This window comes from uncultured Campylobacter sp. (assembly GCF_938002845.1).
Taxonomy (GTDB): Bacteria; Campylobacterota; Campylobacteria; order Campylobacterales; family Campylobacteraceae; genus Campylobacter_B.
This window is the reverse complement of the sequence record NZ_CALKZP010000015.1, coordinates 1-55620: the sequence shown is the minus strand read 5'-3', so window position 1 is coordinate 55620 and position 55620 is coordinate 1. Positions and strand designations below refer to the sequence as shown.

The window sequence follows — 55620 nt, the reverse complement described above, 5'->3', positions numbered from 1 at the left end:
CTGAAGTTTTTATTTGCTCTGATCGGTCCGAAGCTGCTTAGCTCAAAGCCGCTGATGGCGTACAGCGGCACATCAAGAGCGATGCTAAGCGTGCGCAAAATCACATAGCTTACCTTCATGCCCATGAAGCTGCCGGGAGTATTTGCGTAGATGAGCTCTTTGATTTTATAAGTTTTTAGAATTTCGCTAAATTTGCAGATCAGAAAGTTATCGGCTTTTTCGCCTTCATTGCTTTTAAATTCCGCTATCTTAGCGCCGTTTTCATACACACCGAGCAGGCACGGAGCGCTAAGAGCGGCAATTAGAATTTCAACCTCTTTGATTTTGCAGCCTTAAGCAAAGACTTTTTGATATTCGCGCACAACCTCGGCGGTAAGATCTACTAGCTCGAAATTTTTCGCATCGGCAAGGACTGCCAAAGTGAGTTTATGATTTAGATCGTGGCTTCCCGCAAATGCCGTATAATCGCCCAAAATCGGAGCGCCAACGAGCGCAAGATCGCCGATCGCGTCTAAAATTTTATGGCGGACAAACTCATTTTCAAAGCGCAATCCCTCGGGATTTAAAATTTTATTCTCATCGATTACGACGGCATTTTCCAAGCTGCCGCCTAGAGCTAGCCCCATAGAGCGCAGCGCTTGCACATCTTTCAAAAACCCAAAAGTTCTGGCGCGCGAAATTTCTTTAAGATAGGCTTTTTTGCTAAATTCAAAAACATGGTGCTGAGTACCAATGAGCGGATGGCTAAATTTAATTGTATAATCAAATTTCGGGCTCTTGCTAGGACTTAGCCGTACGAGCTTATCTCCCTCGCGAATCTCCACGGCTCGCTTGATAATAAGGGCTTTTTTATTCGCGTCGAGCTCTCTTACTCCCGCTTCGTCCAAAAGCATACAAAAGCTCGCGGAGCTTCCGTCCATCACAGGAATTTCATTAGCATCGACGATGATACGGATATTATCGATACCGTAGGCATTAATGGCGCTCATTAGATGCTCTATTGTTGATATATAGCCCTTCTCATTTCCTACGACGGTTGCCATTTGCGTATTTATGACGTTTTTCGGCTCGGCTTTAAAACTAATGCCAAGATCACTTCTATAAAATACGATTCCACTGCCTGCCTCTAAAGGCTCTAACGTAAGTCTGATAGGCTCACCTTTGTGTAGCCCGATGCCGACGTTATGGACTTTCTTAGCTATCGTTGTCTGTCTCATTTCTATCCTCGTTTTCATTAACCCGCGCATTATAGCGAAAATTTTAAAATTTACTTACCTTTTTCTATTACTTTTTTGGACGTTTCTAAGACGTCGGTAATGTTATCTTTCATCCACTTAGGATCCATCCACTCCTCGGGTCTTACGTCCACACCCTGAACTACGATGCCAAAATGCAGATGATCTCCAAAAGCAAAGCCGCTTGAGCCCGTCTGTGCTAGAATGTCGCCCGGTTTTACGTCGCTGCCCACACTTAACTGCGTCGCCGAGCAGTGTCCGTAGATGCCGTATAATCCGAAGCCGTAGTAAATTCCTAAATTTAATCCGAAAATTCCATTTTCCTGCGCGAAAACTACCTTGCCGTAGTTGCTCTCTTTGATATCGGCGTTTGCGACGCTTGCTAGATCAAGCCCCATATGCCATGACTCACTTACTTGTTCGTCGTTCATAAAAAATATCCGATGATCGGCAAAGCTTGCTACCGCTGCGCCTTTAGCAAGCGGATAAAAAGGCTTTAGCTCAAATCCATTTATTTCATCCTCGTGCACCGCGCTAGTAGCAGCGTGCAGATCATCTCCGTTTTTCTTACGCAGAGTTTCATTTACGAATTTAAATTTCTCCAGATCGCTCATAGAGTTAAAATTCTGCGCATATTGGCTAGCCAGATCACTTACTTTGCCGTTAATAAAACCTGGATTTAGCTTGATAGTAGAGACTTTATATTTTTTATCCTGATAAAAATACTTGATCTGCGAAATGCTTTCATTGCCTGCACGATCGGTGGCGACCGCTTCTGCGCGAAATTCCTCCAAATTTGCAGGCCACGCTACGAGAGACGCATAATAGCCCTCTTTTACAAAAGGAATTGCTTTAAAAATTTTGCCATAGTTGGTTTTGACATAGACTTCGTTTAGGCGCTCGTCTTTAGCTGAGAATACGACTACAGCGCTACCGCCTTTGGTGATTTTATAGGATTGATTGATGATATTTATGACGGGCTTTTTGTCGTCTATTATTATATTTGCCATTTTTACGCTCTTATTTCCTTGCGCAAAATTCCACGAGCTAATGTCGTTTGCAAAAACCTCGAGCTTGTAGTTTTTATCTTTATTAAGCATCAAATTTTTAGGAAATTGCACGGCAAGCTCTAGCGTCGTTTGCGGAACGTTCAGCTCCTCATTTAGTAGCGGTATCGTGCTGGCTCCGTCGTTTAAATTAACGCGAACGAGCTTAATGCCGGTATCGTCTGAAATTTTAATCTTCAAGGGCGAGGTTAAATTCCAATAAATTTCATTTTCCAGCGCAATTTGCGGAGGATTTTTTTCAAATTTCGGCGAGGTGAAAATTCTAAAAATTCCATAAACCAAAGCGCATATTATAATAAGAAATATTAAAATTTTAAGCTTCGTTCCATTGCCATTTCTACGCATAAAAGAGCCTTTGATATGATTTTAGAGCGCGATTTTACAAGCTTAACTTAAATTATCGGTAAAGCGAGGCAAAATTTAACGCAAATGTTTAGCGATTTACGAGGCGATTTAAAATTTTAAATTCTAGCAATTTTAGAATCTCAAAAATTTATGAGCTTTAAAATTCAGTGGCGCGCTAGATCCTATGCAGTGAAATTCCGCGCGCAATAAAGCGGCGTTTATCGTCTATATCGTAATCTTTAAATTTCAATATTAGAATTTCTTTAAATAAAGTATGCAAATGGCTTGTATTGATTTTTTAGAACTCTTGTACTTAAAATTTTACATACGAATGAAATTTTAAACTATCTTGATAACTAAAATTCTAAAAAATTCAAAGCAAGATATGCGTTTAAATTTCATCTTAAGCCGAGCGAAATTCCAATTAAAATTTAGCTCAACCCGCTTACAATAATTCGGCTGCAAATTAGCGCGACACGAAAGGCTAGAATCGCGAGCATTATTAAATTTAAGGCGTGCGGTAGAAAATTCTACGTACGCCACAGCGTTCGCAAGTCGCCGCGTTTAATTAAATCTAGCGCCGATACTAAATTCGAAGCTATTTGTGTCGTCGTGCGGCTTTTTATTAAGCGGCTTGACGAAGTATAACTGCAAAGGCCCCATCGGCGTCATCCACTCGATACCGGCGCCCGTGCTGTAGCGCTCCTCCTCATTCCAGTCATGATCGCCGATCATTCCGTAGTCAAAAAACGTTACAAAGCGCATTTTAAGCCTATCAACCACCGGAAAGCTTAGCTCAAAAGAGTTATTGAAGCTCTGCATACCACCCGTCTCGATATAGCGGCAATTATTTGCATTTAAGCAGATCTCTTTTTTCGGGATACTGCGACCTTCGTAGCCTCTAATGCTTTTCATTCCGCCCAGGAATAGTTTTTCATTGATAGGAATCTTTTTATTACCTTCCCACATATAGCCCGTTGCAGCTTTGTATCTAAAGATAATGTCGTGATCGATATAATCTCGCAAGCCAAAATAGTAGTTAAACGATCCTCGCGCCTTGGTGTAGTCCATATCGCCGCCAAGACCCGCGTATTCCAAGCTAGCACTTGCGATCATACCGCTTCTTGGCAAGTAATAATCATCTGTGCTGTTGTATGTAATAGACGGGATAATCGAGCTTTTTAAATTCTTGCCATCTAAATAGCCCGCTTTGGCGTAATATTCGTTTAAGCCCTTAATCTCGCTTTTTTCGAGATAATATGTAAGGCTTACATCGGTATTACGCCCGATCTTGCGACCGCCCGTGATTGAAAATCCGTAAGATTTCTCATCGTAGTCGTCCCAGTCGTAATCGTTGGCAAAGATCGATCCGCCTAAGCTATACTCAGAATCAAATACTCTAGGATTGGTTAAGCTCAAGCGTCCGCTTAGCTGATCGTCGCTCTTTTCGACCGAGAATGCGCCGTGCAAGCCGGTGCCGAATACATTACGATCGCTGATACCACCGCTAAGTAAAATTCCATCCTCGCTGCCATATCCGATACCACCCGTGATAGAGCCCGTAGGAGCTTCTTTAACTGCGACTTCAAGATCGATCTGATCGTTAGAAACGCGGTTTTCTTTAATCTCCACCTCATCGAAATACCCCGTGCGTTTTAAAGAATTTAACGAATCGTTGTAGTCGGTTTTGCTATATAAATTTCCCTCGGTCAGATACATCTCGCGGCGAATGACCTTATCCTCGGTCTTATCGTTACCCGAGATCGTTACGTTTCTAATATAGACTTTATCCTCAGGGATGACTTGATACGTGATAGCGACCGTGCGAGCTTCTTTGTCCTGCTTAGTCTTAGGCACGATGCGCACATAGGCATATCCCTGATCCGCGACTAAAGTCTCTAGCGTATTCATATCGCGGCGCAAACGCTCGGAATTCATTGTATCGCCCTTTTGAAGCTTGAAATCATCCAAAACCTTTTCTTTATCAAGCTTGATTATATCTGCAGGATATTCGATATCTACGGAGCTTACGGTGTATTGCTCGCCCTCGCTGATATAGTAGGTAAGATCGGCAGTATAATTATCCATATCGGCATTAAGTAGCGGCGCAGAAACCTGCGCGTCTAAGTAGCCTTTTTTATAATATTCTTCTTGAATTCTATTTGCGTCGTTAGGAAGCTCGGCGGTTTTTACCTTACCATCGTTAAAGCCCCACATCCAGCCCAGCATCTCGCGTTCTTTATTGGCGACGGATGGCTCTATATCGTCATAGTCGAGCTTGTCTGCGCCTACTAAATTTACCTTATCGATGATGATATTTTCGCCGCGATTTACCTCGATCGTTAGTAAGATGACCGATTTATCGTCGTTGATCGGCTTTGGATAAAATTCCACCACGGTGTCAAAAAAGCCCTTGACTTCGTAGTATTGCTTGATGCGGGTCTCTGCTTTTTTAGCAGCCACCTCGTCGTAAACCTGACCCGGACGCAAGCCGATGAGCTCATTTATCTTATCGCGGTCGTTGGTAACTACGTTTTTGATCTCGACCTTGGCGATGGTCGGTTTTTCGGTTACGTTAATCGTGACCGCGCCGCCTTGTTCGCTGATATAAACGTCGCTGAAATAGCCCTGTTCAAATAGCTTCGAGATCGCAGCATTGGTGTTCTCGCCGTTAAGCTCATCGCCCACCTTAAGTCCTGAAATTTGCTGTGCGACCTGTGGAGAAAGATGCCTAAGGCCTTCAAATTTAATGGATTTGATCTGTGCGGCGCACGCCACGGAAATCCCGCCTACTAAGAGTAAAAAAACGCTTTTTTTCATAAAATTTTACCTAAAAACGAAAATAATTTGCGTATAATACCACATTAAAATTAAAACTTGCATATATCAAAAAGGAATTTTATGAAGATAGGAATTATCGGTCTGGGTCTCATCGGCGGCTCGCTGGGGCTATGTCTAAAAAGCACCAAAATAATTAGCGCCGTCTATGGCTGCGACATCAACCGCGAAAACGAAAAAGAAGCTCTGCGACTCGGGCTCGTGCATGAAATTTTAAGTTTGGAGCAGATGAAGCAAAGCTGCGACGCGATCTTTCTTGCAATCCCCGTGGAGGCAATTATTGAGACGTTGAAAAAACTAAGCGACTGCAGAAGTGAAACGACGATCATTGATCTGGGAAGCACGAAATTTAAAATTTTACAAAACTGCCCGCCGCAAATCAGACGAAATTTCATCGCAGCTCACCCAATGGCTGGTACCGAAAACTCCGGTCCGCAAGCGGCATTTAAAGAGCTTTTAAACGGCGCGGTAGTCGTCATCTGCGACGATCACGGCGCGGACGAAACGCATGTCAAGCGCGCGGTCGAAATTTTTTCTTTCGCGGGGATGAAGATCGTATTTATGGACGCAAAAAGCCACGATCACCACGTGGCGCTCATCTCACACCTGCCGCATGCGATCAGCTACTCGCTCGTAAACAGCGTACTAAAAGAGGAAAATCGCCGCAACATCATAAATTTAGCCGGCGGCAGCTTCTCGGGCATGAGCCGTATCGCCAAGAGCTCGCCGCAGATGTGGGTCGATATTTTCAAGCAAAACCGCACGAACCTCCTAGGCGCGATCGACGCTTTTAAAAACGAGCTTGAAATTTGCGTGCAGATGATTCGTGACGAGCGCTGGGATGAGCTTGAGGCGTGGATGTATGAAGCGCGCAAGCTAAGGGATATTATTTAAAATTTCAGCGCGACCTGACTGCGCGACGGGAGCTGCAAGAACGCGCCTTTAAATTCTAAAATTTCGCTTTCAAACAGCCTGCGCAATTTAAATTTTAATACGTGCGAGCCTGGATGCGAACTCAAAAATCTATGCATTCCTGCGTGAAAATTTTCTTTGAGGGAAATTCCAGTGCGCAAAGCCTCGCCTTCTCGCCCCAGTGCTTTTTATAAACACAGCCCAGATCGATATTTGCGCTAAATTCCGTAATGATGGGCTTTTTTACTGGCGTGTGCCCGTAGACATTAAAAATTCCATCATTCGCGCTATCGTCTCCGCGTCCGCTTAGCACGTGAGCGGCGAAGCTTTTCGCACGTTCTGCATCGTGTCTGATCCCCCACGCGCGACCCACTGCAGAGTGCGATACGACGAGCGCGCGACCGCTTTCATCACGCAAATCATACTCCAAGTAAATCGGCAGCCGCGAGACAAACCGCAGATGCTCCTTGCATTGCTTCACGCCTCCGTGACGATAATACGACGCTAGCGTCGCTTCACCACCATTATTAAACAGCCAGCTTTCATCCAGGCTAAAAAATGCGTAAGGGTCGTTTGAACTCGTAAATTTGCCCGTCTTTGCGCATCTTAGGGCGGTTTTTGCATTGCCCACAAAGCGCTTTTCGTGATTGCCCATCACTGCGTCGTATCCGCGAGCGCGCACGAATTCAACCACATCCGCACTCGCAGGGCCTCGGTCGATCAGATCGCCCACGAAGCAAATTTTACTATCAAATTTATGCGGCAGCTGTTCTATTAACGCCAAAAGCGATCTGTAGCAGCCATGCACGTCGCCTATGATGTAGATATTTTCCATAATTTCTCCTTAAATTTTAACGCCCTCGCCTTTTAACGTGCGGGCTATGATATAAGCGGTAGATAAAAGCTCTGCGCTAAATTTTAAAATTTCGCGCGCTAGGACTTGGGCGGATAAATCTGCTTTAGGACCTCAGCTACGACGATCATAAAAAGAACGATAAATATTAATGCGCTAAGCAACGAGGAATAAAACGTGGCAAGATGCAAATCTGAAACAATCAGCGCCACAATCATCATCCCTAAAAATGGCGATAGTATCCAAACCGCTGCTGTAGGCAAAAATAAATTTACGAAAAAATCCGTGAGCTTACCAAAATCCTTTAACTTTGCGGCAAGTATCGCGCAAATCCCGCAGGAAAATATCCACAAAAATAGGAAATATGCGAATTTTTTCTGCAGCCATTCTAGAGGGTCGCCATCCCAGACGCTAGACGTGTCAAAAATCTGCCCTGTCAAAAAACCCATCAAACTTGAAATGCACATCAAGCAAAAACTCATCGAAAATGCACAGGCTATAATTTTTAAAATAATCATCAGAGTTCCTAAAATTCTAAATTTAGCTAAAAAATTCCTCGATTAGCCGAGTCATTTCGCTCTCGGCGGCGACATGGTTGATCTGCTCGCGAAAGCTTGCGGCGTTTTCGCGCCCCTTGGAGTATTCATGCAGATGCTTGCGAAATATCGTAACGCCGCGCACACCGTAATGGCTTAGCATTTGAGCGAAATGATAAAGCACAATCTCCCTTTTTAGCGCATCGCTTGCCTGCTCGCCAGTTTTGATCTCGCGAAATATCCACGGCCTGCCGATTACCGCGCGACCGATCATCAACGCGTCTGCGCCGCTAAGGCCTCGCACTGCGGGCGCATTGGAGGAGTTTATGTCGCCGTTTGCGATCACGGGGATTTGCAGCGCACGTTTGGCTCTTGCGATCGCGCCGTAATCCACCGCCGCGCTGTATCCGCCCGCTCTGGTGCGGCCGTGAATCGCGATAAAATCGGCTCCTGCGCTTTGTACGGCGCGCGCGATATTTTCGATATCCACAGCACCAAAGCCCAGCCGCACCTTCGCGCTCGTAAATTTTTTGTTCGAATACTTTTTGATCGTCTCAACCAGGCGCGATAGACGGGGCAGATCAAGCAGCAGCGCCGAGCCAGCGCCCTGCTTTACGACCTTGGGGACGGGGCAGCCGCAGTTTAGATCGATGCCGTCGATGCCGTCAAATTTGTTGATGAGCAAAACCGCCTTTTTGACGATCTCCGCATCGCTGCCTGCGATCTGTACGAAAAATGGGGTTTCGGCGGCGTTTTTTTCGAGCATCTTTAGCGTCTTTTCACCCTCGAAAACAAGGGCGTTTGCGCTTATCATCTCGCTTACGGTCGCGTCGCAGCCGAATTTTTTCACTACGCCCCGCAGCGGCGGATCCGAAAAGCCCGCCAAAGGCGCCAAAAATAGAGGGTTCCTTTTAAAAAAATCTTCCGTCATTTTAAATTTCTCATTTTGATTTCGTCTGAATTTAAATCTTTAAATTTAACGCCGCAACGCTTGCAGTGGGTTTTGCCACGAGCTTTAAATTTTAAATTTCATAGGCTGCGGTATTCGCATTTAGGCGCGAATTTTATTTTTAAGCTTGGCTAATTTGCATGGCGGCAAAACGGCAGCAAGAATGATCGCCACCAATTTTATTTGCACGGCGAGCCCAGCAAGCAGCTTGCAAAACGCCGCGCGGATTTTAAAGTTTCAGCACTTTATTCGGCTAGCAAGTCTTACGCTTTACGTTTAAATTTTAAATTTCATCGCATAAATGCAAAACCCGTTTACACGCGCACTACGCAAGCAAATCTTTTAAATTTTACCGCTTACGCGCATTGATTTTTCGATAAATTTTGAAATTTAAAATTTGCGCGAGTTAGAATTTTACCCGCACTTTAAATTTTATCGCGCAGGCTGTGTTTGATAGCCGCACAGATCGTAAAAAGCAGCCTCTCTTACCCGCATAAAACGAACTGGTAAAATTACCGAGCTAAAATAACAGCGACGCAGGGACGTTTTTGCCGTTGTCTCGCAAAAATAGCAGAATTTTAAACTTCTCAAACTCGTCGCCGTCGGCGAGGCTTAGCTGCTCTCTAAACTCGTCGATCATGCCAAGCTCATATAGCGCGTACAGATATGCCTCGGTCGCTTCTTGATTCTCGTTTTTGAGCCGCTCGAAAAAGGCTTTGTATTGCTCTGGAGCGAGATGATTTTTTAGCTTTTTGGCAAAGCCGATAAAATCCTGCTCGTTAAATTTTTCATTATTTACGAGATCGAAAAGCTCCTCACTACTGATCTCAAAGCTCGCGTCATTTACCGCGCGATCCACTAAAATATTTACCTCGGCTATATCTTGAGGAATTTTATAGGCCTTGATCTTATCGTAGCTTCCTTTGGCAAGCGCTACGGCATAGGCTTTTTTAGTGATATTTTCACTATAAACGCCCTTAGTTTTTAAAATTTCATACGCATACGCAGGCTCGGCGTCGAGGCGATTGAGCTCGTTTTGCAAAAATAGTCCGTTATCTTTAGGAAGTTTATATTTTCGCAGATCCGCCACTTCGCCGTTTTTAACCTTCTCGATAACGCCTATGACCTCTTTTAGATCCTCATTTTTGACATCTATGCCGGTGCTATCGTACCACGGAGATAAAATTTTAGTAAGCTCGCTCGGGTCTTTAAAATACTCGGTTTTAAAGTCTTTATTGGTATCAAGACCCAGCAAAACCTCTTTACTCATCGCATCGTATGCGCTTAGATCCTTTGCGATCGCCCTTTTTGTACGATAAAACGCGAAGCTATGAAAAACGATATGAAAAATCGCTAAAATCATATATAAAATTAGCGGCAGTACGATCCACACCGCCACAGGAAGCGTAAGCGTAAAACCGAAAAGCCCCAGTGTATAGCTACTGCTTTGCTGTGTAAAAACTAAAATCGCGACGATTGCGATATAAACGATCGAATATAAAAAGAATTGCTTGGTTTTCATAGCTAACTCCTATTTTGCTTTTCCGCCTGTTCCTTGCACGAAATGCACAATCTCGCCTCTGGATTTACCTTAAGACGCTCTAAGCTTATCTGTTCGCCGCAGCTCTCGCAAAGCCCATAAGTGCCGTTTTCGATACGTTTAAGCGCGCTTTCAATCTCTAAAAACGCCTTTTGTTGATTAACATTGAGCGAGTATTCGATGCTTAAATCCGTATTCATGCTCGCTACATCAAAATCATCCGCAGCTTTATTTTCGCGCAATTCCGAAATTTCATTTACAGAGCTATTAATATTGGCGATGAGTTGCTCTCTTTTTTCTTCTAAAATTTTCTTGTAAAATTTCAACTCGTTTTTTTTCATTCTTTCCCTTTATTTGTGATATGGATGGTTTGCGTTAATACACAGTGCGCGAAAAATTTGCTCAAAGAGCAAAAGTTTAGCGATTTTGTGCGCTAACGTAAGCCTACTAAGACTGATTATTTTATCGGCTTTTGCCTTAAAATTTTCACTAAGTCCGTAAGCGCCACCGATGAAAAATGACACGCTACTTTTATCCTTTAGCATACTCGCAAATTCCATGCTATCTAGCTCCTGTCCGCGCTCATCCAGAGCTACGACGTATCCGCTAAGGCGCGGTAGATAAGCTTCATCGTACGCCATAAGTGCGAGCTCGCGAGACGCGCTCTGGGCACGAGCGATATTAGCATTAAAAAACGTCTCATCTCGCACCGTCGCAAATTTAGCCGCCATTTTTTTATAATCGCTTATCGCGCCTGCGAACTCGTCCGCGCCCTTTTGGATGGAATTTACCGTTATCTGCACTACTCTTCGCTTCCATCTTCGTGCAGCGATTTATCACTCGTGTCGTCAATCTGCACGGCGTTTTTGCTAAGCACGTTGATTATATCGCTTAGATACTGCCTCATCTCGGCTCTAGGAACGATCGCATCAATTAATCCGTGCTCGAGCAGAAATTCCGATCTCTGAAAGCCCTCCGGCAGATCCGCGCCGATAGTTTGCTTGATGACGCGCTGCCCGGCAAAGCCGATAAGAGCGCCGGGCTCTGCGATGATGATATCTCCCAACCATGCAAAGGACGCGCTCACGCCGCCCATCGTAGGATCGGTAAGAACGGATATGAAAGGAATCTTATGCTCGGATAAAATTTTAAGCGCGGCAGAGGTTTTACTCATCTGCATCAGCGAAAAGGTGCTTTCTTGCATCCTAGCACCACCGCTTGCGCTTACGATGATTAGCGGCTCGTTTTTATCAAGGCTGCGCTTTACGGCGCGCACGATCTTTTCGCCCTCCACGGAGCCCAGGCTTCCGCCCATGAAGTTAAAATCAAACACCACGAGCTGAATTTTTTGGCGACTTATAGCGCCCTCGCCCGCGATCACTGCGCTAAGCCTGCCCGTTTTTTCTTTGCTCTCGGCAATACGCTTTTTGTAGGATTTTTTATCGACGAATTTTAGTGGATCGACGGGCTGCAAATTTTGATCGTACTCCACGAAAGAGCCTTCATCGCAGATCAGATCGATGCGAGCCTGCGCGTCAAAACGAAGGTGATAGTTACACTTGGGGCAAACGCTATGATTTTGCTCGACCTCTTTGCTATACATCAGCGCGCCGCATCCTGGGCACTTGATCCAATGCGTAGGAGCTTCGCTCGGTGCGGGCTGCGTTCTACGTATTTTTGAAAATAGATCTCCAAAATTCATATGATTTCCTTTAAATTCTATAAAATGAAACTTCTGATTATAACCTAAAATTCTTTATTTAAATTTATATGTGAATTTCGCTAAAATAGGAAAATGCAAGGATTTATATTAAAAACGACCAAAGTTAGGGACGAGGACTGCATTGTGGACGTGCTGAGCGAAAGCGCGCTCGTGCGTGCGTATCGCTTCTACGGCGCGCGTCATTCAAACATCATCCAGGGCTATAAGATCGACTTCGAGCTCTCGCAAAATCAAAACTTCCTCCCGCGCCTTAGCGGCGTGATGCATCTGGGATACTCGTGGCTCGGAAACCGCGAGAAGCTTTTGTTTTGGCAGCAGTTTATGCGGCTTTTGCACGCGCATCTAAAAGATGCCGAGCATCTGGATAAGTTCTATTACGAGCTGCTAAACCGAGCTGCTGTGCGCTTTGGCAAACAAAATCCGCGCCGCATAATCGTAGAAAGCTACGCCGAAATTTTAAAATTTGAGGGGCGGTTGCACGACGAGCCATATTGCTTTTTATGCGACGAAGAAATTTCGGAAAATATCGCGCTATGCCGCGGCTTTTTGCCTGCGCACGAGCTTTGCGCGCAAAGAGCGGGCTTTACGCAGGATGAAATTTTAGAATTTTTACGAAGCAAAAAGACGCTAAATTTAAACGACGAAACGGTAGAGAGACTCTACGACATAACGCTTGAGGGGCTTTGATCTGTAGCGCGTTTGATGAAGACGTGAAATTTCAAAGCTTGGGCGCTAAATTTAAAATTTCGTAGAATTTCAAAATTTCATGAACAGGCGGTTTTGTACTTTATCTGCCTTTTCTCGCGCAAAGCCAAACAATCGCATTGCGCGGGGTTTGCATTAAATTTTAACCGGACTAGCTAAAAAGCTTTTTCATTGCCTTAAAAAACATTGCGGTGAGCGGATTTGATTTGCCTGAGACCTTTGCGATCCAGCTCTCGTAGGTCTCGCCTTTACTTTTTAAAAAGTCCACGAGCGCCTTTTGGCTAGCCTGCATACCGCCGTTTCTTTCAGCATCCAGCAATGCCCTATAAATTGGCTCTATAGTTTCGATCGTGGATCTTGGTGGAGCCTTGCGAAATGCCGTGTATTCGGTGATCTGCCCTGTCACAGGATCTTTTTTAGAAGTGAATTCCGTAATGACCCAATAAAAGCGCCCGTCCTTGGCTAAATTCTTTACGACGGCGGTAAAATCCTTGCCTTGTTGTATCGTATCCCACATGAGCTTAAACGCTATGCGCGGCATGTCCGGATGACGTATGATGTTATGCGGCTGCCCCAAAAGCTCAAGCTCACTATAGCCACAAATCATACAAAAATACGGATTTGCAAACGTGATAATGCCCTTCGGATCGGTTTTGGAAACTATATAGCGCTTCTCATCGAGTTTGATTTCCTGATTAATCGGAGTCGGTCTTTGCATTTTTAATCCTTTGCTTAAAAATTTATTGCAGAGTATATAAAATTTTTCTTTTCAGAAATATTAAATTTTCGTTAAATTTTTATAAATGTTAAATCTTTAAGTGAATTTTTAAAATTTAATGTATAATCTCAAATCAAAATTTCAAAAGGCAGCGCGTTGAAAAATCCCTTCCTATCGCTTAAATACTCAAATTTTAGAATTTATTGGATCGGGATGAACCTCTCGCTGATCGGCTCTTGGATGCAAAGCGTCGCGCTGCCGTGGCTAGTGCTAAGCATCACCGCAGACGCTTTTAAGGTCAGCCTCGTAGCTGCAGCGAGGTTCTTGCCCGCGCTACTTTTCACGCCGTTTTCCGGTGTACTACTCGATAAGTTTAATCGCAAAAAGATCCTTTTGCTCGCTCAAATAGGCATGGCGGTGACCGCCTCAATTTTCGCGGTTATGAGCTTTTGCGAGCTATATTCTTTCGGCAAAATTTTATTTTGTGCTTTTGCAAGCGGCATCTTTACCAGCATGGACGCCCCGAGCCGTCAATCGATGGTAAAAGACCTCATCGACTCGCCCCGCGATCTAGCCAACGCCATAGCGTTAAATTCTATGTCCTTTAATGTCGCTCGTATTGCAGGACCCGCACTTGCGGGGATCGTGATGGCGCTGTGGGGCGTGGGCTTTTGCTTTTTATTCAATGCACTTAGCTTTTTAGGCATCATCGTTTCGCTGTTTTTCATAAAAATTCCGCCATCCGTTACTACGCTATCTAGCAGAAGCGGAGGCGTTTTTGCCTCGATCGGTGCTGGAATTTCGTATGTATCGCACAAAAAAATTCTAAGCGAGCTAATGATAATAGTGCTTATAGTAGCGACGCTGGTGCCAAATTATAATGTAACGATCTCGGCACTTGTTAAGCTTAGCCTCGGCGCGGATGAGCGAAGCTTTGGATATTTGATGTCGGCTCTAGGCGTGGGAGCCTTTTGCGGCGCGCTTTTCGTAGCAATTTTTGATAAACTTGGCATCCGTAAAATCAGATCGTGCGCGATCGCTATGGGGGTGAGCTTAGCTCTTACTGGGGCTGCGAATTCCTTCGCATGGGCCGCAGCAGGGCTTGCCGTAACTGGATTTCTTTTCGTAATCACAAACTCAAGCATCAACTCCACCGTGCAAATGCACGTAAGCAACGAATTCCGCGGGCGCGTACTTAGCTTATACGCGCTATTTCTAATAGGTAGTACGCCATTTGGAGCGCTCATATCGGGCTTTTTTACCGAGCTGCTAGGCGCTCGCGTAGCCCTTGCGATCTGCGGCGCAATTAGCATTTTGCTACTGCTGGCGCTATTTTACGGCTTTAAAATACGGCGCAGGACGCATTTTATCTTTCGAGATAAAGTCTAAGCCAAAAGCTGCATTATCAAAATTAACCTTATTTTTACGATGAAGCCTTAGAATTCCTACCAAAATTTAAAGGTAAGGAGTTTTTATGAATAGACGAAATTTCTTAAAAAGCACCGCCGCAATCGGCACGCTAGCGACGTTAAATCTAAATTTAAACGCTAGCGCGGTCACCGGCGGGACGGAAAAGAAAGTCGCCAGCGTCTGCGAGATGTGCTCTTCGCGCTGTCCTATCGAGGTGACCGTCAAAGACGGCCGCGGCGCTTTAATCGAGGGCAACCACAGATTTTCAAACAAAACCTCCGTCTGCGCTCGCGGCGGAGCGGGCATCAATCAGCTCTACGACGATCAAAGGCTCATTAAGCCGCTCATTCGCGTAGGCGAGCGCGGCGAGGGCAAATTTAGAGAGGCGAGCTGGGACGAAGCGCTTAAAATTTGCGCGCAGAGGCTAGACGAGATTTCGCAAAAATATGGCCCGCAGAGCGTGGTTTTTACATCCAAAACGGGCGAGCACCACACTCAGATGATGAATTTCGCCTGTGCTTACGGCAGCCCGAACATCTACTCGCACTGGTCCTGTTGCCCGGTTACCTACAATATCGCCGTACCGCACACCTTCGGCGCTAATATGCAAAGAGACTACGGCGATGCAAAATACATCGTAAATTTCGGCCACAATCTTTTTGAGGGAATTGATATCTCAAAAACCAAAAAGCTCGCAAAAGCCGCAAGCAGAGAGGACGTAAAGCTTTTGGTCCTCGATCCGCGCTTTAGCGTCGTAGCTTCCAAAGCTGACGAGTGGCTGCCGATAAAACCGGGAACCGACGCGGCGTTTTTGATGGCGCTGATTCACGTCTGGCTGCGCGATAACAAATACGACAAAAAATTTATCGAACAATACGCCGTGGGGCTAGAGGAGCTAAGGCAGTCCGTGAAGGATACGACGCCGCTTTGGCAAGAGGCCATTACTGGGATCAAAGCGGACAAGGTAGAGCGCATCGCAAATGAAATTTACGCCGCGGCTCCCGCAGTTGTAATCGACTGGGGTCATAAAACCACGACCGCCAAAGCCGAATACGTCCGCACGCGCGCCATCGCGATCGCAAACGCGCTAATGGGAAACGTCGAGAAAAAGGGCGGAATTTACTTCTCTAAAGACTCCAAAACCTTCAACTCGCTTTGCAAAGAGGATCTCTTCCCTACCATCTCAAACCCGGATAAAGGCTTTAAAATTCCAAAGACCGCGCGTATCGACGGCTGCGGCGAAGAAGGTAGCGAAAATTTCTTCGTGCCACGCAAACACGGCGTTTTGATGCAGATCGCGCCTACGATTTTAAGCGAAAAGCCTTACCCCGTAAAAGGCTGGGTCAGCACGCGCTTTAACCACCTCATCAACGTTGCGGGCGTGGATAAGAGCGTAGAGGCGATCAAAAAGCTAGACTTCGTGCTCGCAATCGACGTGTATATGAGCGACTTTGCGTGCCTAGCCGACGTGATCTTGCCCGAATCCACGTATTTGGAGCGCGACGAGTCGATTCAAAACAAAGGCGGCACCGCGCCGGGATTTGTGATGCGAAACAAAGCCGTCGAGCCGGTGGGCGATACGAAGTGCGGCTATGAAATTTTTAGAGAGCTTGCGAGGGTGATGAAGATCGATAAGGACTACACCTGGAACAATATCGACGAATACCGCATGCAGCAAGCCAAAGGCAACGCCGAGCTAATCGCAAATTTAATCAAAAACGGCTACGTAAGCTACAAGGTGCCGAAGCTGTATTACCGAGAGCCGAAGCTCGTAGCTAAATTTATTGATAAATATCCTGCCGCCGCGGAGTTCGTGGACGAAAACGGCGAGATGAGCTCGCAGATGAAATTTAAAACCCCAAGCGGCAAGATCGAGCTTTTCGCGCCGAAAGTGGAGGAGCTTTTTGCGGGATACGGCTGCTTAAATACCGAGGGTATGGACGTATTCGGCGGACACAAATACTGCCTCATGACCGGCAAGACCGCGCTTCACACCAACGGCCACACTCAAAATGTCAAAATTTTAAACGATATGATGAGCGAATCGCCGGTTTGGATCAGCCCGGCTTCCGCAAAAGCGGAGGGGCTAAAGACGGGCGATATCGTGAAGCTCAAAAATAAATTCGGCGAGCAAAAAGCTAAAATTTTCGTCACGCAAGGCATCAGGGATGATTGCCTATTTTTATACCACGGTTTTGGGCACGTAAGCCCGGGGTTAAAGCGCACGAACGGCATAGGCACGAACCAAAGCGTCCTTCTCGATCCCGCTGCGGGTCCTGTAGTAAGCACGATGGTAACCAACGTCGGCGTCGATATAGTTAAAATTTGAAAGGGGCGGTTATGAAAAAACTCATAATGATTCACGACGAAAATTTATGTATAGGTTGCCAAGCCTGTTCGGTTGCATGCAGGAACGAAAACGGCGTGCCTAGCGGCGTTTATAGGCTGCAGGTTCACGGCAAAACAAGCGGCGTTTTTCCAAATTTAAAGCTTGATTACTCGCGCGCCAGCTGCGTTATGTGCGAGGATAGCCCCTGCGTGGACGTCTGCCCTACGGGAGCGAGCTTTAAAACCAAAGACGGCGTAACGCTCATAGACGAGAGGCTTTGCGTCAGCTGCAAATACTGCATCCTGGCCTGTCCTTACGACGCTAGATTTGTCGATCCTATCACGCACGCTATCGGTAAATGCACCTTTTGCTACACGAACCGCACTAGCAAAGGCTTACAGCCCGCCTGCGTAAGCGTGTGCCCAACAGATGCTTTAACTTTCGGCGACGTAAATGACGTAAATTCCGAGGTAAGCAAGCTGCTAGCCAAAACGAGCGTAGAATATCCGAAAGCGTATCTAAACACCAAACCGCGCCTAGCGAATATCAAAAACAAAAAAGGAGGACGCTATGAATAATATGTGGGGCGATATGAGCCAATACTCTGAAATTTACTGGCCTTGGCCGATTGCGATTTATCTATTTTTGGCGGGTCTTAGCGCGGGAGCGACGATGGTGGCGCTTTTGGTCAAATGGAACCACCACGAAAGCGAGCAAAATTCCATCTGGGACGCGATGATTAGAGCGGGTGCGATCACGGCGCCGATCACGATCTGCGCGGGGCTTTTGCTTTTGATCTTTGATCTGGGCAAGCCTCTTACCTTCTATCTTTTGCTTATCAAATTTAACTTCGGCTCCGTAATGAGCATAGGCGTGGCGGCTCTTTTAATCTACGTGCCGCTCAGCTTTGTATTTGCGCTATGCGTATTCGGCGAAGAAATTTGTAAATTTAAACTATTTGCATTCCTGCGCCCTATCGTAAATTTGCTAGGCTCGTTTGCCAAAGCTTCCAAACTCTTCGAGCGAGTTTTATTTATCCTTGCTCTTTGCGTGGGCGCATATACGGGCTTTTTGTTAAGCGCGGTAATGAAAATTCCGCTTTGGAATACTCCGGTGCTGCCGATTTTATTTTTGCTATCGGGCTTTTCCAGCGGCATCGCGGCGAGCATTTTAGTTGGACTTCTGTTTTTTAAAGGCTCGTTAAACAAAGATAGCATAAAATACCTTTTGGTGCTTGATCTGCGCGCGATACTCTTTGAGATTCCGCTTTTATTCATTCTATTTGTCGGAATGTATTTCGAGGGCGGCACGAGCGCGCTTGCGGCACAGCAGGCTTTGACGCACGAGGTTTACGGTAAAATTTTCTGGATCGGCGTTTTGGGCACGGGGCTCATCGCTCCGATCATCATCGCCTTTACGGCGCTGAAAAACCACGCCTACAAGCCTGCGTTTATAGTTTTAAATTCTTTCGTCGTGCTTTGCGGCGTCATTCTGCTTCGTTACTATATCGTATATGCGGGGCAAATTTGCACGGGAGCGTAGTCTCGCTCCCGATTTAGGGAACGGGTTTGAAAATTTTACTTTTAGAAGACGATTTTGAATACAGAAGCAGCGTAAGCGAGTATCTGCAGGAGCTTGGCTACGAAGTGGACGAATGCTCTAGCGGCGACGCAGCCTGTGATAAGATCGCCGCGAATGCCTACCATCTGCTGATTTTAGACATCAAAGTGCCGGAGGTTTCGGGCGAAGAGGTGCTAAAATATGCCCGCAGCCTCGGTCTAGGCACCCCCGTGATGATGATGACCTCGCTTGGCGACATCGACGATTTGAGCCAGTGCTACGAGCTTGGCTGCAACGAATATCTAAAAAAGCCCTTCCACCTAGCCGAGCTTAAATTTAGAGTAAGCGAGCTGATGCGAAAGTACTTCGGCGATGAAAAGGGCGCCGTCAAGATCGCGGATAAATTTCACTACTTCGCAAATTTAAAAATTTTAAAACGAGCGGACGAAAAGATATCGCTAAGCGCCAAAGAGATTAAAATCATAGAATTTCTGCTCGCCAATATCAAAAGATTCGTAAGCGTCGATGAGCTCATCGCCGACGTGTGGGACGGCGAGGCGGGCAGCGTCGATGTGCGCGTGCATATCAGCAACCTCCGCTCCAAAACGAGCAACGACTTCATCCTCTCCAGCCGCGGACTCGGATATAAGATCAATGCTTAAAGGGTTTAAATTTACGCTTTTTAGCGCGATCTTCATCATCGGCGCCTTTATAAGCGAGAGCCTTTATATCATCTATTTAAACTCCAAAATCGAGGAGAGCGCCGACGTCGCCGAGCTGATACAAAAAAGTGGCGAAGCCCTAAGCGGCGCGTATCCCGATCTAAAAGACGAGCTCATCTACGACTACGCGATCCTAAATGCAAACGGCGAAATTTTAAGATCAAACCTTAGCGTGCAGCCGCCCGATTTTGCGTTTATTACGCTGAAATTCGGCGGACGGGTATTTTTTAAGCGCCATTTTCTACATGAGGGCAAGCTATATTTTTTCGTCATCTCAAAAAAGATAAGCTACGCCAAGATAGAATTTATCGCGATCTCTACGATCTTTATCACAATTTTCGTAGCGCTCATCATCGCGCTGTTTAACTACAAAATCATTAAAAATTTCTACGCGCAGCAAAGCAACCTCATCAAGGCGTTTTTCAACGACGCGATGCACGAGCTAAAGACCCCTCTGGGCGTCGCGCTCATCAACACCGAGATGCTTGAGCTGCGCGATAAACACACGGCGCGCATAAAATCCGCGCTCAAGCAGATGATCATTACTTACGAGGACGTGGAGTACTTCATCAAAAGCGGCAAGATGAGCCTAAAAAGCCGGCGCATCGATATGAGCGAGTTTTTGAGCGCTAGGATAAATTTCATCTATCTGGTCGCAAAAAGCAAAAACATAAGCTTGCAATCGCGAATAGCGCCAGTGTGAGCGTTTTTATGGACGAAACCTCGCTAATGCGCCTCATCGACAACACTCTAAGCAACGCCATAAAATACTCTCGCCCTGGCGGCAAAATCATCATCGGGCTGGAAAAAAGGGTGAGCATAGCGGTCTTTAGCGTGCAGGATTTCGGCATCGGCATAAAGGATACGAGCGCGATCTGGGAGAGATACTCGCGCGAAAACGCAGCTCTTGGCGGATTCGGTCTCGGGCTAAACATAATCGATAAAATTTGCAAGCGCTACGGCATCGCAAAAAGCGTCAGCTCGAAGCTTGGCGAGGGCAGCACCTTTTGCTACAAAATCCCGCTGTTTAAGCAGAAGCTTTTGGACTAAAACGGTGCGTTAAATTTGGGCGCAAATTTTAAAATTTAGAAGTGAAATTTCGCGGCTAGGGCTTTTTAAATTTTGTTTTAGCGCGGCTTTTCAGCCGCCTTTTGCCTCTCTACTACCTAAATAATATTCTTTCAATGGATAATTTAGATTTCCGCAGTTGTCCAGCTCAAAACCCTGTTTTATATCAAACGACGCCTTGTTTCTTTCCTGATAATATTCTTTGATTTTTTCAGAAAAATTCATTCTATCAAATAGGTATTCGGAATGGTTGCGTTGTATATAATTTTTATAAATTAAAACAAACTTATCTAACAATATATGAATATTCGGTCCTTTATAAGCGCCGTCTAGAATAATTATCGGTCTATCAAATCCAGCACTCATATCGTTCAAATTTATCTTTATATATTTCTTTGGGTCGGTTTTTTTAGCCTTTAATTTATTCATAAAAATTTCCTCAAACGTCTCATTATTATCATGATGCTTTTTTAATACTTCAAACCAATTAGATAAATTTATGTTCTCTAGTTCATAGTATGCAATTTCATATGAGCTACGCCAAGAACTGCCATAGGCGTAGGTCCTATAATCATTGATCATTTGTTCTAGTTTTAACTCATAATTCAAATACTGCCCTATCGCTCTTTTATACAGCTCTTTCTTCGGTAAAATTCTATTCTCTTTGAGGCAATAGCCCTGCTTGTATTTGTTATAGTCGGAAAGAGAAACTATCGCGAAGCCTCGTGAAGTGGAATAATCGGGGATGATGCGGATAAATGCGGCGCAGAGTATCGCCGTCAGAAGCAGCACGCCAGCTATTGCTTTAAATTTAACGGATTTATAAAATTTCATACCGACGCTCCTTTTAAAATTTAAAATTTCAGCGCAAATTTCCGCGATCTTGCGATTAAATTTAAAACGCTCGCTCGCCGCGTCGCCGCGACAAGGCAAACAAGCCACGGTCGCCTAAATTTAAATCCCGCCGCTAGCCTTCGCGATGCAAAATTATATAGCCCAGCTTCGTGCCGTTTTCATCCGAAAACGCCCTCACGTAAAAATAATGCCCATCCTTTTTGATAAAACTCTGCGCCCCAAAATCAAGCGTCGCCAAAATCGACAAAACGTCGTAATCCGGCGCGCTGTTTACGACGATAAAGTCCTTGATAACGCCTATTTTATCGTAGAAGCAGTCGGTCTCAAACCTCTTATCTACGAGGATAAAAATATCGTTTCCCATGCGGTTGATCTGCGCGATGACGTGCTCGAAATCGAGCATTATCTCGGCGCTTCCGATAAATTTACCGTCGCTAAAAACCGGCGAAATTCCGCGCATGAAGACCCCGCACCGCCCCATCTCGACGAGCGCTTTTGGAAGCAGACTATAGCGGATCTGCAAAAGCGAATGGCGAAACGAGCTCAGATCGTCGTTATAAAATTCGTCGCTCCAGCTCCTAGCCAGGCTTCTGGTGTTTTGCGTATGAAAATGTATCTTCACGCCCGTATAAAAGGGCACCGCGCTTAAAATATCTTTGTATTTTTTCGTCACATCCATGCACTCGCCGTGTTTGCCGCTCTCAAAACAGCGCACCACGTCGCTGTTTTGCGACAAAATCAGCGAGATCGCAAAGGCGTTTAGCTTTTCTTCGTCCACGATCTTTTCAAACAAACTCGCGCTAAAATCGAACTGCTGCTTGATTTTTATCTCGTTTTCCTCGCTTTTAAAGCGCAGGTAAAATGCAAAGGTGGCAACGCAGCAAGCAAGCGCGAAAAGGCTTAGGTATTTTTTGGATCGCGCGCCTATCATCTGAATTCCATCTTTAAATTTGCCGCTAAAATTTCTGCGAATTCGCTAAATTCCGGCAGATCGAGCTTGCCATTTCGCATCTTTTTACCCCAAACGGATTCCGGAAAAAAGCTGTCATTTTTAAAGCGCGCTTGGACGTGAAAATGCACGCGCGGCACGTAGTTGGCGAAGCTTGCGATGTTGATCTTATCGGGCGCGTAAAACTCCCGCAGGCTCTTTTCGCACTGAAGCACGGCGTGCCACAGATGCGCCAGCGTCGCCTCGTCGCAGTCGCTAAGCTCCTTAAATTTCGCCTTCGTAAAGACCTTCACCCACGGCACTTCGTGCTCCTCGCGCTCCACATAAATCATCTCATCTTCGTAAATCATCGCTTCTCCTTGAAAATGGAATTTTAATGCAAAGCCCATTAAAGCTCGGTAAATTCCTCTTACATAAATAATATACTAAAATACATTAATTAAATATATCTATAAAATCTCGATATACTCGTGATTTTTATGCTATAATTCTATCTTTTAAAAGGAATATATATGAAATCAGTTTGGATAATGATCCTATGCGCCGCGGCAATTTTGATGATTACGATGGGCATTCGTATGTCATTAGGTCTTTTCGTGCAGCCCATAATGCAAGCAAATTCCCTATCCATCGCACAAGTAAGCTTTGCGATGGCAACTACGCAGCTGGTATGGGGCTTTTCGCAACCGCTTAGCGGGATACTTGCAGACAAGCTCGGTGCCTACGTCGTGCTGTTTTGGGGCAGCGTGCTTTTGGCGATTAGCTGCGCTATTGTGCCGTTATTTAGTAGTGAAAGCTCGCTTGTATTAACGATGGGTTTTGGGCTTGCGCTAGGGCTTGGCGCGGGTAGTTTTCCGATTCTAATGAGCCTAATGGCAAAGCGCCTGCCATTTTCTATCCGCTCGGTTGCCAGCGGAGTGCTAAATGCAGGCGGCTCATTCGGGCAGTTTTTATTTGCGCCTATGATTGGGTTTTGTATCGCAACGCCCGCTTTAGGATACGGCGGCGCATTTTTTACACTCGCAGGGCTTAGCTTGCTAATTCTGCCGCTTGCAAGACTTTTGGCAGGCAGTAAAATTCTATCTGGCGAACAAACCAGCCTGCATGAAGAAGATAAGCGCAGCTTAGGCGAAGTGCTGCGTTTGGCGCTGCTCGATAAAAGCTATATTTTGATAAATTTAAGCTTTGCTACGTGCGGTTTTCACGTAGCATTTTTAGTGACGCACCTGCCTAGCGAAGTAGCACTAAGCGGGCATGGCGCGCAGGTAGCGTCCTTTTCGCTCGCACTGATTGGCATCGCAAACATCGTAGGCAGCTTATTCGTAGGATGGTGTGTTTCCAAAGTGCGATGTAAAGTCATTTTATTTTGCATATATGCCCTGCGTATCGCTCTTATTGGTGCTTATGTGCTCTCGCCCAAAGATAGCCTTACGTTTTATATCTTCAGCGTGGGATTAGGATTTACCTGGCTAGCGACCGTACCGCCTACTGCGGCTGCCGTCGGTAAGCTATTAGGGACGCGATATTTAGCAAGCCTATTTGGATTTACGATGCTTTCGCATCAAATCGGCGGATTTTTTGGCGCATATATCGGGGGTCTTGCGGTACGGGCATACGGCGCGTATGATTATATGTGGTATTTGGATATGACGCTAGCGGCTATTGCAGCTCTGCTAAGCCTACCTGTGCGTGAAGCTAAGATGAAGCACGTAAAATTTTAAAAATTTTATGGGATTTTGAAATTTACGGACGGAATTTTCGCGAAATTTTGCAAGCTAAATTACGACAGAATTTTGAAAATTTTAAAATTTATCGGATTTTATGCTTCGCACGATGAAATTTCACTTTAGCTTTAAAATTCCGCTACGATAAAATGCAAAATCTGCTTATGCTTTCAAATCTAGCCGAGACGAGCTTTTAAATTTTATAGAATTTTGAAATTTTAAAATTCCGGCTCGCGCAGCATTTTAAGAGCCGGCGCGAGAGCATCTGCAAAGCCTTTAAATTTTTCAAATTCCTCCGCGCTAAACTCTGCGCTAAACTCCGCTCCAGAAGCACCGAAGCTCGCTTCATAAACGAAACCCGATTTTTTTAAAAAATGTTCAAATTTAGCCACCGCCGCAAACGGCACGAAAAATATGCACTTCTTACGCAGCACGAATTCCACTAGCTCTGCGGCGTCCGCAGCGGCGTCTATCGCGGCATTTGCGCTACTGGCGTATGCGCGCACGAGCCCACCGGTGCCTAGCTTGATGCCGCCGAAGTAGCGCACCACGAGCACTGCGGCGTTAATTAGCTCGGCGCCGCGAAGCGCGTTTAGACACGGCGCGCCCGCAGTTGATTTGGGCTCGCCATCGTCGCTTGAGTTTTCTACGATCTGCCCGGGCTCACCCAGCGCGCGATACGCCCAGACGATATGCCGCGCCTTGGGATGTTGCTGCCGCAGCCGCACACGCAGCGTCTCAAAGCTCGCTAGCGGCGCAAGATAGGCGATGAAGCTTGATTTTTTAATCTCCTGCGCGGCGCTGATCTCTTTTTCAATCGTTTTCAAGGCTTTCCTTTGCGGAATTTTATCTTTTTTGCATTATAATAAAAGTTCAAAAAAAGATCAAAGGAGCTTCATGATCCAGACTTGTTTATTTCCCGCGGCGGGCTACGGCACGCGCTTTTTGCCCGCGACCAAATCGCTACCTAAAGAGATGCTTCCGATCCTTACCAAGCCACTCATTCACTACGGCGTGGACGAGGCGCTGGAAGCGGGCATGGACAATATGGCTTTCGTCACGGGTCGCGGCAAGCGCGCTCTGGAGGATTATTTCGACCGCAGCTACGAGCTGGAGGATCAAATTTCAGGCAGCAGTAAGGAGTATCTGCTCGACGAGATCAGAGCGCTTATGAAGCGCTGCACCTTCTCTTTTACGCGCCAAGAGCAGATGAAGGGACTCGGCAACGCAATTTATACGGGTAAAATTTTAATCCGCGACGAGCCTTTCGGCGTGGTGCTTGCAGACGATCTGTGCGTAAACGAAAACGGCGAAGGCGTGCTTGCGCAGATGGTTAAAATTTACGAAAAATACCGCTGCAGCGTCGTTGCGGTGATGGAAGTGCCGCCGCAGGACGTAAACAAATACGGCATCATCGCAGGAAAGAGCATCAGCGACGATCTGATAATGGTCTCGGATATGATAGAAAAGCCCGAGGCTAGCGAGGCTCCGTCGAGCCTAGCCATCATCGGGCGCTACATCCTAACGCCTAATATTTTCGATCTCATCGAGCAGACGGCGCCCGGTAAAAACGGCGAGGTGCAGATCACCGACGCGCTTTTGAAGCAGGCTCAAAACGGCGTAGTGATCGCGTATAAATTTAAAGGCACTCGCTTCGACTGCGGCTCGGTAAAAGGCTACGTGGAAGCGATCAAATATTTCTACGAGCGAGAATTCGGCGATGGTAAAAAATGAGCTGTTTTTCCCGCCGGCAAAAGAGGGCGCGCTAGAGGAGGTAGCGGCAAAGATCCGCGCCGAATACGAAAGCGGCGAGATAGGCTACTACCGCCTGCCGCAGCAAGGCGCAGACGAAATAGCGCGGGCAAAGGAATTTTTTAGCGCGCGAAGCTACGATGGGGTCGTACTTATAGGCATCGGCGGCTCCAGCGTGGGCGTGCGGGCGCTTTATGAGATGCTGCGTCCGCACGTAAGAAAGAATTTGCGCTTTGAAATTTTAGATAATCTCGACGGGCACAGCGTAAACCGCGCGCTTGAAGGGTTGAATTTTGCTCGCACGATCTTCATAGTATCCTCCAAATCGGGCGGCACGATTGAAACGATCTCGCTTTTTAAGGTCGTTTTGCAGCGTTTTGGAATTTCAAATTTAAAAGCGCTAGCTAAAAATTTCATCTTTATCACCGATGCAGGCTCGCCGCTGGATGTCTTCGCGCACAAGTATGGCGCCTGCGTGATAAATATGCCTGCTAACGTAGGCGGCCGTTTTAGCGTGTTAAGTGCGGTAGGGCTAGTGCCCGCAGTTGGGTTAGGTCTTGATGCAAGCGCGATGCTGCGCGGGGCTGCCGTCGCAAAAGAGCGGTATCTGGATGAAATTTTAGCAGGCGATCCCGCTAAAATCGCGGAGAATAAAATTCTACGAAAAGCCCATCACTACGCCACGCACAAAAGTGCGAAAATCAACATCCTTTTTAGCTATGGCGACGCGCTGCGCGCATTGGGCGAGTGGTATGTGCAGCTCTGGGCGGAAAGCCTAGGTAAAAAGATCGGCTTTAGCCGCGAGGGACTTACTCCTGTAGGGCTTGTAGGCTCGCGCGATCAGCACAGCTTCCTTCAGCTCATAATGGACGGCGTAAAGGATAAGACCGTGACCTTCTTAAAGCTCACGGACAACGGCACTACGGACGCGGTACCTGGTATCAGTCTGCAAGGTCTTGAGGGCTGCGACTTCGTAAACGGCATGCGACTGGATGAGGTGCTAAATCTGCAGTGCGATGCTACGCTGCAAGCCGTGCTAAATGAGGGTATCAGCGTCGATCTTATCGAGGTTTCGCAGCTTTGTGAACAGAGCGTGGGCGAGCTATTTTACTACTTCGAGCTGCTAACCAGCGCCACCGGAGCGATACTGGGCGTCAGCACTTACGATCAGCCGGGCGTCGAGGTAGGCAAGAGAATTTTAAAATCGCTAGTTTTAAAATCGCGAGATTAGAATTTGCTGCGCTAGCTAGACGGAATTTCGTCGGTCTAAATTTTACTAAAGTCAGGTTTTGCTCGCGCCCCATTTTACTTAGGCTAAATTTTAGAATTTTAAAATTTACGTCGCGGAATTTTGATTTCGCGCTATGAGCATTTGGAATTTTGTCGCAAAATTTCACAGCAGAATTCCAAGATTGCACCGCGAGGCGTAAAAATTTTGCGACTTACAAGCGCACAGGGAGATGAAATGAAAATCACGAAGATCGATCACTTCGTCCTAGTTACGGAGGATCTGCAAAAATGCGTGGAATTTTACGAAGGGATTTTGGGCTTAGAGCATGTTTGCGAGGGCGGCAAACACAGCCTGCGCTTCGGCTCTTCAAAGATCAATATCCACACCCGCGCGGGCGAGTTCGCGCCGTTTGCGGCGCGTCCTAGCGCAGGCTCGGCGGATTTTTGCCTCATCTGCGAAGATCAAAGCGCGCAGCAGCTCAAAACGGAGCTTGAAAGCAAAGGAGTGCAAATAGAGCTTGGCGTCGTGCCTCGCACGGGCGCGCGCGGCGCTATGCAAAGTATCTATCTGCGCGATCCTGACGGCAATCTCGTAGAGCTCGGCGTATATGAAGGCAGAGATTGATTAGCGCGTAAATTTAAAGGCAAAATTTCAAGCGGAGCGTTAGAATTTAAATTTTCTAAATTTTACCTTTTTGCTAAATACCGACAAGGTGCGCGGGACGGTATCCAAATCTATATGCGTTTTGCGCATAAAATACTCTTTTAATTCCAGATACTCTTTTTCGCTATAAATCAAAACATTTATAATTCTAAGATCGCCCGTTTCGCCGTATATCACAAGCCGGTCATGAATACCTAAGCATCTGAAACTGCCATTTTTAAGATGCATCAATATACCCGCTCCGAATAGGCTAATTGCTATCATCGAAATTAGCGCGATCATCGCATGCATTCCGCGCATAACGTATGCGCCCAAAGGCCAAAGTGACAAAAATAGCATTTCGGGTATGCTTATCCTCTGCTGCCGGTCCCAGCGAGGATCAAAACTGATCGCAACGGCGCCGATTTGTTCAAACTTCAAAGATTTATAAGCTTTATCTTCTTTGTAATATTTGATATCCGAATCGTTAAATACGAAATAGACGCCCTTTTGTTGCTTTCGCCTGATAAAAAACATTACCAAAGCGAAAGGGAGTAATCTAAAATTTTTGGGCTCAATAGGGTTTACTACGGTAACGACCGAGATAAAGAATAAACATCCTATAAGCGTAGCAATCGTGTAATATTTCATATAGTCGTAAAAAGCATAGTCTTTTATTACTATCGGATTTTTGTCGTAGTCTCTAAACTCAACCTCTTTGTTCCTTGTATCCATAACCACCCGCTTTAGCTAAGATAATATTTTTCTATTTTATCAATATCGATATGTTTTCTAATCAAAAACCATTCTTTTATTTCGTTTAGCCTTTCCGCATCATATACGCAAACTAAATAATTTTTTGCCGACAAAATAGAGCTTAAATAATAAGTATTTTCCTGCTCATAGTAAGGATAATCCACTATGATTGCAGAAAAGAATGAAAAATTCTTAAAATTGCCTACAATTAAAAAGTGAAAAAATATTTTCAAAAAGATTGCAGAAAGTATTGAGAAAATGAAGAATAATAGAATTTGCGATGACAGAAACGATAATGCTGCAATAGAAAAAATTATAATAATATTATAAATGAGGCGACGAACTTTATCATCGTTGCAATATCCCCAAAATGGTCTGCCTATCACATAATTTAAATGAAGGTTATTTGTCCTTCTCTCAAGCTCGCCGTTGTTATAGAAATCTATAGAATTATTCATAAAGTAGATTTTTCGATTATTATTGCTTACGCAGCAGCTATAAATAAGTCTCAATGCTATCGCTATAAAAATTCCGAATATAATACTAGAGCCTATTTCCATCATCGATATATGGTGTTTTGAAAAAATTAAATCCCATATGCTTAGAATATATCCGCCTAAAATCATAGGCATATATAAAAACGTAATTGTAGATATTGGCAGCCTCTCATAATTTTTTGCTATTATCGGATATTTGTTGTAATCTCTGGCCTTTTGTTCATTATAATTTTCCATTATTTCAAGCCCTTCTTTAAAAATAGATATAAATTTGTAATAGCTTAATTGACAAAAGACTTTTATAAACGTTGCCTGACTCTTTCTTCGCGACCTCTTCCCTCGTCATTTTATCCTCCTCATTAGATAAACAAGTAATCTTTCTTAATGTTATTTATATTTACGCTTTTCCGTAAAAAATATTCTTTAATTTCATCATAAATTTTTTGATTATAGAGATAAACGAGATAACATCTTGGATAAATGGGCTTGTTCCTAAACCATCTGCCATATGAGGGGCGTGCGATCTTAATAAACGGCAGAGCCCTAAACCCTTTTAAATTCCTATTTATAAACAGATAAAGTATAAAATTTAATAAAAACCCGAATAAATATGTAAAGAATACCGCTATAAAAAATATATTCCACCATGTTACGCACATAAAAATAGCGATAAAGTACAAAAATATCTTTTCAGATTTTCCTATCTCATATAAACTTGCCAAAATTCCGATAGAGAAATTTAAAGATAAGGCGTTTTCGTCAATTTCACAGCGTTTTTCAACCAAGCCGTCGCTAATGAATTGTATATATTTGTTTGTGAATTTTATCTCTTGTCTAGAGTGGATTATGGTAAATATAGATATTATAACCGTAGATAGTAAAATAATGAATAAAATAGCAAAATACTGAACTATGTCAATATCTTCATGATTTATACAATCTATAATCAAAAATGCATGTAGCGTAGAGATCGGCAATAATAGGACTAAAAACGAATATACAAAAAATTTTTCATAATTTTTGATTATTATCGGATCTTCGTCGTAATCTCTAGCCTTGGAATTCTGCGGTAAGGCGCCGCTATCATCCGAGATAAAATTTTGCGGCTCTGCGTTGTTATCACAGGCAGAATTCTGATCCGCTTCGGCTTCTAAATTTAAATCGTTAGTAGCGGAATTTGGAGCTTTGGAATTCAGAGATTCTAAATTCGGAGGTTCAGAATTCAGGAATTCAGAATTCGAAACTTCAAAATTAGAGACTTCGGAATTTTTGGTTTCAGAATTCGGGGCTTTAAAATTTTCGCCGTTAGAATTTTGTTCCAAGCCCCGCTTCGGCTCCTGATGCCGCTTTTGTAGTAGCCTTTTTAATTCCTCAAGCCTGCCTTGATCCATTTGCCGCCTTTAAATTTGATGGACGCGCCATTTTATAGCGCCACCGCTTAAAGCTCATTAAATTTTACCGCTCGCCCGTTGCGCGCCGTTTGATCAAAATTTAGCTCTCATATCTTTGTAGCGATTTTTTATATGCTTTTGCCGCAGCGCAGCCCGCGCTCAGATATGCTTCAAACTCCTCGCTAGTGAGCCTGCGCGGCTCATTTGCAAGCTTCGCCGCGCCCGCCGCGCCGCTTGACGTATTTGCGTCCAGGTTCGCTTCATTTGCGATCTCGCCTCGTCGGATTCGGTTGCTAAAGCCCGCTGCATGCGCTATTTTCGGCGCATACTTTAAAGAAAAGCTTAAATTTTGCGTTTGCAGATTTAAAATTTTACCCATGCATTTGCGCGGACCCGCGATAAAATCGCCGTTTTGTATGAGTGGGGCGGCAGAGCCGAGCGGACCGCTGCCCACGGAGCCGCTCAAGTCGCCCTTCGAGCCAGATAAGCAGTCCGTTGAATCCGGTAAGCAGCCCGCCAAAAGCTCTGCGCCGCTTAGGACGCGCAGACTTCGCACCAAAATCCCGCCGCCGCTTTGCGGGACGCTGCGAAACGAAATGTCAAAGCCGAAATTGTGAAAAAATATCTCGCCCGCCCGCGACGTGCGCTTGTAGGTGTTTCGATCCGCGCCCGTAAAATACGCCTCGATCTCCGCGAAGGCGAATTCCGCGCCACTTACGCAAAGGATGTTATTTTGCAGCAGATCGCGCATGAAATTTTCGATCTTTGCCTGCGCTCGCTCGGCATTAAACTGCGCCTGCGGCGGCTCATCACCGAACGCAAGCGCTTGTCTAACGCCCGGTTCCGACTGCGATGGACGGACGTTAAATTTTAAGTGTGCTTGCTCTGTATCAAGACGCTCTTTCTCGGCATCAAACGGCAGCTCGGCATTAAATTTTAAAATTTCAGTTTGCTGCGCGCCGCTAAAATATGACTGTCCGCCGCAAAATTCCGCGCCATTTTTTGATTTTAAAAGCTCGCCGTCGCTCCCGTCTCTCGCGCTTCCTACAAGTTTATGATTTTTTGAAGCGAGCTTTGAACCTGCCGAAATTCCAAACTCCTCCGCGTCGATTTTTGAGAAAAATTTTTCTAAATTTTCATCGCCCAGCATTTTGCTCTTCCGTAGAATTTCCTTCGCGCTTCGTCATGTCCGCCTTGCTGCCCACAGTGTCAGATTTGCCGTTGTTTGCCTCGGCGCGCGTTAAATTTCTCTCGCCGTCCGTCGCGTTCATATCACCTCGCACTAAATTACCGCCGCTACTTGTCGTATTTGTTTCGCCGCCTTTAAAATTTGGAGCTTCGCAACGATCTACACCTAAACGCTCGAAATAATATCTCTCTCGCTCGCTTAAGTTTTCCACTCCCCTTTCGCATACGCGCTTGATATACGCCTTGCTAGGGTATCTAAGCCGATTGAGCGCCAATTCACTACCCGCGTCTGCGCGCTTTATCAGCTTAGCGATGCAGGCATCATCCTCTTCACTATTTGCGATATAATCCCATATGCCACAGTATCTATCACCGCCCAGCGCCGTAATCAAAAAATAAACCCAAAGCAGGATTATGGCAATCGATATGCTTCCTTTTACTTCTAAAGATCTCTTTTTTACCATGTTTTTCCTTGAGTAATAAATTTTAACTCATTTTTTCACAAATTTGACCAACGACATAAATTTACGATATCGTCCTCAAGGCTAATCTTATCGCCCAGCATTTTGCTCTTCCGTAGAATTTCCTTCGCGCTTTATCGAGCTCGCCTTGTTGCCCATAGTGTCGGATTCGCCGTTGTTTGCCTCGGCGCGCGTTAAATTTCCCTCGCCGTCCGTTGCGTTCATATCACCTCGCACTAAATTACCGCCGCTACTTGTCGTATTTGCTTCGCCGTCTTTTGATTTGGGCGTTTTAAAGCCCCAAATCTCGCATCGATCCCCGCTAAAGCCTTGGAAATAATATCTCTCGCGTTCGCTCAAGTTTTCTACCCCCTTTTCGCATGTGCGCTTGATATATGCCTGGCTCGGATACATTAGTCGATTTACTGCATGGTCATCGCCGGCATCCGCGCGCTTTATTAGCCTAGCGATGCAGGCGTCATCCTCTTCACCCTTGTTGTTTAAAAAAGATTCCCAAATGTTGCAATACGCGCCACTGCTGTTTATATATAGGGCGCACAGAATAACAACCCCTACGATTAACAAAAAAATTTGACTTTTACTAGCTTTCAAGCTCGCTTTATTGCCCGGCATTTGACTCTCCCGTAGAATTTACATCGCGTTTGATCGCGCCTGCTTCATTACGGATCGTATTCGCACCCTCGCGCGTTAAATTTCCCTCGTCGTCCGTTGCGTTCGTATCGCCGCTCGTAGTATTTGCTTCGCCGCCCTTTGATTTGGGCGTTTTAAAGCTCCAAGCGCTACAACGATCTTTACTATAACGCTCGAAATAAAATCTTTCTCGCTCGCCTAAGCTTTCCACTCCCTTTTCGCACACTCGCTTGATATATTCCATAGTTGGGTATCTAAGCCTATTTTCTGCAAAACTATTTCCGTCGTCCGCTCGTTTTATCAGCTTAGCGATGCAGGCGTCATCCTCTTCGTCGTGCCTGCCTGAAAAAAATTCTCTCGCGCTGCAATACCCGCCGCTACCGCTTACAAACGCGGCATAAATAATAATAAGCGCCAAAACTAACACAAAAACATGACTTTTACCGATTTTCAAGCTCGCTTCCTTTGCGATTAAATTTTGATTTTTTCCGCAGATTTACGATCTGCGGGCGGATCGTAAATTCGCTTACATTGGACTTAGTGCGCAGAATTTGCAGCGTAAAATTTGCGATCTCCCCCGCATCCACGAAGCTAGCCTCATCATCTGCGGGCTCGAAGCTCAAATCCTCGTAAAACGGCGTTTTGGTGATGTCCGGGTTGATGCAGCTTACTCTGATCTGCTTGCGCGCCTCCTCGAAAAGGCAGAGCAGAAACGCCCGCAGCCCCGCCTTGCTCGCGCTATAAACCGCGCTAAAGCGGCTCGCTCGCAGCGCCTCGATCGAGCTAATGCCGATGATATGGGCGCGGTTGCGCTTTAAATTCGGCAAAAACGCGCGCGCGATGATGATGTTTGCGGCAAGATTTACGTTTAAAATTTTTAAAATTTCGTCCTCGCTCATCGCTTCAAGCGGCGCAAATTTCGCCGTACCCGCGCATAAAATCAGCGCGTCAATACCTTGCACCGCAGCCAGCGCGCGGCACTCCTTCGCTAGCGCGTCCGTATCCTCGAAGCGTGAGCTTAGCGTTAAAATTTCATAGCCGTTTTGTCGCAGAAGCTCCGCAACCGCGCTGCCGATACCGCCGCTTGCGCCCGTGACCAATGCTTTCATCTTTTCTCCTTTAAATTTTAATGCCGCTTCGGCGCGTTAAATTTCGCGCGTCATGTAAATTTCGCTGCGCTAAATTTACGCGGATTATTTAAACCGCGCCGCGACTTTGCCGGGTAAAATTTTAAATTTAGCCCGCGGGCGTTTTGCCGCGCCGCCGCTTTGCAAAATTTCATCGCCGCTCGCCGTATCCGCCCCACACGATTTATAAAATTTCATTTCATAAAGCCGGGTGTGGCGCTAAATTTTAACCGCTCACAGTGTCCGCCGCAAATTTCGTGCTCTATATTTTCGGCGCCGCATGCGAGCTGATACGGACTGCGACGTCTGCGGCAAACAGCGCATCTAGCGCTGCCGTATCTTTGCGAAATACGCCGCCTTCATCGCCTCCTCAAAGGCGTCATTGCTTTCGTACTCGCAGCCCAAAACCTCGCGCCACAGGCTCGTATCCTCCATGCAGAGGTAGAAAAACACCCGCTCGCGCCACGGCGAAAGCGCGTCCGCGGCAAATTTAAAAAGCTCGCGCTTGATCTGCGGCGGATAAGACAGCTTGCCGTTCGCGTCCGTAAGGGGCATCTGCAGAATTTTGCTCCGCAGCCCGCGTGAGCGCAGTTTTTTTACGACGGGCTTAATGAAGGTAAGCGTGCCGAGCGAGACCATCGCGACGCCGCTTGGATCGAAGCGGCGCAGCAGCCGCTCAAAAAGCGCGCCGTAATCACTCCGCCACCCCTCGTACCAAACCATCGGGTGGAGGTGAAAGCCCACCAAAATGCCGCGCGCCGCGAGCGCTTCGGCTGCCGCCAGCCGCGCATCCAGATTCGCGCTTAGATGTTCCTCGTTCGCAATGATCGCGGGCGTATTTAGCGAAAAGGTGATGATGAGGTTGCGCGGGATCTCGCGCTGCAGGAAAAACCGGATATTATTCGACTTGCTTTTAAGCTCTAAAATCACGTTTTCATGCCGCGCCGCAAAGTCCGTTAGTGCGCTTAAAATGCCGAAGCGATCGCCCCACATAAGCGAGTCGGAGCTCTGACCCGTGCCGATGTGGTAGCTGCGCGCGGGATCAAGCCGCAGTCGCGCTAAATTTGCCGCGAAATTTTCGTCAAAGCCGATTTTTCCGTGCTTGTAAAAGGAGCCGATCGCGCAATAGGAGCAGTCAAAGCCGCACGAATTGACTGCATCAAGCGTCAGCAGATTGCAGCAGCGCGTGTTTTCGCTCGCCACCGGACAGCGCCCCAAAGCGATGCGATCTGCGCGAAAAGATGAAATTTCAAATTTTTTCGGCTCGTAATCGCTTTTGAAGCTCGCGTACGAGTGCGGGCGCGACTTTAGCTCAAGCCAGGCTTCGCGCACGAAATTAAAAATTTGCTCGCCGTTTGGGACTTTCCCTGTTTTATTAAATTTGGCTTTATCAAAATTTAGCTCGCACTGCCCGTCTGCAAGCAGCTCATAAACGGGTGTCTCGTCCCACGCCTCAAAATCGCTCGCAAACTCCGCAAGCTGCTTTCGTTGCTGAAATGAAAAGTGAAATTTCTCAAATAGCGCGCCCAAAAACGCGCTCGATCGCTCGCTCAGATTCACGCCAAAATGCGCGCCCAGCTCCTTTTTCGCCTCCGTCATCTTGCTCCGCTTCGTTTAAATTTTGCAAATTATACTTAAATTTCGCGCACCGTCACTGAAAATCGTTGAAATTTCAGATCGCGCCGCAGAATAGTCGCTCGAAATAGAAGGCGTAAGCTAGCGTAATAGCGACGTTTAGAATCAAAATTCCGCTGAGCGTGAACTTTTGCGGGATTTTTTTGACGCCCGTTCGGTAGTAATACGGCAGGGCGTAGAAAAACGCGGGCAGCACGAGCAGAGCGATACCTAGCGGCATGCCGCCGATGCCTATCTCCGCACTGCGCACAAACTGCGCCATGGCGGGGAATTTAAGGGCGGCGAAAATGGCCGCTGCAAAGAGCAGTTGCACGCAGACGCAGTAAAATAGGTAGCGCGCGCCTATTAGAGCGTCTTTTAGCCATAGCCCGATACAGAAAAATACTAGCAAAAGAGCTAAAAAGACCAACAAGGGCGGATCCGCGAACATATCTGCCACGGCATACGCGCAAGCCGCGATGCACGCGCACGCCAAGAGGGCGAAACATAGATAAGAGCCTTTTATTTTCATCGTTTCTCCTGTAACTATGCAATACTTTCTAATTCCGCGTCGTATTCGGCATATGAAGCCAAAATTTTATCTCTCGGCTCGGTTTTTTTGCGTACGCATCCATAGTTAAATTTCGCTCTTTATCGCGGCGCGGATTTGCGGCAGGCGCGCCTTTACGAGCTCATAGACGAAGCTTTTGCTAAGCCGCTCGCCGCGCAGATGATCGCTTACGATCTTCATCATCGCCCACGGCACACCCGCGCGCTCGCAAGCGTTCACAAAAAACACGCTCTCCATATCATAAAGCGTAACGCAGTGATTTACGCGCCCGCAGGTGGCGTCTTTTGCCGTACACGGCGTATTTTGTATTGCGCGCGCTGCGGTATTCGTCGCAGCGCTACACTCACCTACCGCGATTTGTGAGGGTTTTATGCTCGCTAAATTTTGCGCCTCGACCTGCGTCGCGCTTTGTATTGCAGCTCGCGTCGCGTCGCGCGTGAAATTTTTTGTATCTGCTGCGCCGTTCGTATCTTGCGTTGGGGCTTGTGCGTTTATCTCGCCGCATGCCTCGATTGCTGCGACACTTGCCCCACGGGTCCGCTGCGCTGCGTTTAAAATTTTAGGCTCGCTCACGCAGATTAAATTTGCCCGCAGCTTACCGTCTAAACTCGCGCCGCAAAATTCACGCTCGCAAACTTTTTGAAATTTCGGAGCCTGCGTGCTGTGTTCCCCAACCTGCGAGCTATAAAATTTCGATCCGTCCTCGCCGTAAAATTCCTGCGCTGCCGTACCGTCAAAGTAAAAGGCCTCGCCGATTTGCACGCCTTTATCCGCGCAGCCGCAGACGCCTATGTTTAGCGCAAAGTCCACGCGCCGCGAAAGTAAAATTTCACCGAAGCGCTCTGAATTTTGCGCAGAGTTAAAATTTAAAATTTCAAAATTTTCAGTCGCATTTTGCGCGGAGCCGGTCTCTGCATCGCCGTCGCAGAGCGCGCCCGTATCCGAAGAATGCTTAAATTTCGCGTCCGCACCGCGTCGATCCTCGCGTCCAAATTTCGCATCCGTGTCCGCGCGAAGCTCGCGCCCGAATTCTGCGTCTGTATCGGCACGGCAAATAAATTCCGCGCCGGGTTCGCTCTTAAATCCTATTTCTATGCCGCCTGCAGCACCCACTTTAAATTTAGCCCCAAACCTCACGCCGCAGATGTATAGAAGCATCTGCTCGCCTGCGAACAGATCGCCATTGCGCGTAAGTTTAAAACTCTCGATTATCGCTTGGGCTTCGCAGCGCAAAGCCGTGCAGATTAGTATCATCGCCGCCCCTTCCAAAAGCGCAATTTTAACAATTTGAGCTATAATATAAGATTAATTTGGCACAAAAGGGCGAAAATGAATGATCTTATCACCATCACGGGCGCACGCGAGCACAATCTGAAAAATATAAATTTACAAATTCCAAAGGACAAACTCGTCGTTTTTACCGGTCTTAGCGGCAGCGGCAAGAGCACGCTGGCGTTTGATACGCTATATGCCGAGGGACAGCGCAGATACGTCGAGAGCCTAAGCAGCTACGCGAGGCAATTTTTAGACCGCGTAGGCAAGCCCGACGTCGATAAGATCGACGGTCTGACGCCTGCGATCGCGATCGATCAAAAAACGACGTCGAAAAACCCGCGCTCGACGGTGGGCACGATTACCGAAATTTACGACTATCTGAGGCTGCTTTATGCGCGCGTGGGGGTGCAGCACTGCCACAAATGCGGCAAGCCGATCTCAAAGATGAGCTCCAGCGACATCATCGCCGAGATTATGAAGCTGCCGCGCGGCGCAAAGGTGATCTTGGGAGCGCCCTTGGTGCGCGAGAAAAAGGGCAGCTTCGCCGATATGTTGCAAAGCTTGCGCGAGCAGGGCTACGTGCGCGCTCAGATCGACGGCGTGCTAGTGCGCCTTGATGAAGAGATCGAGCTGAGCAAGACGAAAAAGCACTCGATCAAAGTCATCATCGACCGCACGACCATCGACGAGGAAAATTCCATCCGCATCGCAAGCGACGTCGAAAAGGCGCTCAAGCTCAGCTTCGGCGAGCTTGAGGTGGAGATCGCAAATGCCGCCGAGCTTGGGCTCGCGCAGAGCCTGATCCACTACAGCGAGCATATGGCGTGCTTTGATTGTAAAATTTCATTCAAGCCGCTCGAGCCGCTCGCCTTTAGCTTCAACTCTCCAAAGGGTGCGTGCGAGAGCTGCGACGGGCTAGGGATAAAATTTAGCCTCGATCTGAGCAAGATCATCAACGAAAACGCCTCGATCGAGGGCGGCGCGATTAAAGTGATGTCGGGCTTTAACAAGAGCTATTACTATAAATTTTTACTCGGATTTTGCGAAGCAAACGGCATAAACGTCAAAATCCCGTATGCAAGCTTAAACGAGGAGCAAAAAAAGCTGATCCTCTACGGCAGCGTCAAAGAGATCGATTTTTACTGGAAAAAACATAAACTCGTGCGTAAATTTGAGGGCGCGATCAAATATGCCTACGATCTGCTCAAAAACGAAAGCGATCTGGACGATTATATGAGCGAAAAAATTTGCCCCGACTGCGGCGGACTGCGCTTGCGCCCCGAAAGCCTAGCCGTAAAGGTCGCAGATAAGGGCATCGGCGACGTGATAAATATGAGTATCTCAGACTGCGTGAAATTTTTCAGCGACGAGAAGCGGTTTTCAAATTTAAGCGAAAAGGACGCGCAGATCGCTGCGCCAATCCTAAAAGAGATCAACGAGCGGCTGTTTTTCTTAAAGGATGTGGGGCTTGGATACCTCACGCTGGGGCGCGATGCGCGTACCATCAGCGGCGGCGAGGCGCAGCGTATCCGTATCGCAAGCCAGATCGGTTCGGGTCTTAGCGGCGTGATGTATGTGCTCGACGAGCCTAGCATCGGGCTTCACGAGCGCGATACGCAAAAGCTCATCAAGACACTGCGAAACTTACAGGAAAAGGGAAATTCCGTAATCGTCGTCGAGCACGATAAAAAGACGATCGAGGCGGCGGACTTCGTCGTGGATATCGGCCCTGGGGCGGGTAATCTAGGCGGCGAGGTCGTATTCGCAGGAGACGTCGCGCATCTGCTTAAAAGCAATACGCAAACCGCGCTGTATCTGAACAACCAAAAGGAGATAAACTACCAAAAGCACCGTAAGCAGGAGCTTTGGCTAAGTATCAAAAACGTAAATATCAATAACATTCACGGCCTTTGCGCAAAATTTCCGCTGCGAAATTTAGTCGGCATCACGGGCGTTAGCGGCAGCGGCAAGAGCTCCTTGGTGCTGCAAACCATACTGCCTACCGCGCTTGAGGAGCTAAATCGCGCCAAAAAGGTGCACGCGGTAAAGGGCGCTAAAATTTCCGGGCTTGAGAGCCTGGATAAAGTGATCTATCTGGATCAAACCCCGATCGGACGCACCCCGCGCAGCAATCCCGCGACCTACACGGGGGTGATGGATGAGATCCGCGCGCTTTTTGCCGCGACGAAGGAAGCGCAGCTGCGCGGATACAAGATCGGCCGCTTCAGCTTCAACGTCAAGGGCGGGCGCTGCGAAAAATGCGCGGGCGAGGGTGAAATCACGATCGAGATGCACTTCCTGCCCGATATCAGCGTCGTTTGCGACGTGTGCCACGGCACGAGATACAACGCGCAGACGCTTGAAATTTTATACAAAAACAAAAGCATAGCCGACGTTTTGGCGATGAGTATCGACGAGGCGCTCGAGTTTTTCAAAGCCGTGCCCAAAATTTATCAAAAGCTAAAGACGCTCGCGGACGTCGGGCTCGGCTACGTTTCGCTAGGCCAACCCGCCACGACGCTTAGCGGCGGTGAGGCACAGCGCGTCAAGCTCGCCAAGGAGCTAAGCCGCACCGACACGGGCAACACGCTGTATATCCTGGACGAGCCGACGACGGGGCTTCATTTTGCAGACGTAGATCGCTTGGTAGCGGTGCTGCATCATCTGGTCGATCTGGGAAATTCCGTCTTTGTGATCGAGCACAATCTGGACGTCATCAAAAACTGCGATTACATCATCGACATGGGGCCCGAAGGCGGCGAGGGTGGCGGACAGATCGTCGCTTGCGGCACCCCAGAAAAGCTTGCGAAGGATTTTAAAAAGACAGGTAGCTACACGGGGGAATTTTTGGCGCAGGAGCTAGCGGCGATGAAAAGCACGAGGAAAAATAAACGGGGCTAAAACGCCTTATCGGGGGCAAGAATGGATCAGAGCAGGCTTGAGGAATTAAAAAGGCTACTACAAAAGCGACATCAAGAGCCGAAGCGGGGCTTGGAACAAAATTCTAACGGCGAAAATTTTAAAGTCACGAATTTTGAAACTCAGAATTCTGAAGCCTCAAATTTTGAAGCCTCGAATTTTGAAATCCTGAATTCTGAACCCCTGAATTCTAGGGCTCCAAATTCCGAAGCTTCAAATTCTGAAACCCTAAATTCCAATCCTGGCGCTTTAAATTTAAAAGCCGAATTAGAAGCCAAAGCGGATCAGAATTCTGCCTATGAAAACAACGCAGAGCCGCAAAATTTTATCTTGGATGATAGCGACTCTTTGCAGCAAAATTCCAAAGCCAGGGACTACGACAAAGAGCCGATAGTAATAAAAGATCATACTTATTACGAATTTATGATTTATCAATTTCCGGCGCTACTGGTAGGTTTTATTATATTTTTGACTTTTGCTACCATAGTAAATCCCGTTAGTCTTAAGACTTTTCGAATGCTTCCGTCTATATTGGTTTTATTGTTGACCGTAATTAGGGATAAAGACGGCATGTATTTTGAGTTTAAAAACGATAAAATTCTGTATTATTATAAAAACAAAATCCGTAAAATTTTCGAATTAAATAGTATAGGTGCGATGATAATTAGCTTTGATTGCAGACACAGTATGCGGGGCAAAGGATAAATTGGTTTATAAAAATAGCACTACTTCTTTGGATTTTATTAATTTTTGCCGCCGATACATACGATATGACAATCGGCGAAAGCATAACTGATATATTGTGTATTTTTGTTTTAGCCGCATCAGGAATTTTCGGAGCAAAGGCTATTATACATCTACGCAACGGCAGCCTCGGCTTTTTCGGTATTCACGATCAGCTCGTGCTTTATAAGGAAAACGCCGAGGTCGAGATACTAAATATCTTGATGGCAAATAAAGAGGAATATCTGCAGCTGAGAGATTATTTTATGCAGACGATGCAAAAAGATATAAGCAACCTGCAACGCACGATGTCGATTTTTAATGAAAAGATAGAATTTAGAAAGTTTAAATTTTAAAAAGCGTATGTTATGGAGCAAATTGAGAAGGCAAGAAAAATCTTAGCCATTGCGGCTAGATAATAGAATTTCACGCATCAAATTCCATCCCGCGATACGGCGGAATGGAATTTGAAAGCAGTTCGTAGTGAGTAAATCTAAAACAGAATTTTAAAATTTAAATCCCAAAGCCTTAGCCGTTATATCCTAAGCGGCGCATATTTGCGCACGCATCCTTGTAGCCGTAATAGCACGAGATGCGGTATAGATCGATGGCGTTAAATTTATTCTGCTCCACGCCCTCGCCTTTTTCAAGCATCGCCGCAAGCTTTTGGCATGCAGGGAAGTTCTGAGAGAGCGTGCACGCGGCGTTGTAGGCGTTAGCAGCCGAAGCATAGTCGCGCTTGGAATACATAGAATCCGCGAAATTTAAGCACATCGCGCCATTGCCGTTTTTGCACGCATCGCTTTGCACGACGCTGCCTTGTAGGTTCATCGCACGGATACCGTCTTGGACATCGGCAAAAGAATACTTGCCGCTTTTTGGCGCATCGACCGCGCTCTTTGGCGCATTGCTAACGCAGCCCGCCAAAAATACTCCAGCGGCGATCAAAGCTAGAATTTTTTTCATATTTTGCTCCTTAATTTTTTGAAATTTGGCGACCCAAAATGTAATAAGTCTCTTTGCCCGCGACCTTTTGCAGCTTGAGCTTAAATTTTTCCGACCAAGCGCTGATGATCTGCTCCACAGCGGTCTTGCGCTCCTCGTTGGTAGCGTCATTTTTGATCTTAAAATATGGGTTAGAATTGGACATCGCCACGTGCGCACCGTAAATTTTAAGCTTATCGTTCAGCCCCACGATGCGATCAAGCTCGTTATCCTCAAAATCACACTTCGATAAAATTCCTCGCAGCTGCGCGACCGTCGCGTCGTTTACGCTATATCCTAGCGCTAGCAAAATTCCATCTTCACTCATTCTCATCCTTTCAAAAAAATTTATTTGTTCGCTTGTGAAATCAAAACGCCTTCGATTATGCTTTTTATATCGCCGTCTAAAATCGCATCGGTTTGGCTATACGCCTCACCGCTACGGTTGTCCTTAACCTGCTGATACGGGAAAAGCACGTAGGAGCGGATCTGATGCCCCCAGCCGATCTCGCTTTTAGGCACGTTCTCGTCCTTCTCGCGCTGCTTCATCAGCTCAAGTTCGTAAAGGCGCGACTTTAACACCTTCATCGCCGTTTCTTTGTTTTTGTGCTGGCTTCTATCATTTTGGCAGTTTACTACGATACCCGTTGGGATGTGCGTGATACGCACGGCGCTTTCGGTTTTATTGATATGCTGCCCGCCTGCGCCGCTTGCGCGAAACACATCGACACGAATATCCTTCTCTTCGATATTTATCTCGATATCATCATTTAGCTCGGGGCTTACCATCACGCTTGAAAAGCTCGTGTGTCTGCGCCCTGCACTATCAAACGGGCTTACGCGCACCAGGCGATGGATGCCGTTTTCGGCTTTCAGATATCCGTAGGCGTTCTCTCCGCGCACGATGAAGCTGACATCCTTAAGACCCGCTTCCTCGCCCTCTTGAAAGTCCAAAACCTCGATCTTAAAGCCCTCTCGCTCGCAAAAGCGCAGATACATGCGGTATAGCATACTCGCCCAGTCGTTGCTCTCCGTACCGCCCGCGCCCGGATGGATACTGACGATAGCGTTTTTATCGTCGTTTTCGCCGCTAAGCATCATGGAAATTTCTAAATTTATGATCTTGTCCTCTAGTTCGTCCGCTTCGGCAAAAAGCGAGTTTATCGTCTCCTCGTCGTTTTCCGAGTTTGCCAGCTCATATAGAGCTTTTGCATCGTCTACGGCATTTTTAGCGTTTAGAAATTTATTTAAGATATTTGAAATTTTAGTTTTTTCCTTGCCGATGGCGCCTGCTTTTGCGATGTCCTGCCAGAGATTTTGATCGTTTTCAAGCTCCTCGATCTCTTTTAGGCGCGCTTTAATGTTCTCCGGTTTTACGACGCCAGCGATATTTTCGACTTTAGTATTTAGGGTTTTTAAAAGTTCCGTGTATTCGTAATTATCCAAAATTTAAGACCTTTTTATGCTTTTGGCGTGATTATAACATATTTTGGATTAAGGTTGTTTATAAAATTTTATTTAAGGCGGGCATTATTAAGCATTTATCTATTAGGGATATCAAAACCTGCTTAATATTGCCGTGATTAATCAGTTTAAGCTCCGTCGAGAGATCGGGCAAAGGGTCGTTTAGTAGCAGTTTTAGCTTTGCTTCTTCTAGCTTCAACTTTTTGCAATCGGCTTTTTTGTCTTCAAGCATAGACACCACTAGTCTTAGCTTTTCTTTTGTCATTTCGCTTTGCACGAAAGCACCTTATATACGATAATAGAGCATAAAAAAGCTGCGATAGAGCAGGCAAAATACGCCCAAATTTCTCCGATAGTTTTTTCAAGAAGCGCGTGCAATCCTAGCAAAAAGAAAACCAAGCCTATAATGCAAATCACGCCCGTAATTATATTTAGTAAAACCGAGTTGGCGCTCTTTAAAAAAGAGCGCCTAATATCGCTAGCTTGAGCGTCTACGAGCTCTACTACCGAAACTATAAATTCAGATATGCCGGCCATTATTTTTTCAGCAACCAAGCGAGCAAAAATCCGACACCCGCAGCGATAGCGACGCTTTTTATCGGGTCTTGTTTTATCGTGTCATTCACGCTTTCTATGCCGTCTTTGCCTTTAAGCCTTAGATCATCTATATACTTTTTGATCTCATTGCTATTTAGCTGATCTAGAATTTTATCTTTGGCAGACTCCGCACGCTCTGCACCTATGTTTTTGATGGACTTCATAATCTCTTTAAAATCCGCTTTTAAAGAGTCGATATCCTTTTTCAAAGACTCCAAATTTGTCTCTTGAGTAGCCATTTTCGCTCCTTTTGAAGTTTATTTTAGAGCTAAAGCTCGTGGTGGATTTTAGTACTTATTGATTAACGCTCGCTAAATAGACCGCCCTTTCGCGCTTAATTTATACCTTTAATATTTTTTGATATAATTGCCAGCCTTAATATTTTATATTGAAAAGAGAGAACAATGCAGATCATTAGAAGCGTAGAGGAGTTAAAAAGCTTCAGAGCATCAGCAAGCGGCAGCGTGGGCTTTGTACCTACGATGGGAGCTTTGCACGCGGGGCATGCGAGCCTCATAAAAAGGGCGCGAAACGAAAACGATATCGTAATCGTCTCCGCATTCCTCAATCCGGCGCAGTTTTTGCCCGGCGAGGATCTAAATAGCTACCCAAAAAACGAAGCGGGCGATATTAAAATTTGCGAGAGCCTCGATGTGAACGCGCTTTTTATCCCGACCGCGGATGAAATTTACGGCACGGAGGAGCCAGCGATCATAGCGCCTAAGCCGATAAGTGAAATTTTAGAAGGCAAAACGCGCCCCGGGCACTTCGACGGCGTACTTAAGGTGCTAAATAAGCTTTTTAATCTAACTCGTCCTAGCAACGTTTATATGGGTAAAAAGGACACCCAGCAGCTTTTCATCGTGCAGAAGATGGTAAAGAGCTTTTTTATGCCTATAAGTATCATCCCTTGTGAGATCGTGCGCGAGAGCGATGGATTGGCGCTTAGCTCGCGCAACGCTTATTTGGATGAGGAGGGAAAGCTTATGGCGCTTAAGCTTTCGCGCTCCTTGCTAAACGCCAGCTCGCTTATTAAAAAAGGCGAGATCAGCCTAAATATCATCCGCGAAAAGATGCTTAGCGTGCTTGAGCCGCTGGCGGTCGATTACATAGCGTTCGTGGATTACAAATTTAATGAAATTTCGCAGATCAAGCAAGGCGATACGATAATCCTGCTTGCCGCAAAGGTCGGCACAACCCGCCTTATCGATAATATCTGGCTGTAAAATGGCAAAACTCCATCTCGTTTCTCTAGGCTGCAATAAAAATTTAGTCGATAGCGAGATCATGCTTGGGCGCTTGCAAAACTATGAGCTCACGGATGAGCCTGCTAGCGCGGACGTGATGATCGTAAATACCTGCGGCTTCATCGCAAGCGCCAAGCAGGAGAGTATCCGCACGATTTTGAAGCTTAGCGAGCAGAAAAAAAGCGGCGCGCTGCTGGTCGTCACGGGCTGTCTGATGCAGCGCTACAAGGACGAGCTCATGCGCGAACTGCCCGAGGTCGATATTTTTAGCGGCGTTGGCGACTACGATAAAATCGATGAGATGATTTTAAAAAAGCAGAATTTATTCAACCCGGAAACATATCTGCAAAGTCCCGCGCTTACCTCTTCACGCGTGATAACGGGCTCAAACTACCACGCTTACGTTAAAATTTCGGAGGGCTGTAATCAAAAATGCTCTTTCTGCGCCATTCCGAGCTTCAAAGGCCGCCTAAAAAGCCGCAGTATAGACGACATCGAAGCAGAGGTGCGCGGCTTGGTAGCGCGTGGGTTTTACGATTTTAGCTTTATCGCACAGGATTCCAGCAGCTACGGCCGCGATCTAAGATGCGGCAAAAAGGACGGATCGAATTTTAAAGACTACCGCGATGAGTTAAATTCCGCAGTCTTTCGCGACGGGCAGAATTCCGATGGCTCAAGCGGCAGCGCGGCAGATAAAATTTCCGCTCAAAGTAGTAGGCTCTCCTGCAGTAAGGGCTCTGGCGGCGAGAGTGCAGACGACGAAAGAGTCCACGAGCAGGATATAGATCTAGTCGCACTGATAAAACGCATCGAAAAAATTAGAGGCGTCAAGGTCGCGCGCGTGCTGTATCTCTACCCCACCAGCACCGACGAGCGACTCATCCGCACGATCGTGGACTCACCCGTTTTCGCAAATTACTTCGACATGCCGATTCAGCACATAAACGACAAAATGCTAAGCCTGATGAAGCGCGGCGCGAGCGCGGCGCGGATCAAAGAGCTTTTAAGCTTAATGCGTGCAGCGCCTAATTCATTTCTGCGCACGGGCGTCATCGTCGGACACCCAGGCGAGACTGACGCGGAATTTGACGAGCTTTGCGACTTTTTGCAGGAGTTTAAATTTGATAGAATTTCAGCTTTTGCCTACAGCAAGGAGGAGGATACGGCGAGCTTTGCGATGTCGCAAATCCCTGCGCGGACAATTAGTCGCCGTCTGAATAAAATCGAAAAAATCACGCGCGAGGCAATAGATAGCAGCATGCGCGCACTCATAGGCAAAAAGATACCCCTAATAATCGAAGGCGCCAGCAGCGAGGGCGAGTTTTTTTACGGTGCCAAGCCTCTTGCATGGGACAAGGACATCGACGGCGAAATTTTAATCAACGAAAGCTACGTACAAAATCTAAAAGTAGGCGGTCTATACGAGTGCGAAATCACGGAATTTGCTGGCGATAGACTGCTTGCTCGAGTGCTAAAAAGCTCGCAAGGACAATGAAAAACTCGCCCGAAATTCCAAGCAAAATTCTAGCCTTGCTGCGGGCTGGCAAAAATCTGCTTGCCTTTTCTCACGGCGTCGATAGTACGGCGCTTTTTTACCTCTTAGACGAGGCGGGTGTGAAATTTGACCTTGCGATCGTGGACTACAACGTCCGCGCGCAGAGCAAGGACGAGATCGCCTCGGCACGAGATCTGGCGGCTAAATTTAACAAACAAATCTACGTAAAAAGCGTGCAGCTGGGCGAGTCAAATTTCGAGCACGAAGCGCGCGCGGCTAGATATGATTTTTTTGCCGAGATTTGCCGCGAGCGGGGATATGAAAATTTGATCTTAGCGCATCAGTTTGACGATAAATTCGAGTGGTTTTTGATGCAGCTTGGGCGCGGCGCAGGACTTAGCGAGCTGCTAGATATGCAAGAGCTAGAAGCCCGCGAGGACTACGCGATCGCTCGTCCGCTTCTAGGCGTGCGAAAGTGCGAGCTGGAGCGGTTTTTGCGTGAGCGAAACCTAAAATACTTCACCGACGAGACGAATTTAACGGACCGGTTTAAACGCGGATTTATTCGCGCGAAATTTAGTGAGCCTTTTTTGGACGAATACTTTAGCGGCGTGAAAAAAAGCTTTGAGTTTTTGGCGACCGACGCGTTAAATTTAGCTCCCGAGATTTCTAATCCCGCGCCTAAAATTTACCTCGTAAAACGAGGCACAAACGAGCTTCGCGGCGTCGATCAGGCGTGCAAGCGGCTAGGACTCGTGCTAAGCTTGGCGCAACGAAACGAATGCGCGCGCTGCCTAGAAAACGGCACGGGCTGCGTGCTAGGCGGCAAGGTAGCCGTCGGCGCGGGCAAAAATTTTATTCTCGTAACGCCCTATATCAAAGCCGCGATGGACAAGAAATTTAAAGAAGCGTGCAGGCGGCTCGCCGTCCCGCCAATAAACCGCGGATTTTTATTTGCTGAGGGCGCGGATCTTGCGCTATTTGAGGAGCTTTTATGAGCGTTTATTTTACTTCCGATCTGCACTTCGGCCACGAGCTGGTGCTTAAAAAATATCCAAATTTTAGAAAAGGCGCAAACGTAGCCGAGATGGATGAAAATCTCATCGCCGCTTGGAATGCGCTTGTTACACCCGAGGATCTCGTCTATAATCTCGGCGACGTCTCCTTTCACAAGGATTTTGCGCACACTTGCGAGTTACTTCGCAGACTAAACGGGCGACATTTTTTGGTGCTCGGCAACCACGATGGGCGCATCGCTGCGATGAAAAACAAGCTGTTAAGCCAGCACAAGGCGGACGGTAATTTTATGTTTGAGCAGATCGTAGGCTACGCCTTTGTGCGCCTATCACATAAGAGAGCGGCTCTATCTCACTACCCGATGATCGAGTGGGCAAACTGCCATTATGGCGCGCTGATGCTCTACGGTCACCTGCACGCAGATATGGCTGAAGTTTCGGGCAGGGCGCTAAACGTGGGCTTTGATCTGCACGGCAAAATTTTAAGCGAAGACGAGGTGTGGTCGTATCTGAAAGATATCCCGCCCAAGGCTCATCACGCAAGCGAGCTAGAGGGCATTAGCGAGAACGACGATGTGGAGCAAAGGCAGGCTTTGATAGAAAATTTTTTACGCAAAATTAATCGGGATTCGTGAAAAAGACAAAATTTACGGCGCAAGACAGGCCCTTTGCGGCAAATAAGTTTAAATTTAAAAGCGAGCCGTTAAATACGGATGATTTTACCTAGTCAAAATTCCATTATGTAACGCGAGATAAATTTAACAAAACGCAACCGCGAACAAGCAACTAAATCGTATCAAGCAAGCGCAATATTGCAAAGATAAAATTTTAAAATTCTGCCTAGGTGCGGAGCGAAAAATTTGATCTAGCGGGCTTCCAGCATCGCGATTTTGTTGATGTAATCGGCGAAATTTAGATTTATCAAATTTGTTTTGATGAAGATGCGCGTGAAAATCACATAACCGATCTCGTTGCTGAGCGTGCCGTCGGAGTAGATGAAAACGTTGGTGAGGAACTCGCTATTTTCGGATTTGTAGAAGGTCTCGATCTGAAAATTTAAAAGCTCGTAAAATAGCTCGTCCGCGTCGCTCATCGCCGCCTGCATCTCCTCGTCGATACGCATTATATCGGCGTAGAGCACGCGTTCTTGGTTGGCAACGACGAAACATGCGCGGTTATTAAATTTCAGTGCGAACATCGCCATGTTTTCAAAATCGCTTTGATTTTTTAGCAAGAAGTATAAAATTTTAAATAAACTAGCGTGCGAGCTAAATTCTATTCCAAAAGTCTCATCCGCCGCCTGTGCACTTGCGCGAGGAAATTCCACTATGAAGCTATCATCGACTTTTTGATAAATGCTATTTTCTTTAATCATATAATCTTCGTTAAAATGTACCCTTTGATTTTCGTCGTCTATCAGTACGCAAGAGATTAAATTTTTATCACTCAGATCCGCAAAGCCCGCTAGCGAGGTAGCCAGATCATTTTCTTGCGCGATGGGAAAGCGATCGGATTTCTCATCCAAAATTCTTTTGCCAAAGCCCAATTTTCTATAAAAAAACTCGCATGCGTCGGCACTTTTAGCGACGCCGAGGAATGATTTTGCTTTAAATAGTGCCATTTTTTCTCCTAAAATTGCAATTATATCGAAACACTATTATTTCAAACTAAAATTTAATGTCCTGCTCAGCGCTTGCAAAAAGCAGTTGCCTGATCGCCTCTTTACCTGCTTCGGTACTAAGCCCCGCCAAATTTAGCGGCGCGCTAAGGCTGTAATTTATGCGCGAAAACGGCTTTGGCAACACCATCTCGTCCCAGCTGCGAAATTTCCAAAAACTGCTCGCTTCGTAATTTAGCGCGTAAATGTCTAAGTTTAGCCGCTGCGCAAGGATCACGGCACCGTCGGCGACGCTGTGAAGGGGACCGCGCGGACCGTCGGGAGTGATGATGACGTCGGTGCCGTTTTTTATCTCTTTGATCGCACCCATAAGGGCTTGCGCGCCGCCCTTAAAGCTACTGCCGCGGATCGCGCCGATACCGAAATGCGAGATCACGCGCGTAATTATCTCGCCGTCTTTGTGATCCGAGATGATGACCTTGGCACGCCTCTTGCTGCCGAAATCCCGCAGCCACCAGCGCCTATACGCAAAGCTCATCATCGCCAGTCTTCCATGCCAAAACACGACGACGCAGGGCTTTTCGGGCAGCTTCGTAGGGGTAAATTTAACCCTGCACGTTAAAAAAATGCACCAAATCAGGATAAAAATGAGATATTCGGCGATGCGGAAAAACAGCCGCTTTTTAAGCGATAACTTTTCCATAAAGCGCCATTCTGGCGGTCTTTTCGACACGTACTCTGTGCGTCTTGCCTAACAGCTCCTCGCCGCCTTGCGCACAGATTAGAAAATTTGAAAAGCTTCTACCGCACGCAGTGCCGCCCTCTCGCAGCTCCTCGAAATACACGTCGAAAATTTTATCTTTTTGCGCCCTTGCGATCTCGTCTAAAATTTTAATGTGAGCGCTTTGCAGCCTGCTTAGCCTTTCGCTTGAAATTTCATCATCCAGCGGCTTTAAATTTGCTGCTGGCGTGAGCGGTCTAGGGCTAAATTTAAAGGAAAAAATCTGCTCAAATCTCACCGCTTCCAATACTTCCATCGTCTCGGCAAAATCCTCCTCGCTCTCGCTAGGATAGCCCACGATGATGTCGGTGCTAATCGCCACGCCCGGGCAGCTTTGGCGCAGTTTAAGCGCGCGGTCCAGATACCACTGCTTGGTATATCCGCGCTTCATATCGCGCAAAACCTTGCTAGAGCCGCTTTGCAGCGGCATATGCATCGATTTGCAAATTTTAGGATTATTGCAAAAAACGTCCAAAAATTTATCGTCCATATGCAGCGGATGCGGACTGGTAAAGCGGATGCGCTCGATGCCCTCTATCTCGCTAAGCCGCACGAGCAGGTCGCTGAAGTCGATTTTTTCGTGCGCGCTCGAAAAGCGCTTGCCGTAGTTATTGACGTTTTGACCGAGCAGAAATATCTCTTTGGCGCCGCGAGCGGCGGATCTTTCGGCTTCGCGCAAGATGATTTGAGCGGGAATCGAAATTTCATCGCCCCTAGTCTGCGGCACGATGCAGTAGGAGCACTTTTTGTCGCAGCCGATCATTATGTTTATGAAAGATTTATATGGCGAGCTCGCAAAATCGCCGAAGGCAAACTCGCTCTCGTCGTAGTTTATGTCCGTGCTGATAAATTTTGGCGTACGTACGGCTTGCGAAATTTTAGATACGTTTCTGGCGCCGAGTACGAAATCCACGAATGGCGCGCGTTTAAAAATCTCTCCGCCCAGATGGCTTGCAGTGCAGCCGCAAACGCCGATTTTAGAGCCTCTTTTTCGCGCTTTATCGAATGCGCCGATCTCGCTGAAGAGCTTATGCACGGGCTTTTCGCGCACGGAGCAGGTGTTTATTAAGATCAGATCCGCAATATTTACGTCGTCGGTAATCTCGTAATCTTGCTCTTTTAGCTGCGCGATAATATGCTCGCTATCGCGCACGTTCATCGCGCAACCTAGGGTCTGGATGAAGAGGAGTTTGCTCAAAGGATATGCACCTCATACATATACTCGTTTTCGTTCAGCCCGTATCGCACTATGCGCTGATACACGCTAAAACCCTTAGTGTCGAAAAAATCCACCAAAGCGGCTAAATCTTTTTGAGAATTTTCTCTATCCAGATAAAATATTTTTTGTCCGCTCTTTTCTACTTGGGCTTGCAAATCCTCGATCTTAACGCTTTTTGGCTTAGAGGCAAGCTCCGTTCTGGCAAGTTTTAGCTGCATGATCTATCCTTTCATTTATGTTTTAAACCCGCGAGTTTAGCGAAATTTAGATAATAATTCGTTTAAATAAAAATAAAGTCAAAATTCCATATAATACCGCACTTCAAAATTTAAAATCCAAATTTAGTAGCACGAAATCAAATCTTAAGGAAAATTTATGGAAAAAATCACCGACATCATCGAGTCGATTGCAAATGAAAAGGGGCTTGAGCCCGCAGACGTCAAAGAACGCGTCAAAACGGCGTTCATCCAGACCGCAAAAAGACTTTTCGGCGAGGAGTATCTCTACGACAGCGAAGTCGATCCGCAGACCAAGCGCGTCAAGCTTTACCAAAAAGTCCACGTCGTCGCAGATGATGATGAGCGGCTCGGCGATCACAACTTCATCGCGCTTAGCGAGGCCAAAAAAATAGGCGAAAACGCAGAGATCGGTGATGAGCTAAGCTACGAAATAAATATCGAAAACCTCGGCCGCACGGCTTCCGGCGTGCTAGCTAGAGAGCTAAATTTCCACATCCAGAGGCTACTTGAAGAGAAAATTTTTGAAAACTATAAAAGCAAGGTAGGCACCCTCACCCACGGCACGGTCACCAAGATCGATCACGACGGCACGACCTACGTAGAGATCGAGGATACGAAGGCTTTCATGCCGCAAAAAAACCGCATCAAGGGTGAAAATTTCAAAGTGGGCGACGTGCTGCAAGCCGTCATCAAAAACGTAGCCATCGACAAATCCCACGGTATCAGACTGGAGCTTTCGCGCACTAGCCCGAAATTCCTAGAAGCCCTGCTCGCCGCCGAAGTCCCCGAGATCAAAGACGGCAGCGTCATCATCCAAGCCTGCGCTAGGATTCCGGGTAGGCGCGCTAAGATCGCACTTAGCGCAGTCTCGCCAAATGTCGATCCGGTAGGCGCTACCGTCGGCAAAGGAGGCGCTCGCATCGACGCGGTGAGTAGATTTTTAAGCAAAAATTTGCAAGACGGAAGCGGCGGTGAGAGCATCGACGCGTTTGAATACTCTGCAAGCCCCGAAATTTTGATCACTCGCGCGATGGCGCCCGCGATCGTAAACTCGGTCAAAATAACGCAGGACGGCAAGGCGATCGTCTACGTAAACCCCGATCAAAAAAGCAAAGCGATCGGCAAAAACGGCCTAAATATCCGCCTCGCCTCGATGCTGTGCGGCTGCGAGATCGAGCTTATCGAAACCGGCTTGGCGAGCGAGAAAAAGGTATCCAAGGAAGAAGGTCTTAAAAATCTCGAAGCGCTTTTCGGCGAGCTGTAGAGACGAAGCGCACTTCGCTTTTTTAAAATTTGGCTATTGCGTGTTTCATCGAATTTACGTCTGACAAATTTTGCGAATTCTACGTTTCGAGGATTTTTATAAAGAAGCACAATTCTATTTTATAGATAAAATTCAACCTTGAAATGAAAATCCAAGAATTCGGTAGTCAAAGAAATTTCATAAATTTAGCTAGTCAAATTTTATAAGTATATGGAATTTATAGTACTTGGAATTTCAAGAATTTTAGTGTCAGAATAAAATTTTAAACTGAAGAATTTTACGACACAAAAATTCTATATCCAATCCTATCTGCACCCGCGCACGTATTTTAATCGACGCGAAATTTTAAAATTTACACAGCGCGCAAAATTCCAGCCCAAGCTAGGTCGTGCCTACCACTCGTATAAAATTTCAACGCCGCCGTAATGCCAAAACGCCTTCGGCGAGAGGTATTCGCCGCCCAGGACAGCTAGGTTGAGTTCGAAATACTGCGGCGAAAATTCCGTTATTTTTGAAATTTCCTGCTCAAGCAGCGTCGTGCAGTAGAGGTTCGCTTCGCCGCGAGGTCTTAACGTAAAACTCTCGCCGACGCGCCTAAGTAAAGAAGCGGCGAGGCGCGCCTTTTGCTCCTCGCTTAAAAATTTCATCCGCACCGTGCCAAAGTCTCGCGCATGCGCCAAGAACTCGCGCATCGAAACAGCCGCGACGCCATCTAGCCCGCCCTCGCCCGTTACGGCATGCACTACCAAAAGCGGGCGCTCGCGCACGATCATGCCTACGTGCGAGTATTTAAAATCCGTCGTAGCCGCGATAATGCGGCTGTCGGTAACGTCACCCAGGCGAAAGACGAGATCGCCCGTGCGTAGATTTGATAAAATTTCATCCGGCACCCGCAGCGGCTCTTTTGCCGTAGGCGCGCGCGTGAGCATCCAAAGCTCGCCGAATGCGCCTAGAGCGAAGGTCAGGCAGACGAGAAGCTTTTTGGCTAAAGCACAACCTTCCATTTGCCGTCTTTTTTGACGAGTTTAACGCTCTCGGTGCGGTTCGTGCCGTTTTTAAAAGACACGACGACTTTCACGAGCGCTGATTTCTCGTCGCTATTTTGCAGCTCGCCCGAGACGCCTTTTAGCCCGTCGCGCTTGGAAGCCTCCTCTTTGCCGGCACCTGCCATTTGCATTAGTTTGCCGTTTATCATCTGCATAGAGCCGTCGTCCGATCTGTCCTTGTCGGGTATGTCTATAGCATCCACCAAAGTCTTAGAATCGCCCTCGTATAGGGCTCTGATGAAGTCCTCGGCTACGCCTTTCGGGTCGCTGCCGCAGCCCGCTAAAACGAATATCGCGATGAGCGCGAGTAGAAATTTTTTCATAAGCTCTCCTCGTAGAAATTTTGAGATTCTATATACAAACGATAAATATTTTTTTAAATTCAGATCTTTCTACTCGGGGGAATTTATATCGCGTTTGGATTTGCGAAGGCGTATTCGGTCGTGCTTTTGCTGAATTAAAATAGAATTTTGCATTCGAAGGGAAACTCGTCTTGCCTTGGTAAAATTTTATCTTGCCAAAGCGAAATTTTATGGCAGTTTCTGCGAACCGTATCTTGCGACACACCACTCAAACGGCGCCCAAACTCATTCGGTAGCGCGTGAGGCAAGCTTTGCTTGTCGGAACTAAAATTTAACTGTATTTTGCGACTAAAATTTTAAAATTTAAATGCCGCCTTCGTAGGATTGCTCGCTTGCGATTTAGCTTTTTGCTGCGACGCTCGCGAAATTATAAGGAAATTTTACCTAAATAGGGCTATAATCCAATAATTCATTTCATAAAGGAATATCATGGAGACATGGGCGGTTTGGGCACTTGCATCAGCAACCTTTGCGGCGCTGACCGCGATATTTGCTAAAATCGGACTCGAAGGGATCAACTCTCACTTTGCGACTTTTATTCGCACGATCGTCATCGCCTTTTGCCTCGCCGCATTCCTGTGCTACGCTAAAGCCTGGCAGCCGTTATCTAGTCTAACCCCTCGCAACTGGGTATTTTTGATACTAAGTGGGCTGGCGACGGGTGCATCGTGGCTAGCGTATTTCAAAGCCCTACAAATCGGCAAAGCCTATCAAGTAGCACCAATCGATAAGCTAAGCGTGGTACTCGTTGTAATCATCGCCGTGATATTTTTAGGCGAGCGCCCGAGCCTTCGCGAATGGCTTGCGCTAGCACTAATCGGCGCGGGAGTGATGATGCTGGCGTTTAAATAGGGTAAAATTTGCTTAAATATACTCTTATAGTCTTTTTTAGCCGCTACGCTCGCGTTACGCCATACGCTTTGTTGTAAAATAAACCCACTGCCGCTTCTGCAAAATTGCCGCCCTAAACCATTATGATTTCTTATGGCTTGACTTTAGCCTACACGATTTCAGGCATTATCTGAAACGCGCCGGCAATAGATTTGCCAATACCTTGCTGTAGTTAGGCGGTCTTTAGGGTAATTTTAGTTCTGCTTAAAAGTAGTGAGATTGAAATTTATGAGAAATCAGGAATTTACACCTTAAAATTCCAAAAAATATCGGCTCACCGTACCATAAAATAAAATCGCATCCACAAGTTTAAATCGAACTGTAAACTTCTAAATCTACAGTATAGTCGAGTAAGCTAATTACGCAAGATTCGAATTAAAATCTTGCACACTTTCTTAGCTCCACCTAAATCTATGCATTTGCTACCTAACCCTTGCAATCGCCGCAAGCGCTAGACTTGTAGAATAATAAGCTAAGGTCGGGAGAAATTACTCTCCCTTACCCTTCTTGCCCCTCTTACCTTTAGCCTTAGATGATCCCTCTTCTTTAGCTTCGTCTTTC

General features: G+C 46.5%; 61 protein-coding genes (1 of these 61 only partly in view). 23 read left to right on the top strand and 38 right to left on the bottom strand.

The window, feature by feature from the left end; all coding sequences use genetic code 11:
• The 4 genes from Q0224_RS02205 to bamA all read right to left on the bottom strand — a co-directional run.
• On the bottom strand, positions 1-269 hold the 5' portion of the coding sequence (locus tag Q0224_RS02205) for a glycoprotease (protein WP_297948775.1). 130 nt of this gene lie to the left of the window's left edge; 269 of the gene's 399 nt are visible here — the first part of the coding sequence; the start codon lies at positions 267-269; its stop codon lies beyond the left edge, outside the window.
• Between the two features lie 63 nt (positions 270-332).
• Entirely contained in the window at positions 333-1217 is an 885-nt protein-coding gene (gene lpxC, locus Q0224_RS02200) for a UDP-3-O-acyl-N-acetylglucosamine deacetylase (protein WP_297942418.1), read from the bottom strand.
• A 50-nt stretch (positions 1218-1267) separates the two neighbouring features.
• Entirely contained in the window at positions 1268-2647 is a 1380-nt protein-coding gene (locus Q0224_RS02195; protein WP_297948773.1) for a M23 family metallopeptidase, read from the bottom strand.
• A 564-nt stretch (positions 2648-3211) separates the two neighbouring features.
• Positions 3212-5467, bottom strand: a complete 2256-nt coding sequence (gene bamA / locus Q0224_RS02190) for an outer membrane protein assembly factor BamA (RefSeq protein WP_291935735.1) — start codon at positions 5465-5467, stop codon at positions 3212-3214.
• Positions 5468-5548: 81 nt separating this feature from the next.
• Here bamA and Q0224_RS02185 point away from each other — a divergent pair, with 81 nt between their 5' ends.
• Positions 5549-6379 (top strand): prephenate dehydrogenase, encoded by an 831-nt coding sequence (locus tag Q0224_RS02185; protein WP_297948771.1) that lies wholly within the window; start codon positions 5549-5551, stop codon positions 6377-6379.
• A gap of 121 nt (positions 6380-6500) precedes the next feature.
• On the opposite strand, the gene Q0224_RS02180 is transcribed toward Q0224_RS02185, so the two are convergent.
• Positions 6501-7232, bottom strand: coding sequence for a metallophosphoesterase (locus Q0224_RS02180; protein WP_297948769.1), 732 nt, complete (start codon positions 7230-7232; stop codon positions 6501-6503).
• Between the two features lie 195 nt (positions 7233-7427).
• Between Q0224_RS02180 and Q0224_RS02175 the strand changes: the two genes are divergently transcribed.
• Positions 7428-7814 carry a hypothetical protein gene (locus Q0224_RS02175; RefSeq protein WP_297948767.1) on the top strand — a complete coding sequence of 129 codons (387 nt, stop codon included), beginning with the start codon at positions 7428-7430 and terminating at the stop codon, positions 7812-7814.
• Here the strand turns inward: Q0224_RS02175 and Q0224_RS02170 are convergent.
• The 5 genes from Q0224_RS02170 to accD all read right to left on the bottom strand — a co-directional run bounded on the left by Q0224_RS02170 (position 7791) and on the right by accD (position 11977).
• A complete protein-coding gene (locus tag Q0224_RS02170; RefSeq protein WP_297948766.1) occupies positions 7791-8717 on the bottom strand; it encodes a tRNA-dihydrouridine synthase in 927 nt (308 codons plus the stop codon). The genes Q0224_RS02175 and Q0224_RS02170 overlap by 24 nt on opposite strands.
• A 538-nt stretch (positions 8718-9255) precedes the next feature.
• Positions 9256-10257 (bottom strand): hypothetical protein, encoded by a 1002-nt coding sequence (locus Q0224_RS02165; RefSeq protein WP_005872422.1) that lies wholly within the window; start codon positions 10255-10257, stop codon positions 9256-9258.
• Positions 10258-10259: 2 nt separating this feature from the next.
• Complete coding sequence (gene dksA, locus Q0224_RS02160; RefSeq protein ID WP_005872423.1) at positions 10260-10616, bottom strand: RNA polymerase-binding protein DksA; 357 nt, start codon at positions 10614-10616, stop codon at positions 10260-10262.
• 9 nt (positions 10617-10625) lie between these two features.
• Positions 10626-11078 carry a 23S rRNA (pseudouridine(1915)-N(3))-methyltransferase RlmH gene (locus Q0224_RS02155; protein ID WP_297948764.1) on the bottom strand — a complete coding sequence of 151 codons (453 nt, stop codon included), beginning with the start codon at positions 11076-11078 and terminating at the stop codon, positions 10626-10628.
• Positions 11078-11977 (bottom strand): acetyl-CoA carboxylase, carboxyltransferase subunit beta, encoded by a 900-nt coding sequence (gene accD / locus Q0224_RS02150; RefSeq protein ID WP_297948762.1) that lies wholly within the window; start codon positions 11975-11977, stop codon positions 11078-11080. The genes Q0224_RS02155 and accD overlap by 1 nt, the downstream gene beginning before the upstream one ends.
• A gap of 93 nt (positions 11978-12070) precedes the next feature.
• Here accD and recO point away from each other — a divergent pair, with 93 nt between their 5' ends.
• Complete coding sequence (recO, locus tag Q0224_RS02145; protein ID WP_297948760.1) at positions 12071-12685, top strand: recombination protein RecO; 615 nt, start codon at positions 12071-12073, stop codon at positions 12683-12685.
• A gap of 169 nt (positions 12686-12854) precedes the next feature.
• Here recO and Q0224_RS02140 read toward each other — a convergent pair whose 3' ends face one another.
• The gene (locus Q0224_RS02140) at positions 12855-13421 is read right to left on the bottom strand and encodes a PAS domain-containing protein (protein WP_297904625.1); all 567 of its coding nucleotides are present in this window, start codon (positions 13419-13421) and stop codon (positions 12855-12857) included.
• Between the two features lie 156 nt (positions 13422-13577).
• Between Q0224_RS02140 and Q0224_RS02135 the strand changes: the two genes are divergently transcribed.
• The 7 genes from Q0224_RS02135 (at position 13578) to Q0224_RS02105 (ending at position 20492) form a co-directional block, all read left to right on the top strand.
• Positions 13578-14810, top strand: coding sequence for an MFS transporter (locus tag Q0224_RS02135; protein WP_297948758.1), 1233 nt, complete (start codon positions 13578-13580; stop codon positions 14808-14810).
• Positions 14811-14895: 85 nt separating this feature from the next.
• Positions 14896-17160, top strand: a complete 2265-nt coding sequence (gene phsA / locus Q0224_RS02130) for a thiosulfate reductase PhsA (protein WP_297948756.1) — start codon at positions 14896-14898, stop codon at positions 17158-17160.
• An 11-nt stretch (positions 17161-17171) separates the two neighbouring features.
• Positions 17172-17738 (top strand): 4Fe-4S dicluster domain-containing protein, encoded by a 567-nt coding sequence (locus Q0224_RS02125; RefSeq protein WP_297881003.1) that lies wholly within the window; start codon positions 17172-17174, stop codon positions 17736-17738.
• Positions 17731-18702 (top strand): NrfD/PsrC family molybdoenzyme membrane anchor subunit, encoded by a 972-nt coding sequence (gene nrfD / locus Q0224_RS02120; protein ID WP_297948754.1) that lies wholly within the window; start codon positions 17731-17733, stop codon positions 18700-18702. The genes Q0224_RS02125 and nrfD overlap by 8 nt, the downstream gene beginning before the upstream one ends.
• A 26-nt stretch (positions 18703-18728) precedes the next feature.
• The gene (locus Q0224_RS02115; RefSeq protein ID WP_297948752.1) at positions 18729-19382 is read left to right on the top strand and encodes a response regulator transcription factor; all 654 of its coding nucleotides are present in this window, start codon (positions 18729-18731) and stop codon (positions 19380-19382) included.
• Positions 19375-20145 (top strand): hypothetical protein, encoded by a 771-nt coding sequence (locus Q0224_RS02110; protein WP_297948750.1) that lies wholly within the window; start codon positions 19375-19377, stop codon positions 20143-20145. Before Q0224_RS02115 ends, Q0224_RS02110 begins: the two co-directional genes overlap by 8 nt.
• Before the next feature lie 8 nt (positions 20146-20153).
• Positions 20154-20492: an ATP-binding protein gene (locus Q0224_RS02105; RefSeq protein WP_297948748.1), complete on the top strand. Its 339-nt coding sequence runs from the start codon at positions 20154-20156 to the stop codon at positions 20490-20492.
• A 90-nt stretch (positions 20493-20582) separates the two neighbouring features.
• On the opposite strand, the gene Q0224_RS02100 is transcribed toward Q0224_RS02105, so the two are convergent.
• The 3 genes from Q0224_RS02100 to Q0224_RS02090 form a co-directional block, all read right to left on the bottom strand.
• Positions 20583-21344, bottom strand: coding sequence for a hypothetical protein (locus Q0224_RS02100; protein WP_297948746.1), 762 nt, complete (start codon positions 21342-21344; stop codon positions 20583-20585).
• A gap of 133 nt (positions 21345-21477) precedes the next feature.
• Positions 21478-22296, bottom strand: a complete 819-nt coding sequence (locus tag Q0224_RS02095; protein ID WP_297948744.1) for a cache domain-containing protein — start codon at positions 22294-22296, stop codon at positions 21478-21480.
• Entirely contained in the window at positions 22293-22664 is a 372-nt protein-coding gene (locus Q0224_RS02090; RefSeq protein ID WP_297948742.1) for an HIT family protein, read from the bottom strand. The genes Q0224_RS02095 and Q0224_RS02090 overlap by 4 nt, the downstream gene beginning before the upstream one ends.
• Before the next feature lie 162 nt (positions 22665-22826).
• Here Q0224_RS02090 and Q0224_RS02085 point away from each other — a divergent pair, with 162 nt between their 5' ends.
• A complete protein-coding gene (locus Q0224_RS02085; RefSeq protein WP_297948740.1) occupies positions 22827-24035 on the top strand; it encodes an MFS transporter in 1209 nt (402 codons plus the stop codon).
• A 221-nt stretch (positions 24036-24256) separates the two neighbouring features.
• Here the strand turns inward: Q0224_RS02085 and Q0224_RS02080 are convergent, their stop codons facing one another.
• On the bottom strand, positions 24257-24865 hold the full coding sequence (locus Q0224_RS02080) for a YigZ family protein (protein ID WP_297948738.1): 609 nt from the start codon (positions 24863-24865) through the stop codon (positions 24257-24259).
• A gap of 70 nt (positions 24866-24935) precedes the next feature.
• Between Q0224_RS02080 and galU the strand changes: the two genes are divergently transcribed.
• From galU to Q0224_RS02065, 3 genes are all read left to right on the top strand, one after another.
• Positions 24936-25772, top strand: a complete 837-nt coding sequence (galU, locus tag Q0224_RS02075; RefSeq protein ID WP_297948736.1) for a UTP--glucose-1-phosphate uridylyltransferase GalU — start codon at positions 24936-24938, stop codon at positions 25770-25772.
• A complete protein-coding gene (locus Q0224_RS02070; RefSeq protein ID WP_297948734.1) occupies positions 25759-27021 on the top strand; it encodes a glucose-6-phosphate isomerase in 1263 nt (420 codons plus the stop codon). The genes galU and Q0224_RS02070 overlap by 14 nt, the downstream gene beginning before the upstream one ends.
• A gap of 234 nt (positions 27022-27255) precedes the next feature.
• The gene (locus Q0224_RS02065) at positions 27256-27645 is read left to right on the top strand and encodes a VOC family protein (protein WP_297948732.1); all 390 of its coding nucleotides are present in this window, start codon (positions 27256-27258) and stop codon (positions 27643-27645) included.
• A 39-nt stretch (positions 27646-27684) separates the two neighbouring features.
• On the opposite strand, the gene Q0224_RS02060 is transcribed toward Q0224_RS02065, so the two are convergent.
• The 12 genes from Q0224_RS02060 to Q0224_RS02005 all read right to left on the bottom strand — a co-directional run bounded on the left by Q0224_RS02060 (position 27685) and on the right by Q0224_RS02005 (position 37173).
• Complete coding sequence (locus tag Q0224_RS02060; protein WP_297948731.1) at positions 27685-28398, bottom strand: hypothetical protein; 714 nt, start codon at positions 28396-28398, stop codon at positions 27685-27687.
• Between the two features lie 11 nt (positions 28399-28409).
• On the bottom strand, positions 28410-29153 hold the full coding sequence (locus Q0224_RS02055; protein ID WP_297948730.1) for a hypothetical protein: 744 nt from the start codon (positions 29151-29153) through the stop codon (positions 28410-28412).
• A 122-nt stretch (positions 29154-29275) separates the two neighbouring features.
• The gene (locus tag Q0224_RS02050) at positions 29276-30307 is read right to left on the bottom strand and encodes a hypothetical protein (protein ID WP_297948728.1); all 1032 of its coding nucleotides are present in this window, start codon (positions 30305-30307) and stop codon (positions 29276-29278) included.
• Between the two features lie 100 nt (positions 30308-30407).
• Positions 30408-31457 (bottom strand): hypothetical protein, encoded by a 1050-nt coding sequence (locus Q0224_RS02045; RefSeq protein WP_297948727.1) that lies wholly within the window; start codon positions 31455-31457, stop codon positions 30408-30410.
• Positions 31444-31959, bottom strand: coding sequence for a hypothetical protein (locus tag Q0224_RS02040; protein WP_297948726.1), 516 nt, complete (start codon positions 31957-31959; stop codon positions 31444-31446). The genes Q0224_RS02045 and Q0224_RS02040 overlap by 14 nt, the downstream gene beginning before the upstream one ends.
• Before the next feature lie 87 nt (positions 31960-32046).
• Positions 32047-32589 (bottom strand): hypothetical protein, encoded by a 543-nt coding sequence (locus Q0224_RS02035; RefSeq protein WP_297948724.1) that lies wholly within the window; start codon positions 32587-32589, stop codon positions 32047-32049.
• The gene (locus tag Q0224_RS02030) at positions 32576-33061 is read right to left on the bottom strand and encodes a hypothetical protein (RefSeq protein WP_297948723.1); all 486 of its coding nucleotides are present in this window, start codon (positions 33059-33061) and stop codon (positions 32576-32578) included. Before Q0224_RS02030 ends, Q0224_RS02035 begins: the two co-directional genes overlap by 14 nt.
• Positions 33048-33716 (bottom strand): SDR family oxidoreductase, encoded by a 669-nt coding sequence (locus Q0224_RS02025; RefSeq protein WP_297948722.1) that lies wholly within the window; start codon positions 33714-33716, stop codon positions 33048-33050. Before Q0224_RS02025 ends, Q0224_RS02030 begins: the two co-directional genes overlap by 14 nt.
• 84 nt (positions 33717-33800) lie before the next feature.
• Complete coding sequence (locus Q0224_RS02020; RefSeq protein ID WP_297948721.1) at positions 33801-33932, bottom strand: hypothetical protein; 132 nt, start codon at positions 33930-33932, stop codon at positions 33801-33803.
• 126 nt (positions 33933-34058) lie between these two features.
• Positions 34059-35333, bottom strand: a complete 1275-nt coding sequence (locus Q0224_RS02015; RefSeq protein ID WP_297948719.1) for a spore photoproduct lyase family protein — start codon at positions 35331-35333, stop codon at positions 34059-34061.
• 73 nt (positions 35334-35406) lie between these two features.
• A complete protein-coding gene (locus tag Q0224_RS02010; protein WP_297948718.1) occupies positions 35407-35880 on the bottom strand; it encodes a hypothetical protein in 474 nt (157 codons plus the stop codon).
• Between the two features lie 105 nt (positions 35881-35985).
• Positions 35986-37173, bottom strand: coding sequence for a hypothetical protein (locus tag Q0224_RS02005; RefSeq protein ID WP_297948717.1), 1188 nt, complete (start codon positions 37171-37173; stop codon positions 35986-35988).
• Between the two features lie 75 nt (positions 37174-37248).
• Here Q0224_RS02005 and uvrA point away from each other — a divergent pair, with 75 nt between their 5' ends.
• The 3 genes from uvrA (at position 37249) to Q0224_RS01990 (ending at position 41192) form a co-directional block, all read left to right on the top strand.
• Positions 37249-40095: an excinuclease ABC subunit UvrA gene (gene uvrA, locus Q0224_RS02000; protein WP_297948715.1), complete on the top strand. Its 2847-nt coding sequence runs from the start codon at positions 37249-37251 to the stop codon at positions 40093-40095.
• A gap of 21 nt (positions 40096-40116) precedes the next feature.
• Positions 40117-40818 (top strand): hypothetical protein, encoded by a 702-nt coding sequence (locus Q0224_RS01995; RefSeq protein WP_297948713.1) that lies wholly within the window; start codon positions 40117-40119, stop codon positions 40816-40818.
• 65 nt (positions 40819-40883) lie between these two features.
• Entirely contained in the window at positions 40884-41192 is a 309-nt protein-coding gene (locus Q0224_RS01990) for a hypothetical protein (protein ID WP_297948710.1), read from the top strand.
• A gap of 172 nt (positions 41193-41364) precedes the next feature.
• Here Q0224_RS01990 and Q0224_RS01985 read toward each other — a convergent pair whose 3' ends face one another.
• The 5 genes from Q0224_RS01985 to Q0224_RS01965 form a co-directional block, all read right to left on the bottom strand.
• On the bottom strand, positions 41365-41802 hold the full coding sequence (locus Q0224_RS01985) for a hypothetical protein (protein ID WP_297948708.1): 438 nt from the start codon (positions 41800-41802) through the stop codon (positions 41365-41367).
• A gap of 10 nt (positions 41803-41812) precedes the next feature.
• Positions 41813-42148 (bottom strand): type II secretion system protein, encoded by a 336-nt coding sequence (locus tag Q0224_RS01980; RefSeq protein ID WP_297948706.1) that lies wholly within the window; start codon positions 42146-42148, stop codon positions 41813-41815.
• Positions 42149-42168: 20 nt separating this feature from the next.
• Positions 42169-43266, bottom strand: coding sequence for a peptide chain release factor 2 (gene prfB / locus Q0224_RS01975; RefSeq protein ID WP_297948704.1), 1098 nt, complete (start codon positions 43264-43266; stop codon positions 42169-42171).
• Positions 43267-43324: 58 nt separating this feature from the next.
• Positions 43325-43561 (bottom strand): hypothetical protein, encoded by a 237-nt coding sequence (locus Q0224_RS01970; protein WP_297895620.1) that lies wholly within the window; start codon positions 43559-43561, stop codon positions 43325-43327.
• Between the two features lie 259 nt (positions 43562-43820).
• Positions 43821-44120, bottom strand: a complete 300-nt coding sequence (locus tag Q0224_RS01965) for a DUF883 domain-containing protein (RefSeq protein ID WP_297881913.1) — start codon at positions 44118-44120, stop codon at positions 43821-43823.
• A gap of 165 nt (positions 44121-44285) precedes the next feature.
• Here Q0224_RS01965 and panC point away from each other — a divergent pair, with 165 nt between their 5' ends.
• Genes panC through Q0224_RS01945 form a run of 4 tightly spaced genes read left to right on the top strand, consistent with a single transcriptional unit; the run spans position 44286 to position 48274 of the window.
• On the top strand, positions 44286-45107 hold the full coding sequence (gene panC, locus Q0224_RS01960; RefSeq protein WP_297948702.1) for a pantoate--beta-alanine ligase: 822 nt from the start codon (positions 44286-44288) through the stop codon (positions 45105-45107).
• A gap of 1 nt (position 45108) precedes the next feature.
• Entirely contained in the window at positions 45109-46623 is a 1515-nt protein-coding gene (locus Q0224_RS01955) for a MiaB/RimO family radical SAM methylthiotransferase (protein ID WP_297948700.1), read from the top strand.
• A complete protein-coding gene (gene tilS / locus Q0224_RS01950) occupies positions 46620-47621 on the top strand; it encodes a tRNA lysidine(34) synthetase TilS (RefSeq protein WP_297948698.1) in 1002 nt (333 codons plus the stop codon). The genes Q0224_RS01955 and tilS overlap by 4 nt, the downstream gene beginning before the upstream one ends.
• Positions 47618-48274 carry a metallophosphoesterase gene (locus tag Q0224_RS01945; protein ID WP_297948696.1) on the top strand — a complete coding sequence of 219 codons (657 nt, stop codon included), beginning with the start codon at positions 47618-47620 and terminating at the stop codon, positions 48272-48274. Before tilS ends, Q0224_RS01945 begins: the two co-directional genes overlap by 4 nt.
• 230 nt (positions 48275-48504) lie before the next feature.
• On the opposite strand, the gene Q0224_RS01940 is transcribed toward Q0224_RS01945, so the two are convergent.
• Genes Q0224_RS01940 through Q0224_RS01925 form a run of 4 tightly spaced genes read right to left on the bottom strand, consistent with a single transcriptional unit; the run spans position 48505 to position 51475 of the window.
• Complete coding sequence (locus Q0224_RS01940; protein WP_297948694.1) at positions 48505-49260, bottom strand: hypothetical protein; 756 nt, start codon at positions 49258-49260, stop codon at positions 48505-48507.
• A 46-nt stretch (positions 49261-49306) separates the two neighbouring features.
• A complete protein-coding gene (locus Q0224_RS01935) occupies positions 49307-49960 on the bottom strand; it encodes a lysophospholipid acyltransferase family protein (RefSeq protein ID WP_297948692.1) in 654 nt (217 codons plus the stop codon).
• Positions 49941-51236 carry a tRNA (N6-isopentenyl adenosine(37)-C2)-methylthiotransferase MiaB gene (gene miaB, locus Q0224_RS01930; RefSeq protein WP_297948690.1) on the bottom strand — a complete coding sequence of 432 codons (1296 nt, stop codon included), beginning with the start codon at positions 51234-51236 and terminating at the stop codon, positions 49941-49943. Before miaB ends, Q0224_RS01935 begins: the two co-directional genes overlap by 20 nt.
• Complete coding sequence (locus Q0224_RS01925; protein ID WP_005870077.1) at positions 51233-51475, bottom strand: HP0268 family nuclease; 243 nt, start codon at positions 51473-51475, stop codon at positions 51233-51235. Before Q0224_RS01925 ends, miaB begins: the two co-directional genes overlap by 4 nt.
• Before the next feature lie 157 nt (positions 51476-51632).
• On the opposite strand from Q0224_RS01925, the gene nusA reads away from it, so the two are divergent.
• A complete protein-coding gene (gene nusA / locus Q0224_RS01920) occupies positions 51633-52760 on the top strand; it encodes a transcription termination factor NusA (RefSeq protein WP_297882735.1) in 1128 nt (375 codons plus the stop codon).
• Positions 52761-53152: 392 nt separating this feature from the next.
• Here the strand turns inward: nusA and Q0224_RS01915 are convergent, their stop codons facing one another.
• Both Q0224_RS01915 and Q0224_RS01910 read right to left on the bottom strand, forming a co-directional pair.
• A complete protein-coding gene (locus Q0224_RS01915) occupies positions 53153-53764 on the bottom strand; it encodes a YiiX/YebB-like N1pC/P60 family cysteine hydrolase (protein WP_297948688.1) in 612 nt (203 codons plus the stop codon).
• A complete protein-coding gene (locus tag Q0224_RS01910; protein ID WP_297948686.1) occupies positions 53746-54129 on the bottom strand; it encodes a DUF4878 domain-containing protein in 384 nt (127 codons plus the stop codon). The genes Q0224_RS01915 and Q0224_RS01910 overlap by 19 nt, the downstream gene beginning before the upstream one ends.
• A gap of 468 nt (positions 54130-54597) precedes the next feature.
• Here Q0224_RS01910 and Q0224_RS01905 point away from each other — a divergent pair, with 468 nt between their 5' ends.
• Positions 54598-55020: an EamA family transporter gene (locus Q0224_RS01905; RefSeq protein WP_297948684.1), complete on the top strand. Its 423-nt coding sequence runs from the start codon at positions 54598-54600 to the stop codon at positions 55018-55020.
• The last annotated feature ends 600 nt before the right edge of the window (positions 55021-55620 follow it).

Bases quoted from the DNA above. Each gene is read 5' to 3' on its own strand.
- Q0224_RS02015 (WP_297948719.1), bottom strand. From the start codon at position 35,333: ATGACGGAGGCGAAAAAGGAGCTGGGCGCGCATTTTGGCGTGAATCTG.
- Q0224_RS01915 (WP_297948688.1), bottom strand. From the start codon at position 53,764: ATGGAAGGTTGTGCTTTAGCCAAAAAGCTTCTCGTCTGCCTGACCTTC.
- Q0224_RS02180 (WP_297948769.1), bottom strand. From the start codon at position 7,232: ATGGAAAATATCTACATCATAGGCGACGTGCATGGCTGCTACAGATCG.
- Q0224_RS02100 (WP_297948746.1), bottom strand. From the start codon at position 21,344: ATGAAATTTTATAAATCCGTTAAATTTAAAGCAATAGCTGGCGTGCTG.
- Q0224_RS01985 (WP_297948708.1), bottom strand. From the start codon at position 41,802: ATGAAAAAAATTCTAGCTTTGATCGCCGCTGGAGTATTTTTGGCGGGC.
- Q0224_RS01910 (WP_297948686.1), bottom strand. From the start codon at position 54,129: ATGAAAAAATTTCTACTCGCGCTCATCGCGATATTCGTTTTAGCGGGC.
- Q0224_RS02195 (WP_297948773.1), bottom strand. From the start codon at position 2,647: ATGCGTAGAAATGGCAATGGAACGAAGCTTAAAATTTTAATATTTCTT.
- Q0224_RS02005 (WP_297948717.1), bottom strand. From the start codon at position 37,173: ATGATACTAATCTGCACGGCTTTGCGCTGCGAAGCCCAAGCGATAATC.
- tilS (WP_297948698.1), top strand. From the start codon at position 46,620: ATGAAAAACTCGCCCGAAATTCCAAGCAAAATTCTAGCCTTGCTGCGG.
- bamA (WP_291935735.1), bottom strand. From the start codon at position 5,467: ATGAAAAAAAGCGTTTTTTTACTCTTAGTAGGCGGGATTTCCGTGGCG.
- lpxC (WP_297942418.1), bottom strand. From the start codon at position 1,217: ATGAGACAGACAACGATAGCTAAGAAAGTCCATAACGTCGGCATCGGG.
- Q0224_RS02095 (WP_297948744.1), bottom strand. From the start codon at position 22,296: ATGATAGGCGCGCGATCCAAAAAATACCTAAGCCTTTTCGCGCTTGCT.
- Q0224_RS02060 (WP_297948731.1), bottom strand. From the start codon at position 28,398: ATGGATACAAGGAACAAAGAGGTTGAGTTTAGAGACTACGACAAAAAT.
- Q0224_RS02010 (WP_297948718.1), bottom strand. From the start codon at position 35,880: ATGAAAATAAAAGGCTCTTATCTATGTTTCGCCCTCTTGGCGTGCGCG.
- Q0224_RS02140 (WP_297904625.1), bottom strand. From the start codon at position 13,421: ATGCAAAGACCGACTCCGATTAATCAGGAAATCAAACTCGATGAGAAG.
- Q0224_RS01905 (WP_297948684.1), top strand. From the start codon at position 54,598: ATGGAGACATGGGCGGTTTGGGCACTTGCATCAGCAACCTTTGCGGCG.
- dksA (WP_005872423.1), bottom strand. From the start codon at position 10,616: ATGAAAAAAAACGAGTTGAAATTTTACAAGAAAATTTTAGAAGAAAAA.
- galU (WP_297948736.1), top strand. From the start codon at position 24,936: ATGATCCAGACTTGTTTATTTCCCGCGGCGGGCTACGGCACGCGCTTT.
- phsA (WP_297948756.1), top strand. From the start codon at position 14,896: ATGAATAGACGAAATTTCTTAAAAAGCACCGCCGCAATCGGCACGCTA.
- nusA (WP_297882735.1), top strand. From the start codon at position 51,633: ATGGAAAAAATCACCGACATCATCGAGTCGATTGCAAATGAAAAGGGG.
- Q0224_RS01925 (WP_005870077.1), bottom strand. From the start codon at position 51,475: ATGCAGCTAAAACTTGCCAGAACGGAGCTTGCCTCTAAGCCAAAAAGC.
- Q0224_RS02165 (WP_005872422.1), bottom strand. From the start codon at position 10,257: ATGAAAACCAAGCAATTCTTTTTATATTCGATCGTTTATATCGCAATC.
- Q0224_RS02055 (WP_297948730.1), bottom strand. From the start codon at position 29,153: ATGGAAAATTATAATGAACAAAAGGCCAGAGATTACAACAAATATCCG.
- Q0224_RS02065 (WP_297948732.1), top strand. From the start codon at position 27,256: ATGAAAATCACGAAGATCGATCACTTCGTCCTAGTTACGGAGGATCTG.
- Q0224_RS02045 (WP_297948727.1), bottom strand. From the start codon at position 31,457: ATGCTGGGCGATGAAAATTTAGAAAAATTTTTCTCAAAAATCGACGCG.
- Q0224_RS02110 (WP_297948750.1), top strand. From the start codon at position 19,375: ATGCTTAAAGGGTTTAAATTTACGCTTTTTAGCGCGATCTTCATCATC.
- Q0224_RS02090 (WP_297948742.1), bottom strand. From the start codon at position 22,664: ATGATTTACGAAGATGAGATGATTTATGTGGAGCGCGAGGAGCACGAA.
- Q0224_RS01980 (WP_297948706.1), bottom strand. From the start codon at position 42,148: ATGAGTGAAGATGGAATTTTGCTAGCGCTAGGATATAGCGTAAACGAC.
- Q0224_RS02020 (WP_297948721.1), bottom strand. From the start codon at position 33,932: ATGAAATTTTATAAATCGTGTGGGGCGGATACGGCGAGCGGCGATGAA.
- Q0224_RS01995 (WP_297948713.1), top strand. From the start codon at position 40,117: ATGGATCAGAGCAGGCTTGAGGAATTAAAAAGGCTACTACAAAAGCGA.
- recO (WP_297948760.1), top strand. From the start codon at position 12,071: ATGCAAGGATTTATATTAAAAACGACCAAAGTTAGGGACGAGGACTGC.
- nrfD (WP_297948754.1), top strand. From the start codon at position 17,731: ATGAATAATATGTGGGGCGATATGAGCCAATACTCTGAAATTTACTGG.
- Q0224_RS02185 (WP_297948771.1), top strand. From the start codon at position 5,549: ATGAAGATAGGAATTATCGGTCTGGGTCTCATCGGCGGCTCGCTGGGG.
- Q0224_RS02035 (WP_297948724.1), bottom strand. From the start codon at position 32,589: ATGCCGGGCAATAAAGCGAGCTTGAAAGCTAGTAAAAGTCAAATTTTT.
- Q0224_RS02025 (WP_297948722.1), bottom strand. From the start codon at position 33,716: ATGAAAGCATTGGTCACGGGCGCAAGCGGCGGTATCGGCAGCGCGGTT.
- Q0224_RS01955 (WP_297948700.1), top strand. From the start codon at position 45,109: ATGGCAAAACTCCATCTCGTTTCTCTAGGCTGCAATAAAAATTTAGTC.
- Q0224_RS02105 (WP_297948748.1), top strand. From the start codon at position 20,154: ATGGACGAAACCTCGCTAATGCGCCTCATCGACAACACTCTAAGCAAC.
- uvrA (WP_297948715.1), top strand. From the start codon at position 37,249: ATGAATGATCTTATCACCATCACGGGCGCACGCGAGCACAATCTGAAA.
- Q0224_RS02125 (WP_297881003.1), top strand. From the start codon at position 17,172: ATGAAAAAACTCATAATGATTCACGACGAAAATTTATGTATAGGTTGC.
- Q0224_RS01945 (WP_297948696.1), top strand. From the start codon at position 47,618: ATGAGCGTTTATTTTACTTCCGATCTGCACTTCGGCCACGAGCTGGTG.
- Q0224_RS01940 (WP_297948694.1), bottom strand. From the start codon at position 49,260: ATGGCACTATTTAAAGCAAAATCATTCCTCGGCGTCGCTAAAAGTGCC.
- Q0224_RS01935 (WP_297948692.1), bottom strand. From the start codon at position 49,960: ATGGAAAAGTTATCGCTTAAAAAGCGGCTGTTTTTCCGCATCGCCGAA.
- Q0224_RS02170 (WP_297948766.1), bottom strand. From the start codon at position 8,717: ATGACGGAAGATTTTTTTAAAAGGAACCCTCTATTTTTGGCGCCTTTG.
- accD (WP_297948762.1), bottom strand. From the start codon at position 11,977: ATGAATTTTGGAGATCTATTTTCAAAAATACGTAGAACGCAGCCCGCA.
- Q0224_RS02085 (WP_297948740.1), top strand. From the start codon at position 22,827: ATGAAATCAGTTTGGATAATGATCCTATGCGCCGCGGCAATTTTGATG.
- Q0224_RS02050 (WP_297948728.1), bottom strand. From the start codon at position 30,307: ATGGATCAAGGCAGGCTTGAGGAATTAAAAAGGCTACTACAAAAGCGG.
- Q0224_RS02070 (WP_297948734.1), top strand. From the start codon at position 25,759: ATGGTAAAAAATGAGCTGTTTTTCCCGCCGGCAAAAGAGGGCGCGCTA.
- Q0224_RS02040 (WP_297948726.1), bottom strand. From the start codon at position 31,959: ATGGTAAAAAAGAGATCTTTAGAAGTAAAAGGAAGCATATCGATTGCC.
- panC (WP_297948702.1), top strand. From the start codon at position 44,286: ATGCAGATCATTAGAAGCGTAGAGGAGTTAAAAAGCTTCAGAGCATCA.
- Q0224_RS01965 (WP_297881913.1), bottom strand. From the start codon at position 44,120: ATGGCTACTCAAGAGACAAATTTGGAGTCTTTGAAAAAGGATATCGAC.
- Q0224_RS01990 (WP_297948710.1), top strand. From the start codon at position 40,884: ATGACAATCGGCGAAAGCATAACTGATATATTGTGTATTTTTGTTTTA.